General features: G+C 64.1%; 55 protein-coding genes and 1 tRNA gene (2 of these 56 running past the window's edge). 34 read left to right on the top strand and 22 right to left on the bottom strand.

Annotation, left to right across the window (positions count from 1 at the left end):
* The 13 genes from ACUJ47_RS11105 to ACUJ47_RS11165 all read left to right on the top strand — a co-directional run.
* Positions 1-759, top strand: partial view of a ribonucleotide-diphosphate reductase subunit beta gene (locus ACUJ47_RS11105; RefSeq protein ID WP_354143716.1) — the 3' portion only. Its footprint begins 306 nt before the window's first position; 759 of the gene's 1,065 nt are visible here — the last part of the coding sequence; the start codon falls outside the window, past its left edge; the stop codon is at positions 757-759.
* A 123-nt stretch (positions 760-882) separates the two neighbouring features.
* Positions 883-1,368: a Panacea domain-containing protein gene (locus ACUJ47_RS11110; RefSeq protein WP_445538459.1), complete on the top strand. Its 486-nt coding sequence runs from the start codon at positions 883-885 to the stop codon at positions 1,366-1,368.
* A 2-nt stretch (positions 1,369-1,370) separates the two neighbouring features.
* Positions 1,371-2,138: a hypothetical protein gene (locus tag ACUJ47_RS11115; RefSeq protein ID WP_445538460.1), complete on the top strand. Its 768-nt coding sequence runs from the start codon at positions 1,371-1,373 to the stop codon at positions 2,136-2,138.
* A 219-nt stretch (positions 2,139-2,357) separates the two neighbouring features.
* Positions 2,358-2,540, top strand: a complete 183-nt coding sequence (locus ACUJ47_RS11120; protein WP_445538461.1) for a hypothetical protein — start codon at positions 2,358-2,360, stop codon at positions 2,538-2,540.
* Between the two features lie 104 nt (positions 2,541-2,644).
* Complete coding sequence (locus ACUJ47_RS11125; protein ID WP_445538462.1) at positions 2,645-2,899, top strand: YdcH family protein; 255 nt, start codon at positions 2,645-2,647, stop codon at positions 2,897-2,899.
* Between the two features lie 98 nt (positions 2,900-2,997).
* On the top strand, positions 2,998-3,252 hold the full coding sequence (locus tag ACUJ47_RS11130; RefSeq protein ID WP_445538463.1) for a YdcH family protein: 255 nt from the start codon (positions 2,998-3,000) through the stop codon (positions 3,250-3,252).
* An 84-nt stretch (positions 3,253-3,336) separates the two neighbouring features.
* Positions 3,337-3,861 (top strand): DsrE family protein, encoded by a 525-nt coding sequence (locus tag ACUJ47_RS11135; RefSeq protein WP_445538464.1) that lies wholly within the window; start codon positions 3,337-3,339, stop codon positions 3,859-3,861.
* A 73-nt stretch (positions 3,862-3,934) separates the two neighbouring features.
* A complete protein-coding gene (locus ACUJ47_RS11140) occupies positions 3,935-4,837 on the top strand; it encodes a sulfotransferase domain-containing protein (protein ID WP_445538465.1) in 903 nt (300 codons plus the stop codon).
* A gap of 105 nt (positions 4,838-4,942) precedes the next feature.
* On the top strand, positions 4,943-5,839 hold the full coding sequence (gene argB, locus ACUJ47_RS11145) for an acetylglutamate kinase (protein WP_445538466.1): 897 nt from the start codon (positions 4,943-4,945) through the stop codon (positions 5,837-5,839).
* Between the two features lie 106 nt (positions 5,840-5,945).
* Positions 5,946-6,239, top strand: a complete 294-nt coding sequence (locus ACUJ47_RS11150; RefSeq protein ID WP_445538467.1) for a YggT family protein — start codon at positions 5,946-5,948, stop codon at positions 6,237-6,239.
* Entirely contained in the window at positions 6,239-7,132 is an 894-nt protein-coding gene (folD, locus tag ACUJ47_RS11155; RefSeq protein ID WP_445538468.1) for a bifunctional methylenetetrahydrofolate dehydrogenase/methenyltetrahydrofolate cyclohydrolase FolD, read from the top strand. The genes ACUJ47_RS11150 and folD overlap by 1 nt, the downstream gene beginning before the upstream one ends.
* Positions 7,129-7,839, top strand: a complete 711-nt coding sequence (locus ACUJ47_RS11160; protein ID WP_445538469.1) for a hypothetical protein — start codon at positions 7,129-7,131, stop codon at positions 7,837-7,839. Before folD ends, ACUJ47_RS11160 begins: the two co-directional genes overlap by 4 nt.
* Entirely contained in the window at positions 7,836-8,459 is a 624-nt protein-coding gene (locus ACUJ47_RS11165; protein WP_445538470.1) for a MarC family protein, read from the top strand. The genes ACUJ47_RS11160 and ACUJ47_RS11165 overlap by 4 nt, the downstream gene beginning before the upstream one ends.
* 3 nt (positions 8,460-8,462) lie before the next feature.
* Here the strand turns inward: ACUJ47_RS11165 and ACUJ47_RS11170 are convergent, their stop codons facing one another.
* Together ACUJ47_RS11170 and ACUJ47_RS11175 are read right to left on the bottom strand one after the other, a co-directional pair.
* Positions 8,463-9,074, bottom strand: coding sequence for an LON peptidase substrate-binding domain-containing protein (locus tag ACUJ47_RS11170; protein WP_445538471.1), 612 nt, complete (start codon positions 9,072-9,074; stop codon positions 8,463-8,465).
* 4 nt (positions 9,075-9,078) lie between these two features.
* Positions 9,079-9,987 carry a tetratricopeptide repeat protein gene (locus ACUJ47_RS11175; RefSeq protein WP_445538891.1) on the bottom strand — a complete coding sequence of 303 codons (909 nt, stop codon included), beginning with the start codon at positions 9,985-9,987 and terminating at the stop codon, positions 9,079-9,081.
* A gap of 228 nt (positions 9,988-10,215) precedes the next feature.
* Between ACUJ47_RS11175 and ACUJ47_RS11180 the strand changes: the two genes are divergently transcribed.
* Positions 10,216-10,290 (top strand) — tRNA-Gly (locus ACUJ47_RS11180).
* 169 nt (positions 10,291-10,459) lie between these two features.
* A complete protein-coding gene (locus tag ACUJ47_RS11185) occupies positions 10,460-12,658 on the top strand; it encodes a TonB-dependent receptor (RefSeq protein WP_445538472.1) in 2,199 nt (732 codons plus the stop codon).
* 51 nt (positions 12,659-12,709) lie between these two features.
* Here ACUJ47_RS11185 and ACUJ47_RS11190 read toward each other — a convergent pair whose 3' ends face one another.
* The 5 genes from ACUJ47_RS11190 to putA all read right to left on the bottom strand — a co-directional run bounded on the left by ACUJ47_RS11190 (position 12,710) and on the right by putA (position 19,708).
* Complete coding sequence (locus tag ACUJ47_RS11190; protein ID WP_445538473.1) at positions 12,710-13,891, bottom strand: saccharopine dehydrogenase family protein; 1,182 nt, start codon at positions 13,889-13,891, stop codon at positions 12,710-12,712.
* A 73-nt stretch (positions 13,892-13,964) separates the two neighbouring features.
* Positions 13,965-15,149, bottom strand: coding sequence for an acyl-CoA dehydrogenase family protein (locus ACUJ47_RS11195; protein WP_445538474.1), 1,185 nt, complete (start codon positions 15,147-15,149; stop codon positions 13,965-13,967).
* Positions 15,146-15,946 (bottom strand): hypothetical protein, encoded by an 801-nt coding sequence (locus ACUJ47_RS11200; protein ID WP_445538475.1) that lies wholly within the window; start codon positions 15,944-15,946, stop codon positions 15,146-15,148. The genes ACUJ47_RS11195 and ACUJ47_RS11200 overlap by 4 nt, the downstream gene beginning before the upstream one ends.
* Before the next feature lie 10 nt (positions 15,947-15,956).
* Positions 15,957-16,511 carry a dCTP deaminase gene (dcd, locus tag ACUJ47_RS11205; RefSeq protein WP_445538476.1) on the bottom strand — a complete coding sequence of 185 codons (555 nt, stop codon included), beginning with the start codon at positions 16,509-16,511 and terminating at the stop codon, positions 15,957-15,959.
* Positions 16,512-16,591: 80 nt separating this feature from the next.
* Positions 16,592-19,708, bottom strand: coding sequence for a bifunctional proline dehydrogenase/L-glutamate gamma-semialdehyde dehydrogenase PutA (gene putA / locus ACUJ47_RS11210; RefSeq protein WP_445538477.1), 3,117 nt, complete (start codon positions 19,706-19,708; stop codon positions 16,592-16,594).
* Positions 19,709-19,936: 228 nt separating this feature from the next.
* Here putA and ACUJ47_RS11215 point away from each other — a divergent pair, with 228 nt between their 5' ends.
* Positions 19,937-21,022, top strand: coding sequence for a YeiH family protein (locus ACUJ47_RS11215; protein ID WP_445538478.1), 1,086 nt, complete (start codon positions 19,937-19,939; stop codon positions 21,020-21,022).
* Between the two features lie 6 nt (positions 21,023-21,028).
* On the opposite strand, the gene ACUJ47_RS11220 is transcribed toward ACUJ47_RS11215, so the two are convergent.
* Positions 21,029-21,505: an Lrp/AsnC family transcriptional regulator gene (locus tag ACUJ47_RS11220; RefSeq protein WP_445538479.1), complete on the bottom strand. Its 477-nt coding sequence runs from the start codon at positions 21,503-21,505 to the stop codon at positions 21,029-21,031.
* 115 nt (positions 21,506-21,620) lie between these two features.
* Here ACUJ47_RS11220 and ACUJ47_RS11225 point away from each other — a divergent pair, with 115 nt between their 5' ends.
* The 5 genes from ACUJ47_RS11225 to ACUJ47_RS11245 all read left to right on the top strand — a co-directional run bounded on the left by ACUJ47_RS11225 (position 21,621) and on the right by ACUJ47_RS11245 (position 24,649).
* Positions 21,621-21,869: a DUF6356 family protein gene (locus ACUJ47_RS11225; RefSeq protein WP_445538480.1), complete on the top strand. Its 249-nt coding sequence runs from the start codon at positions 21,621-21,623 to the stop codon at positions 21,867-21,869.
* Between the two features lie 132 nt (positions 21,870-22,001).
* The gene (locus tag ACUJ47_RS11230) at positions 22,002-23,114 is read left to right on the top strand and encodes a CaiB/BaiF CoA transferase family protein (protein WP_445538481.1); all 1,113 of its coding nucleotides are present in this window, start codon (positions 22,002-22,004) and stop codon (positions 23,112-23,114) included.
* Positions 23,111-23,866 carry an enoyl-CoA hydratase/isomerase family protein gene (locus ACUJ47_RS11235; RefSeq protein WP_445538482.1) on the top strand — a complete coding sequence of 252 codons (756 nt, stop codon included), beginning with the start codon at positions 23,111-23,113 and terminating at the stop codon, positions 23,864-23,866. Before ACUJ47_RS11230 ends, ACUJ47_RS11235 begins: the two co-directional genes overlap by 4 nt.
* The gene (locus tag ACUJ47_RS11240; protein WP_445538483.1) at positions 23,863-24,180 is read left to right on the top strand and encodes a YciI family protein; all 318 of its coding nucleotides are present in this window, start codon (positions 23,863-23,865) and stop codon (positions 24,178-24,180) included. The genes ACUJ47_RS11235 and ACUJ47_RS11240 overlap by 4 nt, the downstream gene beginning before the upstream one ends.
* A complete protein-coding gene (locus ACUJ47_RS11245; protein ID WP_445538484.1) occupies positions 24,173-24,649 on the top strand; it encodes a hypothetical protein in 477 nt (158 codons plus the stop codon). Before ACUJ47_RS11240 ends, ACUJ47_RS11245 begins: the two co-directional genes overlap by 8 nt.
* Positions 24,650-24,673: 24 nt before the next feature.
* Here ACUJ47_RS11245 and ACUJ47_RS11250 read toward each other — a convergent pair whose 3' ends face one another.
* Genes ACUJ47_RS11250 through ACUJ47_RS11265 form a run of 4 tightly spaced genes read right to left on the bottom strand, consistent with a single transcriptional unit; the run spans position 24,674 to position 30,570 of the window.
* Positions 24,674-25,651, bottom strand: coding sequence for a quinone oxidoreductase family protein (locus tag ACUJ47_RS11250; protein ID WP_445538485.1), 978 nt, complete (start codon positions 25,649-25,651; stop codon positions 24,674-24,676).
* A gap of 14 nt (positions 25,652-25,665) precedes the next feature.
* Positions 25,666-27,546 (bottom strand): hydantoinase B/oxoprolinase family protein, encoded by a 1,881-nt coding sequence (locus tag ACUJ47_RS11255; protein ID WP_445538486.1) that lies wholly within the window; start codon positions 27,544-27,546, stop codon positions 25,666-25,668.
* 3 nt (positions 27,547-27,549) lie between these two features.
* Complete coding sequence (locus tag ACUJ47_RS11260; RefSeq protein WP_445538487.1) at positions 27,550-29,622, bottom strand: hydantoinase/oxoprolinase family protein; 2,073 nt, start codon at positions 29,620-29,622, stop codon at positions 27,550-27,552.
* Positions 29,623-29,646: 24 nt separating this feature from the next.
* Positions 29,647-30,570 carry a hydroxymethylglutaryl-CoA lyase gene (locus tag ACUJ47_RS11265; protein WP_445538488.1) on the bottom strand — a complete coding sequence of 308 codons (924 nt, stop codon included), beginning with the start codon at positions 30,568-30,570 and terminating at the stop codon, positions 29,647-29,649.
* 266 nt (positions 30,571-30,836) lie between these two features.
* Here ACUJ47_RS11265 and ACUJ47_RS11270 point away from each other — a divergent pair, with 266 nt between their 5' ends.
* On the top strand, positions 30,837-32,018 hold the full coding sequence (locus ACUJ47_RS11270) for a CaiB/BaiF CoA transferase family protein (protein WP_445538489.1): 1,182 nt from the start codon (positions 30,837-30,839) through the stop codon (positions 32,016-32,018).
* A gap of 106 nt (positions 32,019-32,124) precedes the next feature.
* Here ACUJ47_RS11270 and ACUJ47_RS11275 read toward each other — a convergent pair whose 3' ends face one another.
* The 8 genes from ACUJ47_RS11275 to ACUJ47_RS11310 all read right to left on the bottom strand — a co-directional run bounded on the left by ACUJ47_RS11275 (position 32,125) and on the right by ACUJ47_RS11310 (position 36,744).
* The gene (locus ACUJ47_RS11275; RefSeq protein WP_445538490.1) at positions 32,125-32,301 is read right to left on the bottom strand and encodes a hypothetical protein; all 177 of its coding nucleotides are present in this window, start codon (positions 32,299-32,301) and stop codon (positions 32,125-32,127) included.
* Positions 32,302-32,430: 129 nt separating this feature from the next.
* Positions 32,431-32,913, bottom strand: coding sequence for a hypothetical protein (locus ACUJ47_RS11280; RefSeq protein ID WP_445538491.1), 483 nt, complete (start codon positions 32,911-32,913; stop codon positions 32,431-32,433).
* Between the two features lie 121 nt (positions 32,914-33,034).
* Complete coding sequence (locus tag ACUJ47_RS11285) at positions 33,035-33,355, bottom strand: putative quinol monooxygenase (protein ID WP_445538492.1); 321 nt, start codon at positions 33,353-33,355, stop codon at positions 33,035-33,037.
* Between the two features lie 54 nt (positions 33,356-33,409).
* The gene (locus ACUJ47_RS11290) at positions 33,410-33,835 is read right to left on the bottom strand and encodes a PRC-barrel domain-containing protein (RefSeq protein ID WP_445538493.1); all 426 of its coding nucleotides are present in this window, start codon (positions 33,833-33,835) and stop codon (positions 33,410-33,412) included.
* Positions 33,836-33,844: 9 nt separating this feature from the next.
* Positions 33,845-34,261 (bottom strand): CBS domain-containing protein, encoded by a 417-nt coding sequence (locus tag ACUJ47_RS11295; RefSeq protein ID WP_445538494.1) that lies wholly within the window; start codon positions 34,259-34,261, stop codon positions 33,845-33,847.
* A gap of 284 nt (positions 34,262-34,545) precedes the next feature.
* Positions 34,546-34,788, bottom strand: coding sequence for a hypothetical protein (locus tag ACUJ47_RS11300; protein WP_445538495.1), 243 nt, complete (start codon positions 34,786-34,788; stop codon positions 34,546-34,548).
* A 194-nt stretch (positions 34,789-34,982) separates the two neighbouring features.
* On the bottom strand, positions 34,983-35,945 hold the full coding sequence (locus ACUJ47_RS11305) for a sulfotransferase domain-containing protein (RefSeq protein WP_445538496.1): 963 nt from the start codon (positions 35,943-35,945) through the stop codon (positions 34,983-34,985).
* Positions 35,946-36,096: 151 nt separating this feature from the next.
* Positions 36,097-36,744: a GntR family transcriptional regulator gene (locus tag ACUJ47_RS11310; RefSeq protein ID WP_445538497.1), complete on the bottom strand. Its 648-nt coding sequence runs from the start codon at positions 36,742-36,744 to the stop codon at positions 36,097-36,099.
* A gap of 226 nt (positions 36,745-36,970) precedes the next feature.
* On the opposite strand from ACUJ47_RS11310, the gene ACUJ47_RS11315 reads away from it, so the two are divergent.
* The 3 genes from ACUJ47_RS11315 to ACUJ47_RS11325 are packed head-to-tail and all read left to right on the top strand — an operon-like array spanning position 36,971 to position 40,398.
* A complete protein-coding gene (locus ACUJ47_RS11315) occupies positions 36,971-37,144 on the top strand; it encodes a hypothetical protein (RefSeq protein WP_445538498.1) in 174 nt (57 codons plus the stop codon).
* 43 nt (positions 37,145-37,187) lie between these two features.
* Entirely contained in the window at positions 37,188-39,734 is a 2,547-nt protein-coding gene (locus ACUJ47_RS11320) for a TonB-dependent receptor (protein WP_445538499.1), read from the top strand.
* Between the two features lie 28 nt (positions 39,735-39,762).
* Positions 39,763-40,398: an isochorismatase family protein gene (locus tag ACUJ47_RS11325; RefSeq protein ID WP_445538500.1), complete on the top strand. Its 636-nt coding sequence runs from the start codon at positions 39,763-39,765 to the stop codon at positions 40,396-40,398.
* Here the strand turns inward: ACUJ47_RS11325 and mtnP are convergent.
* Positions 40,395-41,267 carry an S-methyl-5'-thioadenosine phosphorylase gene (gene mtnP / locus ACUJ47_RS11330; protein WP_445538501.1) on the bottom strand — a complete coding sequence of 291 codons (873 nt, stop codon included), beginning with the start codon at positions 41,265-41,267 and terminating at the stop codon, positions 40,395-40,397. The two genes, ACUJ47_RS11325 and mtnP, sit on opposite strands and share 4 nt — an antisense overlap.
* 254 nt (positions 41,268-41,521) lie before the next feature.
* Here mtnP and ACUJ47_RS11335 point away from each other — a divergent pair, with 254 nt between their 5' ends.
* The 4 genes from ACUJ47_RS11335 to ACUJ47_RS11350 all read left to right on the top strand — a co-directional run bounded on the left by ACUJ47_RS11335 (position 41,522) and on the right by ACUJ47_RS11350 (position 48,980).
* Positions 41,522-42,949 (top strand): aldehyde dehydrogenase family protein, encoded by a 1,428-nt coding sequence (locus tag ACUJ47_RS11335; RefSeq protein ID WP_445538502.1) that lies wholly within the window; start codon positions 41,522-41,524, stop codon positions 42,947-42,949.
* Positions 42,950-42,962: 13 nt separating this feature from the next.
* A complete protein-coding gene (locus ACUJ47_RS11340; protein ID WP_445538503.1) occupies positions 42,963-44,321 on the top strand; it encodes a phosphotransferase in 1,359 nt (452 codons plus the stop codon).
* Entirely contained in the window at positions 44,321-45,607 is a 1,287-nt protein-coding gene (locus ACUJ47_RS11345; protein WP_445538504.1) for an acyl-CoA dehydrogenase family protein, read from the top strand. The genes ACUJ47_RS11340 and ACUJ47_RS11345 overlap by 1 nt, the downstream gene beginning before the upstream one ends.
* 115 nt (positions 45,608-45,722) lie before the next feature.
* Positions 45,723-48,980: an amidohydrolase family protein gene (locus ACUJ47_RS11350; protein ID WP_445538505.1), complete on the top strand. Its 3,258-nt coding sequence runs from the start codon at positions 45,723-45,725 to the stop codon at positions 48,978-48,980.
* Positions 48,981-49,007: 27 nt separating this feature from the next.
* Here ACUJ47_RS11350 and ACUJ47_RS11355 read toward each other — a convergent pair whose 3' ends face one another.
* Positions 49,008-49,487 (bottom strand): Lrp/AsnC family transcriptional regulator, encoded by a 480-nt coding sequence (locus ACUJ47_RS11355; protein WP_445538506.1) that lies wholly within the window; start codon positions 49,485-49,487, stop codon positions 49,008-49,010.
* A 135-nt stretch (positions 49,488-49,622) separates the two neighbouring features.
* Between ACUJ47_RS11355 and ald the strand changes: the two genes are divergently transcribed.
* From ald to metH, 5 genes are all read left to right on the top strand, one after another.
* Positions 49,623-50,708 (top strand): alanine dehydrogenase, encoded by a 1,086-nt coding sequence (ald, locus tag ACUJ47_RS11360; protein ID WP_445538507.1) that lies wholly within the window; start codon positions 49,623-49,625, stop codon positions 50,706-50,708.
* Between the two features lie 117 nt (positions 50,709-50,825).
* Positions 50,826-51,809: an ArsR/SmtB family transcription factor gene (locus ACUJ47_RS11365; RefSeq protein ID WP_445538508.1), complete on the top strand. Its 984-nt coding sequence runs from the start codon at positions 50,826-50,828 to the stop codon at positions 51,807-51,809.
* Complete coding sequence (gene metF / locus ACUJ47_RS11370; protein ID WP_445538509.1) at positions 51,806-52,735, top strand: methylenetetrahydrofolate reductase [NAD(P)H]; 930 nt, start codon at positions 51,806-51,808, stop codon at positions 52,733-52,735. Before ACUJ47_RS11365 ends, metF begins: the two co-directional genes overlap by 4 nt.
* Entirely contained in the window at positions 52,732-53,778 is a 1,047-nt protein-coding gene (locus tag ACUJ47_RS11375) for a homocysteine S-methyltransferase family protein (protein WP_445538510.1), read from the top strand. Before metF ends, ACUJ47_RS11375 begins: the two co-directional genes overlap by 4 nt.
* Positions 53,778-56,089, top strand: the 5' portion of a protein-coding gene (gene metH / locus ACUJ47_RS11380) for a methionine synthase (protein ID WP_445538511.1). 316 nt of this gene lie beyond the right edge of the window; only the first 2,312 of its 2,628 coding nucleotides appear in the window; the start codon lies at positions 53,778-53,780; its stop codon lies beyond the right edge, outside the window. The genes ACUJ47_RS11375 and metH overlap by 1 nt, the downstream gene beginning before the upstream one ends.

The raw sequence follows: 56,089 nt of genomic DNA on the forward strand, positions 1-56,089 counted from the left end.
GCCGCCTATTCGCATTTGCTCGACACGATCGGCATGCCCGAAAGCGAATATTCGGCCTTCCTCGAATATGAGGAAATGAAGGACAAGCACGACTTCCTGCAACAGTTCGGCGTGGACACGGACGAGGATATCGCCCGCACGCTGGCGGCCTTCGGCGGCTTCACCGAAGGGATGCAGCTGTTCGCCAGCTTCGCCATGCTGATGAACTTCCCGCGCTTCAACAAGATGAAGGGCATGGGCCAGATCGTCAGCTGGTCGGTGCGCGACGAAAGCCTCCACTGCGAAGGCATCGTGCGGCTGTTCCACGAATTCGTGCGCGAGCGTGACTGCTACACCAAGGCGGTGAAGGAAGACATCATCGACATCTGCCAGAAGACGGTGCGGCTGGAAGACAATTTCATCGATCTCGCCTTCGAGATGGGCCCCGTCAGCGGGATGAGCGCGAAGGAAATCAAGAAATACATCCGCTACATCGCGGACTGGCGGCTGGGCCAGCTGGGCCTGCAGCCGATCTACATGGTGGACGACCACCCGCTGCCGTGGCTCGCGCCGCTGCTTAACGGGGTGGAGCACGCCAACTTCTTCGAAACCCGCGCGACCGAATATTCGAAGGCCGCGACCAAGGGCAATTGGAACGACGTGTGGGCCAGCTTCGACAAGCGCCAGAAGGCCAAGGCCGCGAACGAAGGCGCCGCTGCCGAGGATGACGGGCCGGGCCTGTTCGGCGATGCAGGCGAAGGGACGCAAGCGGCGGAGTAGTTGGGGAAAGTTGATTTAGTGCGGCTGTCGAAAGCGCGCTAAATCAGCTACGGAACATATGTGGAACTTATTCGATTCTCTTTCGTTGCTGGCCACGCCCCACCTCGCGGACTCGAGGCAGAGATGATCGACGTGCGCGTCATTGCCAATAAGGTTTTGGCTAGGGCCGAACTACGAGAGATCGACATCACCAACATGGCGATCAATAAGATCGTATACTTCGTGCATTGTGATTACATGCTCGAGGAAGGAGAGCCACTTGTCAGTGCCAAGATTGAGGCATGGCAACACGGCCCAGTTTTTCGAGAGCTTTATCAAGAATTCAAGAGGTGGGGAGACGGCCCGATCAAAGGTAGGGCGACGCGAGTCAGCCCCCTGTCAGGAGAGGTGGAGGAGGCTACTGCTCAATTTGGGACCGAGGAACAGGATCGCCTCAATGAACTGATTGACCGTTATATCGGATTTTCAGCAGCTCATTTGCGGGCACTTTCTCACGTAGTTGGAGGACCGTGGGATCAAGTTTGGCAGCATTCCGGAAGGGCGAATCCCGGAATGCGGATTTCAGACGAACTGATCAGGCAATCTTACCAGCGAGAAACAAGGCAATGAGCATGAGCCCAAAGAGCATTTTTAGAAAGTTGGACAGCATTCCCGCTGCTCCAAATTTTGTACGATACAACTTTGATGATCTTCGGAAGACGTTGAAGGCATATGTGGCGTTCGCGAAGGGCATGCCGACTGTCTCCTACAGCGAAGGAATAAAGATCATCCGCGATTTGGTGCTTGGATGGTCGAATGCCGACAATGCGAAGAGGGCGGCGCGCAGACTCAAGAACTCTCCTTCAAGAAAGGCGGTAATTGAGTTCGTCGATGCCTTCTGCATTTATGCGGAGCATCGACGGTACGAAGGTGTGCCGGCCTTTTCTGATTTCACGACCAACTTTGCGATTGGCAGAGAACTGTTTGTGCCGGTGAGGCCAACCTTGGTTTCGCGAGAGGATGGTGAGTTTCGCCCTACATTTGTTTTTGGTTGGAAGTCGGTGCCGCTTGACGACTTTCAGCGAAGGCTCCTCATGACCATTCTCGAAGATGCAATCTTCTCATTGACCGACTTCCAGTCGAGCGATGCTGAGATCGTCTTCCTTCCTGAAGTTGATGGAGTTCGCGTTCCGGAAGTTTGGCACCGCGGAGACTATGATCTCTTGTCTGAAGTCCAACTTAGAAACCAGATGGAATTGTTTCTGTCTGCCCGAGAGCAGGCCTATCCAATCATCGACAATTGGCTCCGTTCGAAAGCCAGCGAATTTCGAGATGAACCAGTGGCTGAGCGCGATCACCGACAGCCAAGCTTGGACTTGCGCCTTCCTCCAGTAGACTAGTTAAGCGAGCGCTACACCGCCGCCCCGCTTTCCTACAGCCGCGCGCGCGTGATAGCGCTTGGGCGTGCGCACCGCTCGTCACCTCCCGAACCCGCTCGGCGTCCCACACAGCCAATCGCTGCGCCCGGGCCGGGATTTTTTCTCTTATGACTGTGTCGCATGTGTCGCATCGTGCCCCGCGAACCCGGGCTTAACCAGTGTGCGGCTATATGATGCGCCATGTTCGCGAAGCACCAGGCCATCTTCCGCAGCCGCTGGCGCGCCCTCTTGTGGGCGGCGGGCGTGCTGCTCACGGCCTATTGCTCGGTCCCTTCGCCCGACGAGGCGCAGCAGGCCAGGCCCGCCGCAAAGCCGCAGCACGTGCATCACAACCCCTGGGCGATCGATCCCGCCAAAAGATAGCGCGCCTTTGCGCCGCCGCCGGGCAAATTTGATCTGCCTCAACGTCACATCGCGGGTATCTGCTAGCGTGGCGCCATCACCACTGCACAAAGAGAGGCATCCATATGTCGCAGCATACGCCGAACGAACTGACCCAGATCTTCGCCCGCGATCGCGAGCTGGTCAGCCGGCTCAAGCAGGCCGATGCGCATTATGCGCGGCTCGCGGACGAGTATCACGAGATCAACCGCGAAGTGCACCGCATCGAAAGCGAAGCCGAGGCGGCGAGCGACGAGCGCACCGAAGCGCTCAAGAAGAAGCGGCTCGCGCTGCTCGACGAGATTACCGCGATCGTGACGAAGGCGCGCGCTGCAGCCTGATTTGGGGCCTGAGCGGTGGCCTGTACGGGGGACGGGTCGCCGCTTGGGGGCGGGGTGTGCTATGATGCGCCATCGGACGAGATGAGAGAGGCAGTTCCATGTCGCAGCACACCCCGCACGAACTTCACGAGGCTTTTCCGGACGATGTGGCGCTGCTCACGCGGCTCAAGGTCGATGACCCGCATTTCGCCAACATCGCCGAGCGCTATCACGAGCTCAACCGCACGATCCACCGGGTCGAGGCCGAGATCGAGCCGACCAGCGACGAACATGCCGAGGAGCTCAAGAAGCAAAGGCTGGCGATGCTCGACGAGATTTCGGCGCTGCTTGAGAAGGCGCGCGGAGTTTCCTGAATTCGGCGCGCCGGTCCAGCTTTGTCACTTGCGGCGGGCCGCGCTAAGGCACGTCGACAGGCATCGAACAGGGACTTTGCATCAATGAAAATCATCGCATCTGCCGCACTCGCTTTCGCCATGCTCGCCGCGCCCGCGCTGGCCGACCACCATGCCGCTGGCGAAGTGACCGTCACCAACCAGATGGAATTCCCCGCCGACGCGGAATGGAAGCACAGCTTCGATGCCGGCCCGTCCGAAGCGGGCAAGCCCAACGGCTCTTTCGCCCGCGCGCTTGCCTACATCCGCGCGATGGAGGCCGAGGGGGTCGATCCGGCGCGGGTCAAGGTCGCGATCGTGGTGCACGGCCCGGCGGTGTTCGATGTGGTGAACGACGCACGCTATGGCGAGAAATACAAGGACGCCGACGGCGCGCCGATGCGCAACCAGAACTACAACAATGTCGCTGACCTGGTCGCGCGCGGAGCGGAGATCTGGGTGTGCGGGGTCGCCGCGAAATATCACGGCGTGGGCAATGCGCATTTGCTCGAAGGCGTGAAGATGGCGCCCAGTGCCACCGCCGCGCATGCCGATCTGCAGCGCCGCGGCTTCGGCATCAACCCGTTCTGATCGCGCTCTGCCTTGCCGCGCCGGGCCGAAAGTGCATAAGCTTCGCCCGGGGCGCAGGGGAGAGGGAATTGCAATGACAGCAGGAGTTGGGCGCCGCGCCCGCACGATCGAGGAAATCGGCCAGAACCTTATGGCGCTTCAGGCGGTGGAGCCTGTCAACTACCGGCCCTATCAGCCGCAGGCGGGCGATGTCTTCATCACCAGCTGGGCCAAGAGCGGCACCACCATGATGCAGCAGATGTTCCATCAGCTGCGCATGGGCGCCGCGACTGGTCAGGGCGACATGGATTTCGACGACATCAGCCGGATGACGCCATGGGACGATGTCGCGCTGCAGAACGATTTCGACATGACGGTGGAACAGCGCGCCGCGCCGCGCGGGTTCAAGTCGCACCGCGAATACGAGCGCCTGCCTGCGGGCATGCGCTATGTCGTGACGCTGCGCGATCCGCACGAGACCTATGCATCGTTCCACCGCTTCTTCGAAGGTTACCTGTTCGAACCCGGCTCGATCTCGCTCGACGAATTCATGCCTTTATGGCTGATGGGCGGCCCGGGCGGCTGCGATTACTACACCCATTTGCTCAGCTGGTGGGCCCGCCGCGACGAGCCCGACACGCTGCTGGTGAGCTATCGCTGGGTGGTGAAGAACCGCCCGGCGATGATCGGCATGCTGGCCGATTTCATGGCCATCGAGCTGACCGACGAGCTCGCCGCGCTGGTCGAGGACATGACCAGCCGCGAGTTCATGTATGCGCACAAGGACAAGTTCAACGACCAGATGATCTGCGATTCGATGACCGCGCGGCTTGGCATTACCGACTTCGAATCGACCAAGGTACATGACGTCGGCAGCGATGCGAAAGTGGTTCCGCCCGCGATCGTAGAGCAGATCGACGCGATGTGGGCCGAACGGGTCACTCCCGTCACCGGTCACCGGAACTTCGCCGAGCTGGCGACCGAACTCGGCCGCTAGCTTGCAGTGGTGCGGTGCGAACGGCGCGCTTCGCGCTATGCAGCGCGGCCTTGAGCCGCTAAGCGCGCTGCCGTGCGCCACCAGGGGCGAAGTGGAGTGAAGCGGATGAGCGCGAGCAGCGATCCCAACATGCTGGCGAAGGCCGAAGTACTGATCGAGGCGCTGCCCTATTTCCAGCGCTATGCCGGGCGCACCTTCGTGGTGAAATATGGCGGCCATGCGATGGGCGATCCCGAGGCCGCGCGCGACTTCGCCGAAGACATCGTGCTGCTCAAGGCCGTGGGCATCAACCCGGTGGTGGTCCACGGCGGCGGTCCGCAGATCGGCGCCATGCTCAAGAAGCTGGGCGTCGAAAGCACTTTCGTCGACGGCTTGCGCGTTACCGACAAAGCGACCGCCGAAATCGCCGAAATGGTCCTCTCGGGCGCGATCAACAAGGAACTGGTCGGCTGGATAGCAGGCGCGGGCGGCCGGGCGATCGGCATTTCGGGCAAGGACGGCGGGCTGGTGACGGCGCGCAAGGTCGAGCGCAGCACGCGCGACCCCGACAGCAATATCGAACGCGCGATCGATCTGGGCTTCGTGGGCGAACCGAGCCATGTCGACACCAAGATCATCGACACGGCGGTGGCTGCGGGCATGATCCCGATCATCGCGCCGATCGGCGCAGGCGAAGACGGCCACACCTACAACATCAACGCCGACACCATGGCGGGTGCGATCGCGGCGGCGCTGGGCGCAGCGCGGCTGTTCCTGCTGACCGATGTGGCGGGCGTGCTCGACAAGCAGGGGCAGCTGATGACCGATTTGACGCCGGGCGACATCGCGCGGCTCAAGGACGACGGCACGATCTCCGGCGGCATGATTCCAAAGCTGGAAACCTGCGTGAACGCGGTCGAATCGGGCTGCGAAGCCGCGGTGGTGCTCGACGGGCGCGTGCCGCATGCCATGTTGCTGGAATTCTTCACAGCGCGCGGGGCCGGAACGCTGGTGCGCGCCTGATCGATGCGCTAGCGCAATCGGGACGGGCGGCTCGGCGGGGGCTGGCCCTTGGCGTGTTACTCGGGTAACACGCAACTTCGGGACGCAGAAAACGGAAGCAGGTTAGATGCAGGCTCTCTACACGCTCTACGATATCATCGCGATGCTCAGCAACGTGCTGGTGATGCTGATCATCATCCAGTTCGTGATCGGGCTGCTGTTCGCCTTCAATGTGGTGAACGCCTCGAACGACTTCCTGATGTCGTTCTACAATTCGATCAACCGGCTGCTCGACCCGCTGCTGCGGCCGATCCGCAATCTCATGCCCAGCACCGGCGCGATCGACTTCAGCCCACTGGTGTTGATCATAGTGCTCAACATCGTGCTGATCGTGCTCGAAGGCATAATCCGGAGCGTTTGATGACCGCGAGGCTGATCGACGGCAAGGCGTTTGCGGCCGGCCTGCGCGAGCAGGTGGGCGAACTTGCCGGCGCATTCGAAGCCAGGGCGGGGCGCAAGGCCGGGCTGGCGGTGGTGCTGGTGGGCGAAGACCCGGCGAGCCAGGTCTATGTCGCTTCCAAGGCGAAGCAGACGGTCGCGTGCGGCATGGCCAGCTTCGAACATCGCTTGCCGCAGGACACTTCGCAGGATGCGCTGATCGCGCTGGTAGACCGGCTCAATGCCGATCCCGCGGTTGACGGCATCCTCGTGCAGCTTCCGCTGCCGGGGCATCTCGATGAACAGGCGGTGGTGGCGCGGATCAGCCCGGACAAGGACGTCGACGGATTGACGCCGACCAGCACCGGCCGGCTGGCGCTGGGCCTGCCCGGACTGGTGCCGTGCACGCCGCTCGGCTCGCTGATGCTGCTCAAGGACCAGCTTGGCAGCCTTTCGGGCCTCGACGCGGTGGTGATCGGACGTTCGATCCTCGTGGGCAAGCCGATGGCGCAACTGCTGCTGGCGGAGAATTGCACTGTCACCATCGCGCATAGCCGCACGAAAGACCTGCCCGACGTGGTGCACCGCGCCGATATCGTGGTGGCCGCCGTGGGCCGCCCCGAAATGGTCAAGGCGAGCTGGCTCAAGCCGGGCGCTACCGTGATCGACGTGGGCATCAACCGCCTCCCGCCCGAACCGGGTGCGGAGAAGGGCAAGCTGGTGGGCGACGTCGATTTTGCCGAAGCGCGCGAAGTCGCGGGCGCGATCACTCCGGTGCCAGGCGGGGTCGGGCCGATGACGATCGCAGTGCTGCTGCGCAATTCGCTGGTCGCGGCTTACCGCAATGAAGGGCTGGAGGTGCCGGAGGGGCTATGAAGAAACTGCTGCTCCTCGCCGCGCTGTCCGTGCTGGCCGCCTGTTCCTCGAGCCCGCGCCAGAGCTTCCCCGATCGCATCATCAACCGCGCGCTGGCCGGGGCGCCGGGGCAGGCGCAGCCGAGCGATGTGGTCGCGACCGAAATAGCCTTTGCGCGGCTTGCGCGCGAGAAGGGGCAATGGAGCGCCTTTGCCGAATATGCCGCGGATGACGGGGTGATGTTCGTGCCCGAGCCGGTTGCCGCAAAGTCGTGGCTCAGGGGTCGCGCGAACCCCGCGCAAAGCGTTGCGTGGCAGCCGCACCAGGTGTGGATGAGCTGCGACGGCTCGCTCGCGGTGACGAAGGGCGCATGGCAGCGGCCCGACGGATCGAATGGCTATTTCACTACCGTGTGGCAGCGGCAGAAGGATCGCACATATCGCTGGGTGATGGACCAGGGCGACGTGCTGGCGCAGCCGCTGGTCGAGCCTGAATTCATCGGCACGGAAGTGGCCGACTGCCGCGCAGGCAGGGAAATCGTCATCGCCACCGGCCTCGATCTCGAAATCCCCGGACGGGGCGCGGGCAGGTCGATGGACGGCAGCCTCGCCTATGAATGGGATGTATCGCTCGATCGTTCGCGCCGCTTCCGCGTGACCATGCTGCTGGATGACGAAATGGTCGAAGTGCTGCGGCTCGAAGTCGGGCCTCCGGCGGGCGGCCAGTGACCGAGCTGTTCATCTCCGCCTTTATCACCCTGTTCGTGGTGATCGACCCGCCGGGCTGTGCGCCGATCTATGCGGGGCTGACCAAGGGCGCACCGCCGCTGCAGGCACGCAATATGGCGCTGCGGGCGAGCTTCATCGCGACCGTGATCCTGCTGATCTTCGCGCTGTTCGGCGAAGACCTGCTGTCGGCACTGCATATCGAACTCAACAGCTTCCGCATCGCAGGCGGGCTGATGCTGTTCTTCATCGCCTTCGACATGGTGTTCGAAAAGCGTACCCAGCGGCGCGAGGAGCGTGCTGAGAAGGTCGCGGCCAGTCCCGAGATCGAGGACGTCTCTGTATTCCCCATGGCGATGCCGATGCTCGCAGGGCCGGGCGCGATCGCGGCGGTGATGCTGCTGATGAACGAGGCGAACGGGCTGGAGGAATCGCTGGTGGTCTTGGCGGCGCTCGGCGCAGTGCTGGTGATCACGGCGGCGGCGCTGGTTTCGGCAGGCCCGCTAATCCGCTTGCTCGGCGACCGGGTCGAAGCGGTGATCACGCGGCTGCTCGGTGTGCTGCTGGCGGCGCTGGCCGCGCAATATGTGATCGACGGGCTGAAGGGCAGCTTCGGGATCTAGGCCCTACTGCAGCGTGACCCGATCGTCGTCGCCATCGCGGCGGCCATAGAAATACATCAGCTGGATCAGCAATTCGCAGCGGGCGGGCAGGTCGGGCGCTTCGAGCAGCGCCTGCTTGCTCGCCGGATCGAACGGCGCGATCTGCGCCACGCCGTTGATCAGCGTTTCATCGTCGAGCCGCTCGACCGAGGCCCAGTCGACGCTGTAGCCCTGGTTGTCGGCAAAGCGCCGCGCTTCGCGCTCGAAACCGGCGCGTTCGACCGCCGAGAGGACCGCGTCCTCGTCTTCCTCGATCAGTTCGGCTTCGACCTGGCGGAACGCAGTCGTGACGTCGAGTTCGCGGATGATGCGGAAGCGCGCCTGGCCTTCGAGCACGAGGTTGTAGCGCCCGTCATCCATCGCTTCGATCTCGCCGATCCGCCCCACGCAGCCGATCGAATAGAGCGGCGCGCCTTCGACCGGGCGTTGCGGCTGGATCATCGCGATGCGGCGGTCGCGCACCAGCGCGTCACCCACCAGCGCGCGATAGCGCGGCTCGAAGATGTGCAGCGGCAGCTGCAGCCCGGGGAACAGGATCACGCCGGGAAGGGGGAAGATCGAGAGGCGCGTCGACACAGCCTCAGCCGAACAGGATCTGCGAAAGCCGCCTGCGCGCGGCCTTCACCCATTCGTCCTCCAGCCCGACCGCTTCGAAGATCTTGAGCAGTTTGGCGCGCGCGGCGCCTTCGTTCCACTCTATGTCGCGGGCGATCATGGCCAGCAGCGTGTCGGCCGCGTCATCGCGTGCACCGGCGGCAAAGGCGGCCTCGGCAAAGGCGAACTGCTTGTCCATGTCATCGGGGGCGGCTGCCGCGGCTTCGCGCAGCGCGGCCAGCTCGCTGTCATCGACCTGGCTGGCGGCGAGTTCGAGCGCGCTCTTCGCCGCCGCCATCGCCGGATCCTGCTGGATCGCCGGATCGAGCGCGTCGAACACCTGCTGCGCATTCGGTGCTTCGCCTGCCGCCACCAGCGCGCGGATCAGCCCGGCATGCGCGGGCACATTGTCGGGCGCCATTTCGACCACTTGTGCAAAGATCGTTGCGGCGCGCGCGCCGTCGCCTTCGGCCAGCACCTGTTCGCCCATGGCGACGAACTGGCTGACGTCCTGTTGCTGTGCTTCGCCGCCCGCGCCGGCCTGCACCGGCAGTTGCGCCAGGATCTGGTCGAGCATCTGTTTCAGTTGCGATTCGGTGCGCGCCTGCGTTAGATCGGCCACCGGCTGGCCCTGGAACATGGCATAGACCGTGGGGATCGATCGCACCTGGAACTGCGCGGCGATGAACTGTTCCTCATCGACATTGACCTTGACCAGCACCACGCCCTTGTCGGCATATTCGGCCGCGACTTTTTCCAGCAGCGGCGCCAGCGCCTTGCACGGCCCGCACCATTCGGCCCAGAAATCGAGCACGACGAGCTTGCTCATCGAAGGTTCGACCACGTTCTTGCGGAACCGGTCGACCGCTTTCTGCTCGTCGAGATTGAGACCCATGCTTGCCACGCTGCGTGCTCCTGATTCGTGCGGGACGGCACGATTGTGCCGGGATTGCGCTGCCCCCATGTGGGGCGGATCGCGCGGATGTGAAGGGCGAATGTGGCCTTGCGCATGCGACTCCGCAAGCGCGACATTTTCCGCTTGCGGCTCTGCCCGCCCGCTGCTAATCGCGCCGCCTCCCCAGCGATGGAGTGCCATTCGGGCCACATTGCGGAGCGCCAGTGAGCGGGCGTAGCTCAGGGGTAGAGCACAACCTTGCCAAGGTTGGGGTCGAGAGTTCGAATCTCTTCGCCCGCTCCATTTTCTTCGACAGCGTCAAAGCGGAATCGCGTGCAGCAATGCACGCCGATGCCGTTTGCCGTTTAGGCTGCCCCCTTCGTCGATTGGGCAAAAAGGGAACTTGCGCTCTGCCGGGGAATTGCTATCGGCAATGTTACATCATCACATTCTCTCCATCGCACTTCCTACAATGAGGCTTTTCGTGATTCTTTCGCGCAACCACCAGGTTTCCCGCTTCGCCATGGCCAGCGCGCTGGCGCTTTGCTTCACTTCCCAACCGGCATTCGCCGAAGGGGAGGAGCTGGCGCAGGATGGAGCGCAGGCGGAACAGCCGCAGGATATCGAGGACGACCTTCACGATCGCCGGGTCGACTACCAGGGCAATATCGTGGTCAGCGCCACCGGCCTGCACCAGCTCGATGTGCTGGCGGGCACTTCGGTGCTCGAAGGCGGCGAACTCCAGCGCAACCTTGCGGGCCAGATCGGCGAAGTGCTGGTCAAGCTGCCCGGCGTTTCCGCCACCGGCTTCACCCCCGGCGCCTCGCGCCCGGTGCTGCGCGGCTTCTCGGGCGAGCGCGTGCGCGTGCTGGTTGACGGGCTTTCGACCAGCGACGTCTCCAACACTTCGGTCGACCATGCCACCACGATCGATCCGCTGACTTCGGAACGGATCGAAGTGCTGCGCGGCCCCGCCGTGCTGCTCTATGGCAGCCAGGCGATCGGCGGCGCGGTGAATGTGGTCGACAAGCGTATCCCGCGCCGGGTGCCCGACGAGCCGGTCCATGTCGACGGAATGGCGAGCTGGGATTCGGCCTTCGACCTCGCCGAATTCGGCGCATCGGTCGACGTGCCGCTGGGCCAGCGCTTCGTGGTGCATGCCAGCGGCAGCTGGCGCGACACCAACGACATGGAGATCCCGGGATATGCAGTCGCTCCGGAATTGCGCGCGGACCTGCTCGCCGATGCGGACGAAGAGGAAGAGGAGGGTCATCTGGAGCTGGCGGACGAGCTGCGCGAAGGCGCCAACCAGCGCGGCGTGCTGCCCAACACCGCCACCCGCACCTGGAGCGCCAATGCGGGCTTCGCCTTTATCGATGGCGACAATTCGCTCGGCTTCTCGCTGGGCTGGTACGACACGAATTACGGCGTCCCGATCCGCCCGGGCGCGGGCCATCACGAAGGTGAAGGCGAAGCGGAGGGAGAAGAGGGCCATGGCGAAGGCCTCGTCTCGATCGGTCTCGAACAGCTCCGCGCCGATATGCGCGCCGAATTGGGGCTGGGTGACGGCGCCTTCTCCAAGCTGATCGCGCGCCTTGGCTATAGCGATTACACCCACACCGAATTCGAAGGGGACGAGGTCGGCACCACGTTCGATTCCGAAAGCCTCGAAGCGCGGGTTGAGCTGGCGCAGAAGGACACGGGCAGCTGGCGCGGTTCGATCGGCAGCCAGTACTTCCACCGCGACTTCTATGCCGAAGGCGCCGAAGCCTATGTCGCGCCCAACACCACCGACCAGTTCGCGCTGTTCACGCTGCAGGAATTCGGCAGCGGGCCGGTGCAGCTCGAAGCGGCGGGCCGCTTTGAAACGACCAAGGTCGAATCGCAGCCGCTCGGCATTGCGCGCAGCTTCGATGCGATCTCGGGCGCATTGGGCGTGGTGTTCGAACCGCAATACGGCCTGCGCACCGGGATCAATCTGTCGCATGCCGAACGCGCGCCGAGCGCCGAAGAACTGTTTTCGGACGGGCCGCACATCGCCACCCAGGCCTATGAAATGGGCGATCCGGGGCTCGGCACCGAAAGCGCGATCGGGCTCGAGGGCTTCGTTCGCGGCGAAATCGGCGCGGCGACGGTGAGCTTCGCGGTCTTCAAGAACTGGTTCAGCGACTACATCTACCTGTCCGAAACCGGCCTCAAGGAAGACGACCTGCCGGTGTTCGAATATTTGCAGAGCGATGCCGACTATTTCGGGGTCGAAGGCTCGGTCAGCTTCCCGCTGGTGGATGCCGACAGCTATCGCCTGCTGGCCGATCTGCGCGGCGAATATGTGCGCGCCAAGCTCGATGACGGGTCGGCGATCCCGCGCATCCCGCCGCTGAGCCTGCTCGGCGCGCTCGAAGCGCAGACCGATGCTTTTGACGCGCGCGCCGAAGTCGAATGGTTCGCCAGGCAGGACAAGGTCGCGGAGTTCGAAACCCCGACCGATTCCTTCGCGCTGGTCAATCTGTCGCTCTCGTGGCGCCCGCTACAGGGGCAGGAAAATGTCACGCTCGTCCTCGCAGCCGACAATGTCTTCGACGTGACCGGGCGTCGCCACGCCAGCTTCACCAAGGATTTCGTCCCGCTGGTAGGGCGCAACCTGAAGGCCAGCCTTCGCTTCAGCTTCTGATCAACGAGTGGCGGGGCCGGTTAATCCGGCCCCGTTTCGTTTCGTCCGGCCTCAATCCTCTGCTGCGAAACTGATCTCCGCATTCTGCTGCAGCCGGTCGACCAGCGACTCGCCGAGGAAATAGCCGGGCGTGCCCACGCCGCCGGGCTTGTCGCATGAAAGCAGCGCGATCCCGGTTTCGGCGAGCATGCGGCTGGTCGAGCCATAGCCGGGATCGTATTTGCCCTTCACGCCATAGATCAGCGACTGGCCATCGGGCATTTCGGCGAGGAAGGCGATGTCGTAATAGCCGTTCTCGCGCTCATCCTTGGTCGGCCCTTCGCCCGGCTTGGGCGGCTTTGCGCCGAACGGGTTCTTCATCAGCTCGACCGCGCCTTCGGCCATCTTCTTGCCCGCTTCGCCCGGGCTGGTCAGCACCATTTCGTCATATTTGAAGTCCTCGCCCCACGGGTGGCCGAGCAGGAAATTGGTGCGGTGGACGTTCTTGGTGTTGATCGGCGCCATCACGAAAGGCGCGGCCCATTTGCCAAAGGCCTCCTCATAGCCGGGGATCATGCCTGATGGCTGGTCCGGCCCTTCGAAGCCGGGCGTGAGGCCGAACGAGCTGCGCAGGATTCCGAATAGCGAGGGATGCTTGGCCACTGTCTTCATCGTTTCGGTGAGGCTGGCGACCGTGCCGCCCGAAGCGCCCCCGGCCATGCCGCGCACGCGCCCCTTTACGCGCGGTGCGGGCTTGCCGAAGCGCTTCACCGCTTCCTTTTGCGCCATCAACACGCCGAGATCGAAGGGGATTGAATCGAAACCCGACGAAAAGCAGATATGCGCGCCCGAAGCCTTGGCGGCTTCCATATGCTCGTCGATCTTCTGCCGCATCCACACCGGCTCGCCGCACAGATCGGCATAGTCGGTGCCGGTCTTGACGCAGGCCGCGACGAGCGCGTCGCCATAAAGCTGGTACGGGCCGACGGTGGTGAGGACCACGCGGGTCCGGTTGCACATCGCCTCGAGGCTGGCCGGATCGTCGGCATCGGCCACCACCAGCGGCGTAGTTTCCGGCGCGCCGATCGCGTCGCGCACCGCCTCGAGCTTGTCGAGGCTGCGCCCGGCCATCGCCCATTTGGGGCCGTCCGCTCGATCGCCATAGTGCTTGTCGAGATATTCGGCGACCAGCCGACCGGTGTAGCCGGTTGCACCATAGATGATGATGTCGAATTCGCGGTTCTGCTTGGACATGGGGCTCTCCTTCCGGCCCTGCATGCGCCGGGCGATCCGGAGAGTCAAAGCCGCTACGGCAGCAAGGCTGCGCTCACATGCCGAACTGGCGGCTGGCGAGGTCGTACATGATTTCTTCCGAGCCGCCGCCGATCGCCATCACGCGCACTTCGCGATAGATCCGTTCGACCCGGCCGCCGCGCACGAAGCTCGCCCCGCCCAGGATCTGGCACGCCTCGCGCGCGCAATATTCCATGGTCTGCGTGGCCTGCACCTTGAGCAGCGCGAAATCGCCGGGGAAGGGCTTGCCAGCACGCACGGTCCACGCGGCATGGTCGATCATCGCCTGCGTCGCTTGGATCATCTGCAGCATCCGCGCCAGCTTGTGGCGGATCGACTGGCGGGTCGCGAGCGGCCGCCCGAAGGTTTCGCGGCTGCGCGCCCAGTCGAGCGCGTCCTCGAAGCACAGCCGCGAGAAAGCCGCCGCCTGCTGCGCCATGCCCAGCCGCTCGCCGTTGAAATTGCGCATGATCGCACCGAAGCCGGCATTCTCGGGGCCGATCAGGTTTTCGGCGGGCACTTCGACATCGTCGAAATGGATCGTTGCGGTGTCCGACGCGTGCCAGCCCATTTTCTGCAGGGCCGTGCGGCTGACGCCGGGGCGGTCGGTTTCGACCAGCAGCAGCGAGACCCCGCCCATGCCTTCGCCCCCGGTGCGCACCGCCAGCGTGATGTAGTCGGCGCGCATGCCCGAAGTGATCAGCGTCTTGGCGCCGTTGACGACATAATGGCTGCCGCGATTCTCCGCCCGCGTCCTGAGATTGGCGACGTCGGACCCGCCGCCCGGCTCGGTGATGCCCAGGCAGATGATCCTTTCGCCCGACAGCACTTGCGGCGCGATCCGGCGCTTCATCTCCTCGCTTCCCGCCGCGAGGATGGGCGGCAGGCCGATGCCGTGCGTCATCAGCGAGGCAGGAATGCCGCCCGCACCGGGGCGGCACAGCTCTTCCGACTGGACCAGCGAATGAAAGATGTCGAAGCCGCGCTGCTCCAGCGTGCCGCTGCCGCCATATTCCTCGGGATAGCCCAGCCCCAGCACGCCCGCTTCGGCGGCTTTGCGGTGCAGCTCGCGCGGCAACTGGCCCGCCGCTTCCCACTCGTCGACATGCGGCACGATCTCGCGAGTGACGAAAGTGCGCACGCTGTCGCACACGGCTTCGTGGGTCTCGTCGTAATTCGGCGAACGGCTGCGCCATTGATCGAACAAAGGTGTGGTCATCCCAAATCTCCCCGCGGGATGCGCGGCAGCACCCCGGTCTGGCTCGAAATCGCCAGCAATCGCCCGTCTTCGGCAAAATGCCGTGCCGAGCCATGGACGGTGCCGCGTTCGAAAGCGGCGAATTCGGTCACGGACAGCACCCAGCCCGGATCGGCGCCCTGCACGAAGCGGAACATGGCATCGAGGCTCGACCCGCCGCGCGAAGCCGGATGCGCGCCAAGGAACAGGTCGGAAATGATCGCCAGCCAGCCCGCGTCGATGGCGAAATCCGCGCGCGAGCGGGTCCAGACGGCATGGGTTCCGCGCCGCTCGTCATGCAGCGCAACGCGATATTCGAACTGGTCGGGCAGGCCGCCGGGCGAGGAATGGCTGATCTCGACCGGCGTCGCGTCATCGGGGCCGACCACTTCGGGCATTCGCGCGAACAGCGCCTGCTCATAGGGCTCGCGATAGCCCAGCGCCCCGCTGGCCCGGTGGGTGGGGCGGGCATTGACGTGAGCGCTTGCCGCATATTGCGCCACGGCCTGCCCGCCGCCGCATTGCTCGACTTGCAGCACCAGCTCTTCCGCGTGTTGCGTCGGCCCGAGGAACTGCACATGCGCCCACAGCAGCGGCAGCTCGCTGTCGAGCTGCATCGCGTCGACGATCGCCGCCAGTGCAACCCCGCCCATGATATGCGGTGCGCCATCCGGTCCGGCGGTGGCCGGGGGCATGACAGGAAGGATGAATTCGCCGCTCCGCTGGCTGCTCCCGTGTTTGGGCACCACGCGCCAGAATGGGAAGCGGGCTATGCTCATCCCCTGGCGCTCATAGCCGGGGGAGCGTTACGCCGCGCTGGCCCATATATTTGCCGGCGCGGTCCTTGTAGCTCGTCTCGCAGCGCTCGTTGCCCTGCAGGAACAGGAACTGGCAGGCGCCTTCATTGGCATAGATCTTCGCGGGCAGCGGCGTGGTGTTGGAAAACTCCAGCGTCACATGGCCTTCCCAGCCCGGTTCGAGCGGCGTGACGTTCACGATGATGCCGCAGCGGGCATAGGTGCTCTTGCCCAGGCAGATCACCAGCACGTCTTCAGGCACGCGGAAATATTCCACCGTGCGCGCCAGCGCGAAGCTGTTGGGCGGGATCACGCAGACGTCGGTCTGGCGGTCGACGAAGCTGTTGGCGGCGAAATCCTTGGGATCGACTACCGCGCTGTCGACATTGGTGAAGATCTTGAACTCGTCCGCCACGCGCGCGTCGTAGCCATAGGAGCTCAAGCCATATGAAATGCAGCCTTCGCGGCGCTGCGCTTCGACGAAAGGCTCGATCATGCCTTCGTTGAGCGCCTTGTCGCGGATCCACTTGTCGGAAAGAATCGCCATGCGCAGAGTGATTCCGCATGGGCGCGGCGGGGGCAAGCGCAAGCGCGCGGTATCCCCCGTTCTTTGCCCTTCAGCGAGTGTCAGCCGGCGAGAAGGCTCGCATTGCCGCCCGCAGCGGTCGTGTCGACGCAAGTCACCCGTTCGGTGGCAAACCGCGCGAGATAGTGCGGGCCGCCCGCCTTGGGGCCGGTGCCGGAAAGGCCCTGTCCGCCAAAGGGCTGGCTTTCCACCACGGCGCCGATCTGGTTGCGGTTGACGTAGAAATTGCCCACCCGCGCCCGCGCCTCGACCATGCGCCGGGTCGCCGCGATGCGGCTGTGCAGCCCCAGCGTCAGGCCGAAGCCGGTGGCGTTGATGTCATCGACCACGCGTTCGATCTCGCCCGCGGCAAAGCGCGCGACATGCAGGATCGGCCCGAAGTTTTCCTTGCTGAGCTGCGCAATGCCGTCGATCTGGACGATGGCAGGCGCAACGAAGGTGCCTTTGGAGCATGCCGCAGACAGTTTGTGCTGCCACACGGGATGGCCCGCCCCGCGCATCGCCGAAACATGCGCATCGAGCGAGGCCTTGGCTTCGGCATCGATCACCGGGCCGACATCAGTTTCTAGCTGCGTGGGATCGCCCACATGCAGCGCTTCGAACCCGCCGCGGATCATCTCGAGCATGCTGTCGGCGACGTCTTCCTGCAGGTAAAGTACGCGCAGCGCGGAGCAGCGCTGCCCCGCGCTCTGGAAGGCGCTTCCCAGCACGTCGCGCACGACCTGCTCGGGCAGGGCGGAGCTGTCGACGATCATGGCGTTCTGCCCGCCGGTCTCGGCGATCAGCGTAGCGATCGGGCCGTCGCGCCCGGCCAGGCTGCGATTGATCGCCTGCGCGGTCGCAGTCGAACCGGTGAAGGCCACCCCGCACACGCCCGGATGCGCGGTGAGCGCGGCGCCCACGGCCCCGTCTCCGGGGACCAGTTGCAGCACGTCTTCGGGGATGCCCGCCTGATGGCACAGCTTCACCGCCAGCGCCGCGATCAGCGGAGTCTGCTCGGCGGGCTTGGCGAGCACGCAATTGCCCGCCGCCAGCCCTGCAGCTGCCATGCCGATGAAGATTGCGAGCGGGAAGTTCCACGGCGCGATGGTGGCGAACACGCCGCGGCCGTGCAGCCGAAGCAGGTTCTCTTCGCCGGTCGGCCCCGGCAGCACCAGCGGGGCTGCGAACTGGCGGCGCGCCTCGGCGGCATAATAGCGCAGGAAATCGACCGCTTCGCGCAGTTCGAGCACGGCATCGACCAGCGTCTTGCCCGCTTCGCGCTGGCACAGCGACAGGAACTCCGCCACATGCGCTTCGAACAGGTCTGCCGCCGCTTCGAGCAGCAGCGCGCGCTTTTCGCCGCCCAGCGCATCCCAGCCCGGCTGGATTGCTTGCGCAGCCTCGACCCCTTCGGCGATCCCCTTGGCGGTGGCATAGGTGACGCTGCCGATGCGCTGCCCGAAGTCATAGGGGGCATTCACGCCGATCTGCGCGCCGCCTGCACCGAAGGCAGGTTCCGCAGTCCATTGCTTCGATGCCAGCACGGCGAGCTGTTCGAGCAGCGGCTCGCGCACCAGCGGGTCGGCCAAATCGACCCCGGCGCTGTTGCGGCGCGCACCGAAAATGTCGGCGGGCAGCGGGATCGCGGGATTGCGCTTGGGTTCGAGCGCGGCGAGTTCTGCCACCGGATCGCCGGTCATTTCCTCGATCGGCACTTCGCTGTCGGCCATGCGGTTGACGAAGCTGGTGTTGGCACCGTTTTCGAGCAGTCGCCGGACGAGATAGGCGAGCAGTTCCTTGTGCCCGCCGACCGGGGCGTAGATCCGCACGCGCGTGCGATCGTTTCCTTCGGACTTCGCCAGCGCGTCATAGACTTCCTCGCCCATGCCGTGGAGCCGCTGGAACTCGAACGGCTTGCCGCCGCTCAATGCTTTCACCGCGCCGATGGTATAGGCGTTGTGCGTGGCGAAGGCGGGCAGGATCACGTCGCTGTGTTCGAACAGCCGCGCGGCGCAAGCGAGATAGGACACGTCGGTCGCCACCTTGCGGGTGAACACCGGGTAATCGGTGTGGCCGCCCACCTGGCCTGCCTTGACCTCGCTGTCCCAATAGGCGCCCTTGACCAGCCGCACGAAGAAGCGGCGCCCGTGGCGGCGGGCCAGCTTCGCCACCCAGTCGCACAGCGGCACGCCGCGCTTCTGGTAGGCCTGGATCGCGAGGCCGAAGCCTTCCCAGGCCGAACCGTCGGGCCGGGTGAACAGCGCGTCATCCGCGGCGAGATCCTCGATGATGTCGAGCGACAGCTCGAGCCGCTCGGCCTCTTCGGCATCGACGGTAAAGTGGATGTCGGCGTCGCGCGCCTTGATCGCCAGTTCGCGCAGCATCGGCACCAGCGCCGCGCGCGCCTCTTCCGCGTGGAGGAAGCCGTATTTGGGGTGCAGCGCCGAAAGCTTCACCGAAATGCCGGGCGAAGCGGCGACCCCGCCCTTCGCCACTCGCGCGACCGCATCAAGCGCGGTGTCGTAAGCCTGGCGATAGCGCTCGGCATCGGCAAAGGTCATCGCCGCTTCGCCGAGCATGTCGAAACTGTGGGACAGCCCGCGCTTGCTTTCGGGCGCGGCGCGACCAAGCGCTTCGTCGATCGTGCGGCCGAACACGAATTGCCCGCCGAGGATCTTCATCGCCTGCAGCGTGGCGGTGCGCACTACCGGCTCGCCCAGCCGGTTCATTGTGCGCTTGAGCGTGGCGCCCATTCCGCGCTGGTGCGCTTCGGGCGGGTCGAGCACTTCGCCGGTCAGCATCAGCGAGAAGGTGGCGGCATTGACGAAAGTGGAAGAGCTTTCGCCAAGGTGCTCGCTCCAGTCGATCTCGCCGATCTTGTCGCGGATCAGCGCATCGGCGGTCCCCGCATCGGGCACGCGTAGCAGCGCCTCGGCGAGGCACATCAGCGCGATCCCTTCCTCGGTGTTGAGCCCGTATTGATGGAGGAAAGCGTCGATCCCGCTCGCCTTGGTCTTGCGGGCCCCGGCGATCAGCTTGGCGGCGAGCGCAGCTGCCTCGCCATGGCGCTGCGCGACCGGCGCGGCTTCGGCGATACGCTGTTCGACGATGGATGCTTCTTCGGCGCGATAGGCCCTGCGCAGTGGCGAACGGTCGAGCGGTTGATGCTGGGACAAGGTAAGGCGACTCCGCAAGGGCTGGCTTTGGAGCGCGATCTGGACCCGGTTTCAATTGTAATCAAGTGGGCAGAACGTCGCGTGATCGAGCAGCCTCCTTGAGGCGGCCTGCACCAGCCGCTAACAGGCGGATTGTGCGGAGATTGTTCCGCCGGGCTGCGTGGCCAGCAGGTGTGGAGAGATCATGCTCGATTGCAAGCCGACCTGCGCCAGGCCAGGATCTTTCGCATGAAAAGGCGCGATTCCGAACCCGCGCTCTACGCCGGCGACCTGTTCGGTGAGATCTACCAGGCTCAGCAGGTCGAACCTCCGGCTCCGGTGACGCCGCGTACGCTGGCGCCGGGGCTGGTCACATGCCTGATCGCTGCGCTCGCCGCCATGTGGCTGGCCGAGCATTACGGCTTTCCCGCGATCCTGCTCGGCCTGCTGATCGGGCTGGCGCTCAACTTCCTGTCCGAACATCCGGCGCTGGGGCAAGGGCTGGACTTTGCCGCGCGCCACTTCCTGAGGTTCGGCATCGTGCTGCTGGGCATGCAGGTGACACTGGCCCAGATCGGCGCGATCGGCTGGCTGCCCTTTGCCGGGCTGCTGGCGATCATGGCTTCGGCCTTCGGTGCTGCGCTGCTCGGTGCGCGGATCGTGGGGCAGGGGCGCTATGCCGGGGTGCTGGCGGGCGGCGCGACCGCGATTTGCGGGGCTTCGGCGGCATTGGCGCTCTATGGAGTGATCGGGCGCGACCGGCTCGACCAGTCGCGCTTTACCATCACGCTGGTGGGCATCGCGCTGGCGAGCGCGCTGGCGTTGTCGCTCTATCCGCTCATCGCCGAGACGCTGGGCATGAACGATGCGCAGGCGGGCTATCTTGTCGGCGCTTCGATTCATGACGTGGCGCAAGCGATCGGCGGCGGCTACGCCATTTCCGACGAAGCGGGCGCGCAGGCGACGATCATCAAGCTGGCGCGCGTGGCGCTGCTCGCGCCCGTCGTGGCGCTGGTGGCGCTCTGGCTGGGTGAAGCCGGGCGCGGGGAGGCCGGGCCGCGGCCAGCATGGCGGCGGATCTCGCTGCCGTGGTTCATCGTCGCTTTCCTGCTGCTGGTGGTAGTCAACAGCTTCGCGCCGATGCCCGATGGCTTTGCCGAGGGCGGGCTGGCCGGATCGAAATTCCTGCTGCTGCTGGCGGTGACGGCCACCGCGATGCGCTCGCAGCTCTCGCTGCTGATCGAAGCCGGGTGGCGGCCGCTGGTGCCGGTGATGGCGGCGACGCTGGCCTCATTCGCCACCGCGCTGCTCGTATCGGCGACGCTGATCGGCTGAACCTGCTTAGGCCGGGCGCGGCAGCGCGGTAGTGTATTTCATCTCTTCCATCGAGAAGCTTGCGGTGACGTCTGACAGGCCGGGTACGCGCCGGATCAGCCGCTGGTAGATGCGGTCGTAATCGGCAATGTCGCGCACCCTCAGCTTGAGCATGTAATCGATGTCTCCCGCCATGCGGTGGCATTCGATGATTTCCTCGATCCCGGTGATCGCTTCGTGGAAGGCGGCGAGCCATTCGCCGTCATGCCGGCTGGTACGGATCGCCACGAAGACAGTGGTGGCAAAGCCGACCCGCGCCGGATCGACCAACGCCACGCGCCGCGCGATCACGCCTGTTTCCTCCATCCGCTTGATCCGCCGCCAGCAGGGATTGGTCGACAGGCCGACACGGTCGGCAATGGCCTGCACCGGGAGCGAGGCGTCAGCTTGCAGCAATGCAAGAATTGCCCAATCCTTGGTATCAAGTTCGCCATGAATAGTCATAGGCAGTGTGTTTATCCCAATATCGTAAGATTTTCCATCAATCTTTGGGATTTCATTGCGCGCGCCGCATGCTATCCAGCTGCGCAGGATCGAACAGGGGGCATGAAGGCAGGCAATGGATCGCAGCACGATCGCGAAAGCATTCACCGAACATCCCGCTTCGGTGGGCGAAACCTATGGCGAGCATCTGGTCCATGCCACCGGCTTCGGCGTGCGCATGGTGCTGGGCGGGCTCGCCTGCATGCTGCACGGCCTCTTGCCGTTCCTGTTCGTCAAGACCGGCAGCAAGCAGATCGAAACGCTGCACGGCAAGATGATCGTCAATCGCAGCAAACTGCCCCAGCCGCTCGACTTCGTGATCTGATCGTGATCGCGGGCCGCCGCGCCCCTCCCAACAAAGAGCATCCCGTCGCCCGAAAAATCGGCTAACGTGCTGTCCGGATTGCCGGTCTGCGCCGCAGCGGCATGCCGGTAGCGAAGGGGAAAAGCAGCCATCATGGGCAAATTGTCGGGCATTACGGTAGTCGATCTGACGCAATTCCTGCCCGGTCCGATGATGACGGTGATGATGGCCGACCAGGGCGCCGAAGTGATCAAGGTTGAACCCGCTGCGGGCGATCCGGCGCGCGAACAGGCCCCGTTCGACAGCTATGGCGGCATCGAACATTCGGTGTGGTTCGCCAATCTCAACCGCGGCAAGCAGAGCATGACGCTCGACCTCAAGAGCGAGCAGGGCAAGGCGCAATTGCGCGAGCTGTGCCGCCGCGCGGACGTGTTCGTAGAGGGCTTCCGCCCCGGCGTGATGGCGCGGCTCGGCTTCGACTATGAAGCAGTCAAGGCGCTCAAGCCGGACATCGTCTATTGCTCAATCTCCGCCTTCGGGCAGGAAGGCGCGCTCGCGCATCACCCCGCGCATGACATGGCGGTGCAGGCCATGGCGGGCTTCCTCAGCGTCAATGACGGGCCCGACGGCGCCCCGGTGGTGCCCGGCGTCGCCAGCAGCGACATGGCCGCCGGCCTCACCGCGTTGTCGGCAGTGCTGATGGCGTTGGTGGGCCGCGATCGCACAGGCGAAGGCGCCTATATCGATTGCGCCATGTTCGACAGCCTGCTGCCGTGGTGCGTCCATACCGCAGGCAGCGCGATCGCCGGTGGGCCAAGCCCCAAATCGGCGGAGCAGCGTTCGCTCGGCGGGGCGGGCTTCTACCAGGTTTATGAAACGAAAGATGGCAAGCATGTCGTGCTGGGCGGGCGCGAGATCAAATTCGCACGCAACCTGCTCCAGACGCTTGGCCGCGAAGACCTGCTCCCCTTCGCCGAAGCTCCAGCGGGGCAGCAGGGTGAGCTGATCGACTTCCTGCGCGCGACCTTCGCCACCCGCACGCGCGACGAGTGGGTCAGCTGGTTCGCCGACAAGGATGTCGCCTTCTCGCCCGTGCTCGATTTCCGCGAAGCGCTCGACGAACCGCATATTGCCGAACGGGGGCTATGGGTCGAAAGTGAAGGCGGCGGGCATCACATTGCACCGTCGATCCGCTTTGCAGGGGACAACTGGGTGCCGGGCCGGATCCCCGGGCTGGGTGAAGCCAATAAGGAGTGCTTGTCATGAACCTACGCCTCGAAAAGCAAGGCGCGGTGGCGCGGCTGGTGATCGACCGGCCCGACGCGCGCAATGCGATCAACATGGCGATGTGGGAAGCCTTTCCCGGCCTGATCGCCGAAGCGGAGGACGATCCGGCGATCCGCCTGCTCGAACTGCGCGCCGCCGATGGCGCGGGCGCCTTTTCGGCGGGCGCCGACATCAAGGAAATGCTCGCCAACAAGGACAACATGGGCTGGCGCGAAGCCAACCAGGCCGAGATCAACCGGGTCCAGTACGAGCTGGCGCGGGTCGACCTGCCGACTGTCGCCTTCATCGATGGCGATTGCATCGGCGGCGGCTGCGGGCTGGCGCTGGCTTGCGACATTCGCGTCGCGACCAGGCGTTCGCGCTTCGGCATCACGCCGGGCAAGTTGGGGCTGGTCTATCCGCTGCACGATGTGAAATTGCTGACTGACCTCGTCGGACCGGGGCAGGCCAAGCGAATCCTGTTCACTGGCGAACTGCTCGATGCGGAAGAGGCGCTGCGGATCGGGCTGGTCGAAATCCTTGCCGACAGCGCCGATGCGCTGATCGAACAGATCCTCGCCGCTTCGACCTTCTCCGCGCGTGAGAACAAGTCCTTTGTGCGCCGCGTGCTCGACGGGCAGGTGGCAGACGATTCGATGACGCTGGGCATGTTCGACGCCGCCTTCGGGCGCGAGGATTTCGCCGAAGGCTCGCAGGCCTTCCTCGAAAAGCGCAAGCCGAACTTCAAATGAAGAAGCTGTTCGCCTTCTATTGCCGCGATGGCGAGCACAGCGCGATCTTCCGCGAGCACAGCCATGACGCGCTGATCGAGCACTTCGCCGAACACGGCAAGGATTTCGCCGTGGCGGGGCCGATGGTGAAGGGCGACAAGATCGTCGGCTCGCTGCTGGTCATCAAGGCGGTGGACGAAAGCGACGCGCGCGCCAAGCTGGAGGCGATCCCCTATTTCTCGGTCGGCGTGTGGCAATCGATCCGCGTCGACGAGTTCCAGCCCTTGTTCGGCGACTGGGCCGCCAGTCTGGCGGAGGAGGCGAAGCATGGCTGAGGATCTGGCCGAAGAGCTCGAAGCCTATGCCGCAGCATGGAGCCGCGTGGCGACCGACGGCATCGCCGATTTCTGGCGGCGCGACCATTTCCGCTTCTACAAGGCGGAGGACATGCGCGAGCTGTTCACCGAATTCCCCGGGGTGCTGGCTTACTGGCGCAGCAATGAGAAGCTGCACGACAGCGTCTCGCTCGAATTCCACGGCGTGCTCGATTTGGGGATTCCCGGCCCGGCGCGGCTCGTCAGCGCGCGGATGGAATGGCGCATCTCCTATCGCGAGGATGCGCTCGATGCAGGCGGCATGCCGCACCGCCATGCCGGCAAGTCCACCTCCGGCTGGAACCATGTGCTCAGCCTGTGGGAAGAGGTCGACGGGCGCTGGTATCTCACCGGCTGGTGCGAAGCGCCCGATGGCGCGCCGACCTATCTCACCGATCTGATCTACCGCGTGGCGGGCGATAACGACTGACGCATAGCCCGCCGGGATGGCCGGTCAGGGTATCAGGACGGTCGAGCCGGTGGTCTTGCGCGCTTCGAGGTCGCGATGCGCCTGTGCTGCCTCGGCCAGCGGATAGGTCTGCCCGATCGTCACTTCGACCTTGCCGCTGCCCAGCATGCTCCAGACCCGGGCGATGCCGAGCGCGCGGTCTTCCGGCGTGGCGTAATAGTGGAACAGCGTGGGGCGCGTGACGAAGAGCGAGCCCTTCTGCGCCAATGTGCCCAAATTCACGCCTTCGACCGGCCCCGAGGCATTGCCGAAGCTCACCAGCAGCCCGCGCGGGCTGAGGCTGTCGAGCGAAGCGAGGAAAGTGTCCTTGCCCACCCCGTCGAACACCACCGGCACGCCTGCACCATCGGTCAATTCGCGCACGCCGGGGGCAATCTCGTCGCGGTCATAGCGGATCACATGGTCGCAGCCCGCCGCAAAGGCGATGTCGGCCTTGGCTTGCGAGGAGACGGTGCCGATAACCTGCGCCCCGATCGCCTTCAGCCATTGCACCATCAACAGCCCCACGCCGCCCGCCGCGGCATGGACCAGCACAATGTCGCCCGGTTTCACATGGGCGCAGCGTTCGACCAGCGCTTCGACCGTCGCGGCCTTGAGGATCGCGGCAGCTGCGATGTCGTCAGGGATGTCGTCGGGTAGTTTGTAGAGCGCGTCGGCGGGCATCACCCGATGCGTGGCATAGGCGCCGAGCCCCGGCCCCATCGAGGTGACGCGGTCGCCCACAGCGAAGCCGGTCACCCCCTCACCCAGCGCAATGACGTGCCCTGCCGCCTCCAGCCCCAACCCGCTCGGCAGTGCGATCGTGTAGAGCCCGGAGCGGTGATAGGTGTCGATGAAGTTGAGGCCCACAGCAGTCTGTTCGACCAGCACCTGCCCGGGTCCGGGCGCAGGCAGGTCATCCTCGACCCAGCCGATCACCTCCGGCCCGCCGTGCCGTTCGATCACCGCGCGTGTGCACTTCATCTTTTGCTGTCCCTTCAGGCTGCGCTGCCCGCCCATTCGGGTTGTTTGGGTGCAGGCAGGCCGGTTTCCTCTTCGCACGCTTCGCGCAAGGCGTCGATACCGGGACCAAAGTCGAACAGCGGCAATGCGCCGCGCGCGGCCATCATTCCGGCACGCAGGCTGGCGGTCGCGGCATCGTCGACCGTGCCTTCACCATCGGCCACCACGCCATAGGCCTTCGCGCCTTCTGCAGTGACGAGCCCCTGCCGGATTTCGAGCCCGACCAGCGTCGGATCGCGTTCGAGCGGATCGCCCCAGCCGCCACCGCCCCAAGTGATGAAGTGCAGCAGATCGCCAGCCTTCACCGGCACGTCTTCCACTTTGTTGCCGACGATTTCGGTGCTGCCGTCAGCGCGTTCGAGCACTTTCTTCGCGCGCAGCCCCGGATGGCCGCCGTTGACGCCCCAGGGCGGCACGAACCAGCGGTCGTCATGGATCGCGATGTGCCCGTCGGCGAGGAAGCGGTAGGTCATGTGGATGCCGTTGCCGCCGCGATGCAGGCCCGCGCCGCCGCTGTCGGGCTCGGTCGAATAGCGTTCGATCCGCAGCGGGAAATAGCGCTCTAGGAACTCGTTGGGCACGTTGGTGAAGCCCGGCCACAGCGAATGCCCGTCAGGCCCGTCGCCCAGCGGCCGCCCGGGAATCCCGCCAAAGCCGATCTGGAACAGCTGGAACCATTCGCGTTCCTTGCCGTCGCGCCGGTCCCAGCCCGAATAGAACAGATGCGGCGATGAGCTGAAGCCCGCCGCATTGAGGAATTCGGGCGTCTTCTGGCCCAGCAATCCGCCCAGGATGTCGAAGATGCGGCCCAGCGCATGGGTGCGGCCCGACAGCGCGGCGGGGAATTTCGGCTTGAGCAGCGATCCCTCCGGGATGCGCACCTCGATCAAATCGTAGAACCCGTCATTGAACAGGATCTGCGGGTCGAACACCATGATCATGTAGATGCCGAAGAACATCTTGAACATGTTCTCGTTGAGATAGAAATTGATCGAAGCGGCGCTCTGCGGATCGGTGCCGTCGAAATCGAGCACGACCTTGTCGCTCTCGCGCCACATGGTGCATTTGATCTTGTAGGGGCCGAAGCCCTTGCCGTCGTCGCAGACGTAATCTTCAAAGCTCACCGGCTCTTCGGCCACCGCCATGCCGATCAGCGCCTTCATCGCGCGATAGTTGCGGTCGAGCAGCTCCTGCGTTGCCGAAACATAGACGTCGTCGCCAAAGCGCTCGGCCATTTCGACCACGCGGCGCGCGGCGACGCGGCACGATGCGATCAGCGCGTTGAGATCGGCCTGGCACCAGTCGGGCTTGCGCGTCTGGTGCATGACGAGCTTCATCAGGTCGTCATTATATTCGCCCTTCTTCCAGATCTTCACCGGCGGGATGCGCACCCCTTCCTCGAAGATCGAGCTGGCGCCGATCGGCATCGATCCGGGGACAGCGCCGCCGATGTCGCTCTGGTGGCCGAACATGGCGGTATAGGCGATCAGCCGCCCGTCCTTGAACACCGGCAGCAGCACCAGCCAGTCGTTCGAGTGCGAAATCGCGCCTTCGCAGGAATAGGGGTCCGACAGGAAGATCATGTCGCCGTCTTCCAGCGTGCCGTCGAAGCCGCGAAGGAAGCCGTCGATGAAGCTGCCGAACTGGCCCACGATCATCTTGCCCTTGGGGTCGGCGATCAACGGAAAGGCGTCGCCCTGTTCGCGGATGCCGGGGCTCATCGCGGTGCGCACCAGCGTCGCATCCATTTCGATGCGCGCATTGCGCAGTGCATTCTCGATGATGTCGAGCGTGACGGGGTCGATCGCGAGTTTCTGGAAGGGCTTGGGATTGGTTTCGACGATTTGTGCCGGCATCGCTCAGCCCTCCGCGTTTTCGTTATTCTTGGGGGGATTGATCAGGATATTGCCGACCCTGTCGACCGTGGCCACGCAGCCGCTTTCGACCAGCGTGGTCGAATCCATCTCGGTGATGATCGCGGGGCCGGGGATGACGTCGCCTTGCCGCAAGCGGTCGCGCTCGTAGATGACGGCGGCCTGCTCGCGCCCGTCCATCCACAGCACATGGTCGCGGATCTTCGCGCCCGAGGGATCGCCATCGCCTTTGGGCAATTCGGCGGCGGGCAGGTCGGGCGCCTGGCCCAGCGCCACCGCGCGCAGGTTCACGATCTCGTGCGGCGTATCCATGTTGAAGGTGAACAGCCGCAAATGTTCGTCGTCGAAACGTGCGAGGATGCCCTCGATCCCGTCCGCCTCGAGCACTTTCTTGTCGATTGTCAGCGGCACTTCGAAGGCTTGCCCGGCATAGCGGATATCGACTTCGAATTGCGTCGTGATCTGGTCTGCGGGCACGCCATCGGCAAGCAGCTCGCCGCGCGTCTGCGCCGCCATCTCGTCGAGCACGGCTTCAAGGTCGGCGATCGAAGTGTCTTTCGCCAGTTTCGAGAAGCTGCGCGCGGTTTCGGTCCGCATCCGCGTGGTGGCATCGCCCAGGGCGCAGAGCACGCCCGGCGATACCGGGCTGATCGCGGGCCAGCTGCCCATCAGCCGGGCGACCGCATTGACATGCAGCGGCCCTGCGCCGCCAAAGCCCATCAGCGCGAAGTCGCGCGGGTCGTAGCCCTGCTGGACCGAAATCATGCGCAGCGCGCCGAACATGTTCTCGTTGACGATATCGATGATGCCGCGCGCGGCCTCCATCAGCGTGACGCCCAGTGCATCGGCCACGGTCTGCACCGCGCGTTTGGCGCCTTCGCGGTCGAGGTGGAAACTGCCGCCGAGCAGGTCTTCGGGCAGGTAACCCAGCACCACATTGGCGTCGGTCACGGTCGGCAGCGTGCCGCCCTTGCCATAGGCGACCGGGCCGGGCACCGCGCCCGCGCTTTCGGGGCCGACGCGCAGCGCCTTGGTCAGTTCGGGCACATGCGCGATCGAGCCGCCGCCCGCGCCCACGGTCTTCACGTCGAGCGCCGATGCGCGGACCGACAAGTGGCCGACATCGGTGGTGCGCACGCGGCGCGCCTCCAGCCCTTCGATCAGCGCCACGTCGGTCGACGTGCCGCCCACATCGAGCGTGAGGATATTGGTGAAACCGGCATTCTTTGCCACCCACAGCGCGCCGGTGACGCCGCCTGCCGGGCCCGACATCAGTATGTTGACCGGGTGTTCCTCGGCCTTCTGGCTGCTCATCAGCCCGCCGTCCGAGCGCAGCAGCGAGAGCCGCCCTTCCAGCCCCTGCTCCTCCAGCTTGGTGCGCAGGTTCGAGACATATTTGCTCACCACCGGGCGCACCGCCGCATTGGCGACGGTCGAAAGTGTGCGCTCATATTCCTGCATTTCGGGCAGCACTTCGTGGCTCAGCGACACGGGGATGCCGGGCAGTTCCTCCGCTGCGATTTCGCCGATGCGCTTCTCATGCGCGCCGTTGACGTAAGCGTTGATCAGGCTGACCGTCAGCGCCTCGACGCCATTGGCCTTGAGTTTCCTCAAGGCTGCGCGCACCGCGTCTTCATCGAGCGGGCGCACTTCCTTGCCATCGGCGCCCATCCGGCCGGGCACTTCGACCGTGTCTTCCAGATGCGCCAGCGGCGTGGGCTTCGGCCACACGATCCACGCCGCGAGCCCGCCGGGCACGAAGCTGCGCGCGATTTGCATGATGTCGCGATAGCCCTCAGTGGTGACGAGCCCCACCTTGGCGCCCTTGCCTTCGAGCACGGCATTGGTCGCAACCGTGGTGCCGTGGAGGAAATAGGCGATGTCGCTGGCGGAAACACCGGCAGCTTTGGTGATCGCCTTCACCCCGTTGAGGATACCTTCGGAACTGTCATGCGGGGTCGACGGCGTCTTGTGGCGCCAGAACTTCCCGCTTTCCTCGTCGAACAGCAGCAGATCGGTGAAGGTCCCGCCAACGTCGACGCCCAGCCTGTAAGTCATAGTCTCTCCGTGGCTTCGGTTTCGTCAGGCCGCGCGCGCGACCAGAGATGGCAATTCGCGGCCCAGCTTTTCGGCGAACCAGCGGTTGGTGGCAATGGCACCGGCAAGGTCGATGCCGCTGGCGATGCCCGATTGATCCATGAGGTAGATCAGGTCTTCAGTGGCGATATTGCCCGTTGCGCGCGGAGCGAAGGGGCAGCCGCCCAGTCCGCCGAGCGAAGCGTCGAACACGCGCACGCCCGCGCCATAGGCGGCCCAGGCATTGGCGATGCCGGTGCCGCGGGTGTTGTGGAAATGGCAGCGCATCGGGATGCGCCCGCCCAGCAGCTCGCCCAGCCTGCCGAACAGTTCGCTCACCTGCGCAGGCGTGCCGACGCCGATCGTGTCGGCCAGCGCGATTTCCTCCGGCCCCTCTGCGGCCAGTTCTTCGGCGATGGCCAGCACTGTTTCCGGTTTCACTTCTCCTTCGAAGGGGCAGCCGAAGGCGGCGCTGATGGTCACTTGCGCGCGCAGCCCTTCCGCCTTGGCGAAGCGGATCATGTCGCGGTTCTCGGCGATGCCTTCCGCGATGGTCTGGCCCTGGTTCTTCTGGCCGAAGGTGTCGCTCGCCACCACGACGCATCCGACCTGGTCGATCCCGCGCCCTTTTCCGTCCTTGGGGCCGCCTTCCTTCGTGGCGAGCGCGCGCATCACGCCGCGCTTGTTGAGCACCAGCCCAATATAGGTCGTGTCGGGCCGGTCGGGCAGGCCGGCGATCACCGCCTCGGCATCGGCCATTTGCGGGACGCGCGCGGGATGGACGAAGCTCGCGACTTCGAGCCGCCGCGCTCCGTAATCGAGCATCCGTCCGATCAGCTCCAGCTTCGTGTCGCTGGCGATGATGTCCGGCTCGTTCTGCAGCCCGTCGCGCGGGCCGACCTCTACCAGTTCGATGCTTTCCTGCGTCATCGGAATCGCTCTGCCTGAACTCAAGGGGACCTGCGCCTGATACGCAAATTGTATACAAATGCAAATTCTCGTTTTATAGCGCCGGTCCGGTTTCGGGGCAGCGGGCCGGTTGCGCCAGGGCTTTTTTGCAGGCCGCTTGCGCACCCCCTGCCGAAGCGCCTCTGGCGGCATGTTGCGGGCCTGCATTGCGCCTGCAGCGGGTTTGCAAATGGTTTGTACCGGGCATGTGTTTTCGCGCCTGTCGCGTGAGTGATGAAGGGATTGAGATGGCCGAAGGAGCGCTCGCAGGATTGCGGCTCATCGAGATGGGCCAGCTGATCGCGGGGCCGTTTTGCGGCCAGCTGATGGCCGATCACGGGGCCGAAGTGATCAAGGTCGAGCCGCCCAAGGTGGGCGATGCCATGCGCAATTGGGGCCAAGGCGTTCCGCTGTGGTTCTCCGTCGTCGCGCGCAACAAGAAGTCGATCACGCTCAATTTGCGCGAGAAGGAAGGGCAGGACATCGTCCGCAAGCTCGCCGCCAAGGCCGATTTCCTGCTCGAGAATTTCCGCCCCGGCACGCTTGAGCGCTGGAACCTCGGGTGGGAGGATCTCCACGCGATCAACCGGGCGCTGATCATGATCCGCGTTTCGGGCTATGGCCAGACCGGCCCCTATTCGCCGCGTGCGGGCTATGGCGGGATCGGCGAAGCGATGGGCGGCATGCGCTATGTCGCGGGCGAGCCTGATCGGCCGCCCAGCCGTGCGGGCCTGTCGATCGGGGATTCGCTCGCGGCGACCTACGCCTGCCTTGGCGCGCTGATGGCGCTCGAGCATCGCCACAAGACCGGGCAGGGCCAGATGGTCGATTCAGCCATCTACGAAGCGGTGCTGGCGATGATGGAATCGACCATTCCCGAGTATACGGTGACCGGGCATATCCGCGAGCGGACCGGATCGATCCTGCCCAAGATCGCGCCGTCCAACGTCTATCCCACCAGCGACGGCAGCGTGCTCGTCGCAGGCAACCAGGACAGCGTGTGGAAGCGCATGGCGGAGATGATGGGCGTTCCTGAGCTGGGCGACGATCCGCGCTACAACAGCCATGTGGCGCGCGGCGAGCGCCAACAGGAACTGGACGACATGATCGGAGAATGGACGAAGCAGTTCACCAGCGTGGAAGTGCTCGCCAAATGCGAGGAATTCGGCGTTCCGGCGGGCAATATGTATCGCGCGCCCGAGATGCTGGCCGATCCCCATTTCGCCGCGCGCGAAGCGATCATCGAAGTGCCGCATCCGAAGTACGAGAACTTCAAGATGCAGAACGTCGCGCCCAAGCTTTCGGCCACGCCGGGGCATGTCGAATGGGTCGGCCCCGAGCTCGGCCAGCACAATGAAGAAATCTATGGCGAGCTGCTGGGCATGGATTCGGCGACCCGCGCGGACCTTGAGGCGCGCGGGATTATCTGACGCGCGAGCAGGGCGGCCGATATTCGCGAAAGGCCGCCAGAGGCCCAATAGCTGACCGCCTCGCACCAATACAGGTGCGGCCGAACCTGACGGGACGGCAAGCTAGCTAGAACCGGGCTGCAGGGAACAGTTTGACGACATGCGAGCCATTGGCTGCTTGAATTTCCGCGATTTCCTCAGCCAATCGATCAGCCTTTACTTCGAGACGCTTCCGGGTTCGCCTGTCGTCGGTGTTGGCTGCGTGCAGCAGTGCGCGTTGATGGAGCGAGTAGAGTTCGTTCAAGGACATAGCCAATTCAGTCTAGCACATATGTCGGCTGCAGTCTGTGGCCCCGGTCTGGCTAGCAGAACGCTTCGTCACGAGCAGGCGAAGGCCCAACCCATTCTACAGCTTCAATCCGTTGCGCATGCGTCAAGGCTCCTGATTGCCCTCATCGTCACCGGACCGGATCCTGCTCGAGAGCCATTGGTATATGCCGAGCGCCACGAGCCCGAACATGGCCACAAAGAAGATCGCTGCCGCGTAAAGTGAATTCGACACTTCGCTCCTGCTAGCGACGAAGATCATCACCAGCGCTTCGAGGCTTGAGGCAATCACGATGATAGTGACAAATTCGGTCAGGGATCGCCGAGACTCTGTTGGAGAGCGGGGCCCCCTTTTGCTGAAGATCTCCTCGTCAGCGATAAACGCGGCCGTCTCGATGATGGCAAAGCCGATAATGAGCAGGCCAACGCTGCGAAGTGCTACGGTGGAAATATGCTCTGATGATGAGAAGGCCTCTACTACGTCCAGAATTGCCGATGCCAAGATCACGAATGCAATTGTCATGAGGGCGATGGTCGCCAACACGAAGTAGACCGTTGCAATCGCTTGATAGAGGGACCTTATTTTCATTCTTCCCGCCTAAATGGTTCTGCGCATCGGGAATGCGGAACGCATACGTCACTGGCATGGGTTCGCCTCGATAGCGAAAGCCGCCAGACTAACATCCAGCCCCTTGCTCACAGCTGCCGATCTATCGATCGAGCAGGTCGTCACAGACCTCCATTAGCAGAAAGGGCTCTTCCGCCCAATCCTCAAGCGCCTCCAGGAATGCCGCGCGCACCTTTGGGTCGTCGTAAGCCATCTTGGCATCATAGGCCCGTTGCCATGTCGCTCGATCAGGCCATTCTGCGACTCCGACGAAGCGTCCTTGCCGATCATAATGCAGCCTTGAGCCGAGCGATCCATAGCGTTCGCGTATCAGCCTTGTCCCCTTTCTCCATGCTTCCCGGAACTGGGCTTCATGGCCAGGCTTGGTCTTCCACCAATATGCAGCAACGAAAGTCATAGACATTCACGCGCAGGCGCAACTGCGACGGTTTGACCCCGGATCAGCCGACAAGCCTCTTCAATAGGGTACGCCCCAGTATCCATAGAGTGCCTTTGCATATGCGCTGTCCCATTCGGGCGCTGACGCGCCTTCAATAAACGGACTGTTGCGGAAGATGTCGTCTTCCGCTGAGACCACGTAGCCGCCCAGCTCGCGGTCATAATCCAGCGCAGGCCATGGGAGCGGGCGTAGCTCTTCGCCAAGACCGAGAAATCCGCCGAAACTCATTACGGCATATTCGACCTGGCCGGAACGTTTATCGACCATGAAATGGTCAATCTTGCCGATGCGTTCGCCTCCGGGGCGAAACACCTTGGTGCCTTCCACGCGGTCAGACGCGATCAGGTCATGGTCCGGATCGCTCAACTCTCCTTTGCGCTGGTCCCGAAGATCGCGCATCGAGGGGCTCACGATGTCCTGCTGCTTGGTTTGAGCAGATACCATTGTCTCCTCCTATGCCAGCGATTGGGAGTGCAGCTCTGACGGTCTTGCGACCTCGGCAAAGCACCTTCCTGCATCGGTCGGCTGGACTTTCACCAGATCACCGATCGAAACGATGCCGACGAGTTGCTTGGCATTGTCGATCACGGGAAGCCGCCGGATCTGGAGCGAGGCCATGTTTTCCAGGACATCGTCGATGGGGTCGCTCGAATTGCAGTAGAGCAACTCCTGCGTCATCACTTCTGACGCCTTTGCTTCCGGGCCGAATCCGCAGCCGATGCCGCGAATGGCGATATCGCGATCAGTGACCATGCCCACCAGTTTGTCATCCTTCGCCACGGGAATGGAGCCAAGGTCGTTCTCGGCCATTTTTTCCGCTGCGCGCCGGAGGGGTGTGTCTGGACTGATCGTACAAACGTCAGTGCTCATGCATTGCTGAACCTGCATTATCTCCTCCTCTTGCTAGTTCACAACTAACAAACGGGCAGATCAGCTTGCTCGTTCCAACAATTGGGATGAGCGGCAGATATTCGCCACATGCTTGCGATGCTTGGGAAGGAAGCCACAGCGGAAATGCGGATCAATGCGCAAAGCTTCCCCTATGTTGTCGAAGCGTTGGCTGCATTCGTCCTTGGGCATGATCCGACCGACGCATTCAGCAAGTCGGTTGGAACCTGGCCCGCCTCATTTTCGCGCAAGATATCCGTTCCCGGTCAATATCGCCCTGGTGGATCGCTTGCTGGAAAGCTTTGGTCCAGGTCTTCGTCGACTTCCGTCCATTCACGCTGTGGCGGATCGCGCATGGCGCCAGGGCCAGCATCGCGGACATCCATGTGGCTTCGGTGTGGCTGGTCCTCTGCAAAAGCGGCGTTCCGCGGCGCTCTGTCCTTCTTCAGGATCAAAAACGCCGCGACACCTGCGCTACCGAGAAGCAGTCCCTTCAATATCAGTGACATAGCTTCCTCCTGACAGATCAACGAATGAACGCCCCGAAGGGTCCTGCGATTTGCTTGCGTTCAGTCATTGAAAGAGATGCAAAATTGTCGAAACGCCTTAGGCTTTGGCCACACCCTTATTGCCGCCTTTCAACCAGAAGCAGAACCAGTCTCAATCCTTCCGCTCCCTCAGCAGCAGCGACCGAGCGACCCGCTCAATCGGGCAATGCGCGCGGATCGCCCGCAACCAAGCGCCCGTGCTCGCACCATGCCGCCAGCGACGGGCTGAATTCGGCAGTCACCTTCGCATCGTAGCGGGCGAGGTCTTCGGGGCGGCAGACCCCTTCCCAGCGGCGGTTGGTTCCCTTGTTGATGAAAGTGTTGCCCCCGCCTTTCCAGATGTCATCGGCATGCGGCATCAGCGCCTTGGCGGCGCCCTTCATCGCCTCGAAACCGGCCGCCTCGACGACTTGGGGCCAGAGATCGTCCGAGAGTTCGATGTCGAGGAAATCGGCGATGCGCCGCATCTCGCCCGCTAGGTCGGCCTTCATGTCATTGTAATGCACCAGCAGCATGTTCGGATCGTGCCGTGCCGCCCAGAAGCTGTTTTCCATCACGAAATAGCCTGCGCCCGGATCGCCCTGGTCGTCCTCAGGGCCGTCGACCCACCCGGCGAAGTGCGCCGCCGGGTCCTGCGGCGAGAAATCGTAGCTGTCGCCATCGCCGAATTTCGGGTCGGCATTGCAGATCTCGATCCAGCGTAAGATCGACTCTGGCGTGTAGTGCGACTTGTGGTTGAAGAAGCTCATCGCTGCGTCGCGCCCGTCACGCGCGACGTGGATGTATTTGACCCCCTCGTAATGCGGCAGCGCATCGAACGGCAGGTGCGACTTGAGGAAGCGGCGGTGCGTCTGGCTCTCGGCCAGCCCGAGCATGGCGCCGGGCGGCGGCATCCGGAAGTCGGGCCAGGGCGAACTGTCCTGCACGGGGAAAGGGTCTGCGCTGCCGAATACCAACATGCCGACGATGCGCTGCGTCCAGGTGGTGCCGCACTTGGGATAGGTCGAGATCACGATGTCGTCGGGCCGCATCGGGAAATCGTCCCACAAGGTGCTGTCGAAGGCCCGGTTGCGTACGTGGCGCGTGGCCGGGCGGATCAGGCGCGGCGCGGCGTTCATTGCGAAATCCGATCGATGCGATGCGGCATTGGGCATCCTTTCCCGAAGGCAGGGGGCGACCCGGAGCAAGCGAAGCTAAATTAGCGGGCCGGGCAAGTCCATCGCGATCGGCTGGCAAGGCCCGCCTTGCATCCTTGAGCGGAGCCAGTGGCTATCCTTCCGCCTCCGTCGCATCGGCGAAGGTGTGGAAGGCGCGGCGCAAGTGGCTGCCCATCACTGCGCGGGCCCATTCGGGATCGCCCGCGCGGAAAGCCGAAATCAGCTCGTCATGGTCGCGCGCGGATTGCCGCAGGTCCTCCACCGAATAGCTGCGCGCGGTGCGCAGCACGATCGGCTGTTCGACCAGCTGCGCCAGCACTTGCGCCAGCCGCGGCGAATGCGCCGCTTCGGTGATGATCTCGTGAAAGCTGCGGTTGGCATCGAGGAAGCGGACGACGTCGGGCGGATCCTGCTTCACGGCTTCGTGCAGCTCCTGGTTGACCGTTTCGAGCCGGTCGATCTCTTCGGCCGAAAGCCTGTGCGCGGCGCGTTCCGCGGCATGGCCTTCGAGCATTTGGCGCAGAGTGAACATCTCGTCGATGTCGTCGCGGCTCCAGTCAGCCACGAAGATGCGCTTGGATTCGCTGCGCACCAGCAGCATCTCGCCTTCGAGCCGCCGCACCGCTTCGCGCACCGGAGTGCGGCTGACCCCGGTAATCTGCGCCAGCTGGTCTTCGGTCAGCTGCTCGCCGGGGCGCACCGCGCCGCTCAGCAGCACCGCGCGGATCTTGTCATAGGCCTGTTCGGAAGCGCGGCTCATCCGGAATCACTCATGTGGTGCAAACGTTGTGCAACCGGGGTGCAAGGCGGGTGCAAGGGGATTGCAGGCAGGGGCAAGAACCGGAGCAGATACGCCATTGATCCCTCGCTGCAAAGCTCGCCGCCGCCAAAATACCACAGCCATTTGCCAAGAATGGCAGCGGGCTGGAATTCGCTTGAAAGTATAAATTGTATACAATATTGGGTGCGTCAAGGGAGAACGGTGGATGGCGCATAACCGGCGCATGAATATCATCGTGCCCATCCCGTTGGATGAGGCTGGCGACGCCGACCGGGCCGAGCATTCGCCCGAGCGCTTCATGCGCGCCGGATTCCTCCCCCCTGCCGATACGGCCTTTCAAACCCATGCCTGCGTTAGCGGAGCCGATCTTGTGACGTGACGGCGGCGCACCAATCAAACAAACAGTTCAGGGAGAACTGAAAATGAGGAAATTCAAGACCACTCTCGTTACCAGCGCGGCGCTGGGCGTCATTTTCGCTGCGACCCCCGCACTGGCGCAAGACGCCGGAACCGGTGCTGAGGAAGCCGAAGGCAATGCGATCATCGTGACCGCGCGCCGCCAGAACGAAACGCTGGCTGAAGTGCCGACCGCGATCACCGTCTTCACCGCGGACACGCTGGCCAAGACCGGGATCGAGCGCGCCGACGACTTCGTGCAGCTGACCCCGGGCGTCACCATCGTGACCGGCACCGCCGAGGCGGGCGACACGCAGATCAACATCCGCGGCATCAATGGCGCGCGCGACGCGGAAAGCTCGGTCGCGCTGGTGGTCGACGGGATCCTTAAGACCAACACCGCGCAGCTCAACCAGGTGCAGGGCACCTTGCGCCAGATCGAAATCCTCAAGGGCCCGCAGGGTGCGCTCTATGGCCGCAACGCTGCAGCGGGCGCGATCGTGATCCAGACGCTCAAGCCGGGCAACGCGCTCGAGGGCGCGGTCAAGGTCAGCGCGGCGGAAGATTCCACCTACAAGGCGGCTGCGCACATCTCGGCGCCGGTAGGAGATGGCGCGGGCTTTGTCCTGTCGGGCAGCTATTCGACCACCGACGGCTTCTACCGCAACGTCTATCTCGGCTCGAAGACGATCGACGATCAGGAAGTCTGGTCGGTCGACGGGCGCTTCGTGGCCGATCTCGGCCCTTCTACCGAACTCGATGTGAAAGCGCGCTATGCCGATCTCAAGGGTGCTTCGATCAACTTCAACGCGGCCTTCCACCTCCCCGCATTCGGCGGCGCTTTCTTCGAGGATGTGAACGACCACCCGTTCAATTTCTATTCGAACATCCGCCCCACCAACACCCAGCAGACCTTCGAAGCTTCGGCCAAGATCGAGCACGAATTCGATGGCATGACGCTGACCGCCTGGGCGCTTTACAGCGATGTCGAGCAATTGCTCACCGCGGACGGTACCTCGGCCGACTTCGCGCGCTTCACCTTCCCCGGCACCACGGCGGACTCGGTGGCGGCCTCGGATGCTTGCTGGGCCAGCACCGCCGCGCTGACCGGCTACCCGGTCAATGCGCCCGGCTTCATCGGCAACAATCCGATTCCCTTCATCTTCGATCCGATCAACGGTTCGACCTTCGGGCCCTACAGCCCGACGACTTGCGATGGCACGCAGCTCCAGACCCGCAACCAGAGCGACTTCAGCGCCGAAGTGCGGCTGGCCTCGAACGGGGACGGTTATGTCGACTGGCAGGTTGGCGCTTACTACCTCCACATCGACCGCGAAGTCGGGGTCAGCCTGGGCGCGGACCTGGGCAATGGCGTGAGCACGCAGCTCTATAACGGGCCGGGCACCGCCAACCCGACGACCCAGCTCTATCACGACGACTTCTCGACCGATGTCTATGCGCTGTTTGCATCGGCCGATTTCGAAGTGAGCGACCGGCTCGAACTGGGTCTTGCCGCACGCTACGATATCGAGGATCGCAAGGTGTCGAACCTGGCACCGGCTGCGTTCGATCCCTTCACCGGCGGCCCGATCAACCCCGGGCAGACGGTAGTCGGCGGGGTCGTCCAGCCGATTGCCGACCAGTCGGAGAAGTTCAAACAGCTCCAGCCCAAGATTTCGCTGCGCTACGAACTGGCTGACGATATCAATTTCTATGCCAACTGGGGGATCGGCTTCAAATCGGGCGGGTTCAACAACCAGGGTTCCGCCGCGATCGTCGACCAGTCCTTCAACCAGTTCATCGGCACGGACGTGCTGATCGAGGACAAGTTCCGCAAGGAGAAGTCGAGCGCGTTTGAAGCCGGCCTCAAGGGCGAATTGCTCGACGGCAAGGTCACTTTCGATCTCGCCGGTTACTATACCAAGATCGACGACATGCAGTTCTTCGAATTCTTCGTCGGCCAGTTCGGCCTGCTGCGCGTGGTTTCGAACATCGACAAGGTGGATGTCTATGGCGCCGAGCTCAACCTCAATGCCGAGATCATGCCGGGCTGGAGCGTGTTCGGTTCGGCCAATGTGACCGAAAGCGAGATCAAAAAGAACGCCTCGCGTCCGCAAACGGTGGGCAACAAGTCGCCCTATACCGCCGACTATACGATCAACCTGGGCACCCAGCTTGACCTGCCGGTGAACGACACGATCGATTTCGTCGCGCGCGCCGACTATCGCATCACCGGCCCGACCTGGTTCCACACGCTACAGAACGACACCAACCCGACGCTGTTCAGCGGCCTGCTGCCGCTGCCGGCCGATCCGGTGAATTCGCCCAACAAGCTGGTGCTGCCTGCATTTGTCGGCGACGCGGATTATTCGATCACCCGGCGCGATTCCTTCGACGTGCTCGACCTGCGCGTCGGGCTCGAAACCGGCAGCTGGTCGATCACCGCTTTCGCGGACAATCTCCTCAACGAGAAATATCTCAATGAAGTGATCACCGCGGTCGAGTTCGGCGGATCGTTCATCTCGCCCGGAGGGTTGCGTCGTTTCGGGGTTGAACTAGGCTACAAGTTCTGAGCCGAACAACGCGAAAGGGGCCCTTCGGGTGAGCACGGAAGGCGCAAAGGGCAATTATGCCGGTGTCTTCGAAGGACGGATCGGGTTCGGGCGAAAGCCCGCATTGATCCTGGTCGACTTCGTCGAGGCCTATTTCGCGAAGGACAGCCCGCTTTATGCGGATGTAGAGTCGGCGCTCGCGGCGGCATTGCAATTGCGCGATGCCGCACGAGCGGCGGGCCTGCTGGTGATCTACACCAATGTCGAATTCCATCCCTCGCTGATCGACGGAGGGCGCTTCGCGCAGAAGATCGGCGCGCTTTCCAGTTTCGTACGCGGCAGCCCGCTAGGCGCATGGCCGGAGGGACTGATGCCCCGTGAGGACGAGCTGGTGATATCGAAGCAATATGCCAGCGCCTTCTTCGGCACTTCGCTAGCGTCGACGCTTACGGCCAGCGGGCATGACAGCCTGGTCATCACCGGGCTATCGACCAGCGGCTGCGTCCGCGCGACCTGCATCGATGCTTGCCAGCACGGCTTCATCCCGATCGTGGTGGAAGAGGCGGTGGGCGACCGGCACGACGATGTCCATCGCGCCAATCTGTTCGACATGAACGCCAAATATGGCGATGTGGTTGGCATGGCCGAAGTGCTGGAGCACTTCGGCCAAGTCGCGCAGGCTTAGGCCCCGCTCAGCAACCGTCCGGCCACCGCGTCGAGCTTTGCCAGCAGCGCGTGGTCGTGCTTGTCGGGTGCGGTGATCACTGCGTCTTCCAGCGCGAAATCGATCGGCGAAGGCTCGCGCGCTTCAGGCAGGGCATTGATGAAGCGCACCAGCATGTCGCGCGCCAGCTTGCCGTTCAGCTGCATCTGCGCGATCACTTGCGCCACGTCGACCGCTTCGCCTTCACGCCAGCAGTCGTAATCGGTCACCATGCCTACCAGCGCGTAGGGCAGCTCCGCCTCGCGTGCGAGCTTGGCTTCGGGCATGGCGGTCATCCCGATCACGTCTGCACCCCATTCGCGATACATGCGGCTTTCGGCACGGGTCGAGAATTGCGGGCCTTCCATCGCGAGATAGGTCGCACCGGTCGCAATCTTGCCTTTGGCTCCGGCGATCGCGGCGGCGGCCATTTCGGACAGGCGCGGGCAGACCGGGTCCGCCATGGAGACATGTGCGACCAGCCCGGTTCCGAAGAAGCTGTTTTCGCGCGAAGTGGTGCGATCGATGAACTGGTCGACCACGGCGAAGCGGCCCGGCTCGATCTCCTCGCGCAGCGAACCGACCGCCGAGATCGCCAGAATGTCGGTGCAGCCGGCGCGCTTGAGCACATCGATATTGGCGCGGGCATTGAGATCGCGCGGCGAGACCGGATGGCCGCGGCCATGGCGCGGCAGGAAGCGCACGCGCACATCGCCGATGCGCCCGCACAGCACTTCGTCGCTGGGCTTGCCCCACGGGCTTTCGATCGCGATCCATTGCGCGTCTTCGAGCCCTTCAATCGCGTAGAGCCCCGATCCGCCGATGATCCCGATGGTCCACGGGCTGGTCATGCAATTCCCCTGTCTGCGCGCATTCGCACCATGCTTTATCGCTCAATGCCGCGACATGGCAAAGAAATGGTTAGCCGATGCGCGCTAACCCTGCCCGGCGATTGGGCGATTTGGGTTGCATAGCGCAATGGATAGGCGCGGCAAGGCGACGCAATGCCTATAAAATGCGGCGAAAACATTTGCCCTGCGGGCGCGCCAGTCCCATCTTGGCGACTCGCAGATCCCCTTACGAGAGAGTGAAGAGAGAGGCTCCCATGGTCACCCAGTACAAGAACCTGATCGACGGCAAGATGGTCACGACCGGCGAATGGTGCGACGTCGTCAATCCCGCCAATGAAACAGTGATCGGCCAGGTGCCCAAATGCGGCAAGGAGGAGCTGGACCAGGCCGTGGCTGCGGCCCGCCGCGCGTTCAAGACCTGGAAGAACACTTCGTTCGAACAGCGCCAGGCGGCCTGCATGGCGATCTCGAACGCGATCAAGGACAATGCCGAAGAACTCTATCGCCTGCTGACGAGCGAGCAGGGCAAGCCGCACGAGCAGGCCAAGGGCGAAATCTTCGGCGCGGTCGGCATGTCCGCCGGGCAGGCGACGCTCAAGCTGGAAGAAGTGGTCAATGAAGACAGCGACCAACGCCTCAGCCGCACCCGCCGCGTGCCGGTGGGCGTGGTCGGCGGGATCGTGCCGTGGAACTTCCCGGTCATGATGGCGATCCAGAAGATCGTGCCCGCGCTGATGAGCGGCTGCACCATCGTGCTCAAGCCCTCGCCCTTCACTCCGCTCACCACGCTGCGCATCGCAGAGCTGATTGCGGACAAGGTGCCGGCTGGCACGGTCAACATCATCACCGGGGAAGACAGCCTTGGCCCGCTGATCACCTCGCACCCCGATATCGACAAGATCACCTTCACCGGCTCGACCGCGACCGGCAAGAAGATCATGGAAGGCGCCAGTGCCGACCTGAAGCGCATCACGCTCGAGCTGGGCGGCAATGACGCTTCGATCGTGCTGCCCGATGCCGATCCGAAGAAGGTGGCGGAACAGCTGTTCTGGTCCAGCTTCTCCAATGCCGGGCAGATCTGCGTGGCCGCCAAGCGCATTTATATCCATGAGGATATCTATGACGAGCTGAGCCAGGCGATCGTCGACTATGCCAAGACGGTGAAGGTGGGTGACGGGTCCGAACAGGGCACCGGGGTCGGCCCGATCCAGAACAAGAAGCAGTTCGATCGCGTGTGCGAGCTGATCGAGGACGCCAAGGACCATGGCTACAAGTTCCTGGTGGGCGGCGACGTCGATCCGTCGGGCACCGGCTATTACGTGCCGATCACCATCCTCGACAATCCGCCCGAAGACGCGCGGATCGTGGCCGAGGAGCAGTTCGGCCCGGTCATGCCGCTGATGAAGTTCTCGAGCGAGGACGAAGTGATCCAGCGCGCCAACAATTCGGACTATGGCCTCGCCGGTGCGGTGTGGACCGGAAATCCGGAAAAGGGCGTCGAGATTGCCGAGCAGCTCGAAACCGGCACTGTGTGGATCAACGAATATCTCCACCTGTCGCCCTTCGCGCCTTTCGGCGGCCACAAGCAGTCCGGCTTCGGCGCCGAATACGGCCTCGATGGGCTCAAGGAGTTCACCTATCCGCAGGTGATCACCGTGCGGAAAGACAACGTCCCCGCCTGATCGCGCTATTGCGGTGAGCGGGGCGGAAGCAGGCACACTCGAAACGAGCCTGGCCCGCGCGCTGGCGCGGGTCGGGCTCGGTGCCCCTGTGGGGATGACGCGCCTTACCGGCGGCGCAACCATGGAAAGCTGGCGTTTCGAGGCGAGCGGCGAGCATTTCGTGCTGCGCCGCGCGCCTTCCGCCGCGATGATGGAAGGCCGTGCGATCGGCCACGACATCGAAGCGGCGGCGATCCGCGCGGTCCATACGGTGGGCGTGCTCGCTCCCGAGATCGTGGTCGAGCTGGAACCGGATGACGGGCTGGGGACGGGTTTCGTCATGCGCGCGCTGCCCGGTACGCCCGACCCGCGCACGATCCTTGCCGATAATGCAGGCGACGCCGAAGGGCGGGAACTCGCAGGCCAGCTTGCGCGCGAGCTGGCGGGGATCCACGGGGTCGACTTCAACGCATTGCCCGAGGGCTTACCCACGCTCGATCCGGCTGAAGGCGTGGCGGGCCTGCGCACGCAGTTCGAGGAAGCAGGCGGCGACCGCCCGGTCGTGGCGCTGGCGCTGCGCTGGCTGGAAGACAATATGCCTGCGCCGACCGATCCGGCGCTGATCCATGGCGATTATCGGCTCGGCAATGTGCTGGTCGCCGGACATGAGCTCACCGGGGTGCTCGATTGGGAACTCGCCCATCTCGGCGATCCGCATGAAGACCTCGCCTATGCCTGCATGACGGTGTGGCGGTTCGCGCGGATCGATCGGCCCGCTGCGGGCCTGGCAAGCCTCGAGGACTGGTTCGCCGCCTATGAAGCGGCCGGTGGCAGGCCGGTCGACCCTGCGCGCTTTCACTGGTGGCTGGTCTATCGCACATGCTGGTGGGCGCTCGGTTGCTGGCGCATGGGGCGCACCTGGCGCGAAGGCGCCGACCGCACGGTCGAGCGCGCGATCATTTCGCGCCGGACCAGCGAGCAGGAGCTTGACCTGCTCCTCCTCCTCGAAAGCGAGGCGCCGCAAGCCGAACGCGAGCGGGTGTTGCCACCCTCATCGCTGCTGCCGCCTCCCACGGGCGAGGCCACGGCAGGCGAACTCGCCACGGCAATTTCCGAATGGCTTGCCACGGTCAAGGACCGGATGGAGGGCCATGACCGCTTCCAGCATGCGGTGGCGCGCAACGCGCTCGGCATCATCGCGCGCGACTATGCCGCGAAGGTCGACCCGGTCGATGCGCCGCTCGCCCGCGCGCTGCTCGACGGCACGCGCACGCTGGCCGAACCCGGACTGCTGGCGCAGCTGCGCCGCTCCGCGCTCGACAAGCTGGCGGTCGACATGCCCAAATACCCCGCGCTCGCGGTTGCCCGGCGCCAATGGACAGGAGAGGATTGATGGATTTCACCGTCCCGCAGGAACTCGAGGACTATTACGCCGAACTGGTAAAGTTCATCGAGACCGAGATCGTCCCGCTTGAACAGGCGGACGACAACATCCGTTTCTTCGACCATCGCCGCGAATGGGCGCGGACCGATTTCGAGAGTGGCGGACTGCCGCGTCACGAATGGGAGGACCTGCTGCGCCAGTCGCGCAAGCTCGCCGACGAAGCGGGCCACTGGCGCTTCTCCGCGCCGAAGAAATATGGCGGCAAGGACGGTTCCAATTTGTGGATGGCGGTGATCCGCGATCGCTTCGCTGCGCGCGGCCTGGGGCTGCACAATGATCTGCAGAACGAACATTCGATCGTCGGCAATTTTCCCTTCGTCGCCATGTTCGAGACATTCGGCACCGAAGAGCAGAAGCAGGAATTCATTCTCGGCGGCTTCGAGGGCACGCGGCGTGTCGCCTTTGGCCTGACCGAGGCCAACCACGGCTCGGACGCGACGCATATGGGCACGCGCGCCGTTCGCGAGACGCGCGACGGGGTCGACGGCTGGCGCATCGATGGCGAGAAGATGTGGATCACCGGCATGCATGTCGCCACGCATTGCGCAATGTTCGCCCGCACCAGCGGCAACGCTGGCGATGCGAGCGGCATCACCTGCTTCCTCGTGCCCAACCCCACGCCCGGCCTCGAGATCGAGGAATGGATGTGGACCTTCAACATGCCGACCGACCACCCGCGCCTGTCGGTCAACAATGTCTGGGTGCCCGACAGCGCGATCCTTGGCGTCGAAGGGCGCGGCCTCGCGCTGGCGCAAAGCTTCGTCCACCAGAACCGCATTCGCCAGGCAGCTTCGTCGCTCGGCGCAGCGAGCTATTGCGTCGAGGAAAGCGTGCGATACGCCCGTGAACGCAAACCCTTCGGCGAGGAACTGGCGAAGAACCAGGCGATCCAGTTCCCGCTGGTCGAACTTGCCACCCAATGCGAGATGCTGCGCCTGCTGATCTACAAGACCGCCTGGGAAATGGACAACATGCCGCACGAGATGATCGAGAAGACCATCTCGGACAAGGTGAGCATGTGCAATTACTGGGCGAACCGGCTGGTGTGCCAGGCCGCCGACCGCGCGATGCAGGTGCATGGCGGGATCGGCTATTCGCGGCACAAGCCGTTCGAACATATCTATCGCCACCACCGCCGCTATCGCATCACCGAAGGGGCGGAAGAGATCCAGATGCGCAAGGTGGGTGCCTACCTGTTCGGCTATCTCGGGCCCAAACGAGGGATGTACGGCTGAGACGGCGCTAGCCGCTCGCCATTCATCGATGCCAGTCGCGCAATGATCGTTCGCGCGCTGGCATAATTCGCGCGGCCCATTATGACTCCCCGCCTGTTCAAGGGGAGAACCATCCATGCGTCGCACTGCCACCAGCCGCTTTGTCGGCACCCGTTCCATTGCCGCCGTGCTGCTTGCCGGTGCCGCACTCGTCGCAACGCCGCTTGCCGCGCAGGACGAAGGCGGGGAGAAAAAGGACGAGAAGTGGGATGTCGAGGCGCCCAAGGGTGCGACGATCAAGCAAGTGCCGATCGAGACGAGCGAAGGCACGTGGATGGATGTCGACGTTTCGCCCGATGGCAAGACGATCGCTTTCGCCCTGCTGGGCGACATCTACACCATGCCGATCGCGGGCGGCACGCCGACCCGCATTGCCGAAGGGCTGGCATGGGAAGTGCAACCGCGCTTCTCGCCCGATGGCAGCCGCATCGCCTTCACTTCGGATCGCGCCGGTGCGGACAATATCTGGGTGATGAATGCCGATGGTTCGGACAAGCGGCAGGTCACCAAGGAAGATTTCCGCCTGCTCAACCAGCCGAGCTGGAGCCCTGACGGGCGTTTCATCGTCGCCAAGAAGCACTTCACCACCCAGCGTTCGGCGGGCACGGGCGAGATCTGGATGTACCACGTCTCAGGCGGCGGCGGTGCCCAGCTGACCGAACGGCCCAATCCGCAATTCCAGAAGGAAATCGGCGAGCCGATATTCGCGCCCGATGGCCGCGCGGTCTATTTCACCCGCAACACCACGCCGGGCAATGCCTTCATCTACGCGCAGGATTCGAACGCCGGGATTTTCGCGATCGAACGCTATGACATTGCCAGCGGCGAAGTGACCACTGCGGTTTCAGGCTTCGGCGGGGCAGTGCGCCCGACGCCCTCGCCCGATGGCAAGTCGATCGCTTTCGTCCGCCGCGACAAGGACCAGAGCGAGCTGTGGGTGAAGGACATCGCCAGCGGCGCCGAGCGCATGGTCTATGGCGATCTCGACCTCGACATGCAGGAAACCTGGGCGGTCTATGGCGTCTATCCCAACATGGACTGGACGCCCGACAGCCAGTCGATCGTGTTCTGGGCAGGCGGCAAGCTCAAGCGCATTGGCGCCGACGGCGCAGGGCTCGCTGAAATTCCCTTCACCGTCAGTGACACCCGCGGAGTCGCCGATGCGCCGCATCCGGTGATCGAGGTTTCGCCGGACAGCTTCACTACCGCCATGCCGCGTTTCGCCACGCTTTCGCCTGACGGCAGCCGCGTGGTCTTCGAAAGCATGGGCAGGCTCTACACCAAGAGCGCGCGCGGCAGCGATGCTCCCGCCCGGCTGACCCGCGACAGCTCCGACACGCTCGAGCTGTGGCCCGCTTTCAGCCGCGACGGCAGGAAGCTTGCCTACATCCGCTGGAATGACGAGCGGCTGGGCGAGATCGTCGTCGCCGACGCCAATGGCCGCAACCCGCGCGTGGTGACGAGCCAGCCGGGGCATTACGCGATGCCGCAATTCAGCCCCGATGGCGCCGCTATCGTGTTCGAGAAGCGCGAAGGCGGCTACCTGACCGCCCCCGAATATTCGGAGAACCCCGGCGTCTATATCGTCCCGGCGGTAGGCGGTGCGATGCAGCTCGTCTCGCGCGACGGATCGGACCCGCATTTCGGCGCAGACAATGATCGCATCTTCATGAGCGTGAACGCGGGCGGCAAGCTGGCGCTCGTTTCGACCCATCGCGACGGCGAGGATCGCCGCACCCATGCCCAGGGCGAACTCGCCAACGACTTCCGCGTATCGCCCGATGGGCAGACCGTTGCGTTCCGGCAGAATTACGAAGTCTTTGCCATGCCGCTGATGCCGGGCGGCAAGCCGGTCGATGTGGGTGAAAGGGGCGGCGCGCTGCCGGTGACCCGCGTCAGCAAGGGCGGCGCGGACTATATCGGCTGGTCGCGCGACGGTGCGCTGCTCAACTGGTCGATCGGCCCCGAAGTGAGGACCGCGGAAACCGCGCAATTCTTCCGCACTTCGCCCAAGGGCAAAGATGACAAGGGCGACGGTTTCACTCCGCCAGAGGCAGGCATCCCGATTGCCTTGACGATCGAAGCGGCCAAGCCCACCGGCACTCTGGTGCTGATCGGCGCGCGCGTGCTCACCATGGCGGGCGATGGCGCGGGCGCGATCGACAATGCCACCGTCGTGATCGAGGGCGACCGGATCACCGCAGTCGGGCCGACCGGCGCGCTGACAGTGCCCGAAGGCGCGACCACGATCGACGTCACCGGCAAGGTGATCATGCCCGGCCTGGTCGATGCGCATGCGCATGGCCCATACGGCACCGGCGATCTGATCCCGCAGCAGAACTGGGCGCTGATCCAGGATCTCGCCATGGGCGTCACCACGATCCACAACCCCTCCTCCGATGCGAGCATGGTGTTCGCGGCGGCCGAGCGGCAGCGCGCCGGGCTCACGCTCGGCCCGCGCATCTTCTCGACCGGCGAGATCATCTACGGCGCGAAATCTCCGAGCGTTTACGCGCGGATCGACTCCTATGAGGATGCGCTCGAGCATGTCCGCCGGATCAAGGCGCAAGGCGGCATCTCGGTGAAGAACTACAACCAGCCGCGGCGCGAACAGCGCCAGATGGTGGCGCGCGCCGCCGCCGATGAAGGCATGCTGGTGGTGGCCGAGGGCGGTTCATTGTTCGGCATGGACATGAACCTGATCGTGGACGGCAATTCCACGCTTGAGCACAACGTCCCGGGCGAAGTGATGTATGAAGATGTGCTGCAACTGTTCGGTCAGTCGCAGACCAATTACACGCCCACGCTGGCGGTCACTTACGGCGGTTTGGCGGGTGATCCCTATTGGCGCCAGGCGACCGATGTGTTCGACAACCCGTTGATGGTGCACACCAGCCCCAAGCATCTGCTCGCCGCAACGGCGCGGCGCACCAAGGCGCCCGACTGGGCGTTCGTCGATGACGATGCGGCACGCGAAGCGAAGAAGATCGCGGAGCGCGGCGTCAAGGTCAGCATCGGTGCGCATGGCCAGCAGGCCGGGATCGGCGCGCATTGGGAGCTGTGGAGCTTCGCGCGCGGCGGGATGAGCCCGACCGAGGCGTTACGCGCCGGCACGATCGAATCCGCGCGTTCGCTGGGGATGGACAAGGACATCGGCAGCATCGAACCGGGCAAGCTGGCCGATCTGGTGGTGCTCGATGCCGACCCCTCGGCCGACATCCACAATTCGGACAAGATCGACCAGGTGATGCTGGGCGGGCGGCTCTATGATGCCAAGACCATGAACGAGGTCGGCACCGGCACTGCCCAGCGGCGCAAATATTGGTGGGAATGAGGGCGGTGTCCGGCGCCGCCAAGCTCCCTAGCTTGTAGCGGCGTCGGCCCAACCCGGCGGCAGGCGCGGTTCGACCACCTGCCGCAGCACGAAGCTCGATTCCATCCGCACTACGCCCGGAAGGCGCGACAATTCGTCGCGGTGGATCTGCGCGAAGTGATCGAGCGAGCGGACCAGCAGGCTGACGAAATAGTCGTCGCTGCCGCTCATCAGCTCGCATTGGACCACCGAAGGGCTGGCGGCAATCGCCTGCTCGAAAGCGTCGAGCTGTTCGCGGCTCTGGCTCGCCAGCGTCATGCGGATATGGACGCGCGCGCCGTAGCCCAGCTTCTCGACGTCCAAATCCGCCTGGTATCCGCGGATCAGCCCGCTTTCCTCCATCGCGCGCTGGCGCCGCGCGATCGAAGTGGGGGAGCGCCCGATCGATTCGCCCATCTGCTGATGCGTGGCGCGCGCATCGGCGCTCAATTGTTGGAGCAGCTTGCGATCGACCGCATCGAGTTCCATGCTGTTAGCCTGCAATAACTTATCAAATGATGCAGGAATACTGCAGCATTGAGCCTGTATCCCTCAATCTTCGCTGAGATTCAAGTCGGGGATGCGTGTATACTGCGCCGAGAGAGTTTTATCCGGAGAGAACCCATGCTTGTCGGCGTCCCCAAGGAAATCAAGAACCACGAATATCGTGTCGGCCTCACGCCTGAAGCGGCACGCGAATATGTCGCTGCGGGCCATCGGGTCATCGTCGAAACCGGCGCCGGAATGGGCATCAGCAAGACCGACGCAGACTATGCGGCGGTCGGTGCGGAAATCGTCGACAGCGCCGCCGAAGTTTTCGCGCGCGCCGAAATGGTGGTGAAGGTGAAAGAGCCGCAGCCGTCCGAATGGGTCCAGCTGCGTGAAGGCCAGATCCTTTTCACCTATTTGCATCTCGCTCCCGATCCCGAGCAGGCGAAGGGGCTGATGGCGTCGGGCGTTTCGGCGGTGGCCTATGAAACCGTGACCGCGCCTGACGGCTCGCTGCCGCTGCTTGCTCCGATGAGCGAAGTGGCTGGGCGCCTGTCGATCGAAGCGAGCGCGCATGCCAGCCATGCCAACAATGGCGGGCGCGGCATTTTGATGGGCGGCGTGCCCGGCGTGCTGCCGGCCAAGGTCGTGGTCATCGGCGGCGGCGTGGTCGGCACGCAGGCAGCGCGCATGGCCGTGGGCCTCGGCGCCAATGTCGAGATTCTCGACCGTTCGCTGCCGCGCATCCGCGAGCTCGACGACATGTTCCAGGGCCGGGCAACCACCCGCTATTCCAACGCGGGAACGATCGAGGACGCGATCACTCAGGCCGATGTTGTCATCGGCGCCGTGCTGGTTCCCGGTGCCAGCGCACCGCGGCTGGTCACGCGCGACATGCTCGGGCTGATGAAGCGCCGGGCCGTGTTGGTCGACGTCGCCATCGACCAGGGTGGGTGTTTCGAAACGTCGAAGCCGACTACGCATGAAGACCCGACCTACATCGTCGACGACATCATTCACTATTGCGTCGCCAACATGCCGGGCGCGGTTCCGCATACCTCCAGCTATGCGCTCAACAATGCGACGCTGCCGTTCGGGCTGGCGCTGGCCAACAAGGGCATTGCTGCATGCGAGGATGATCCGCACCTCCGGCTGGGCCTCAACGTGCATCAGGGCCGGATCGTGAACGAAGCGGTGGCTGAAAGCCTCGGCTTTTCGTGATGCGCCATCGCGCGTTCCTCTGGCGGGCGCGCGCAGGATGATGTAAATGCGGGATCGACGCAGCGACGCCGATCCCGCATTTACACATATAAAAATATCTTTATATGTCGTTTCGAGATGACGCTCGAGACGATCCTGAAGGCATTGGCCGATCCGACGCGGCTTCGCATCATGCGCCTGCTTGCGGCGATGGAGCTTGCCGTGGGCGAACTGGCGCAAGTGTTGGGGCAAAGCCAGCCGCGGGTCTCGCGCCATGTCGGCATTTTGTGCGATGCCGGTCTTGCCGAGCGCAGGCGCGAAGGCAGCTGGGTATTCCTGCACGCACCCGGCACTGCCGAAACGCTGACTCCCCTTGCGGCTTCGGTAGCGGGGTTGCTCGCCACTGCCGAACGCGAGGACGAAGGCTTTGCGCGCCAGTGTCTTGAAGACCGGCGCAAGCTTTCGGCGATCCGCGCGGCGCGCGAAGCCTCAGCCCAGGCATGGTTCGAACGCAATGCGGGCGAGTGGGACGAACTCCGCCGGATGCACAGCCCCGACCGGATGGTCGAGCAGGCCTTGGTCGAGGCGCTGGGCGATGCCCCGCTCGGCCAGTTGCTCGATATCGGCACCGGAACGGGCCGCATGGCGGAGCTGTTCGCCGACCGCGCCGAACGCGTGGTGGCGCTCGACAAGAGCCTCGAGATGCTCAAGCTCGCGCGCGCCAAGCTCCAGAACCTCTCGGCCGACAAGATCGAGCTGGTGCAGGGCGATTTCGCGGACCTGCCCTTTGCCGAGGCGCAATTCGACACGGTGCTGCTGCATCAGGTGCTGCATTTCGCACAGCATCCCGAAGCCGCCTTGCATGAGGCCGCGCGCGTCACCCGTGCGGGCGGACGCATCGCGATCGTCGATTTCGCGGCGCATGGGCGCGAGGAATTGCGCGAGCGCCATGCTCACGCAAGGCTCGGTTTCGACGACAGCCAGATCCGGCAGATGCTGCGCCAGGCCGGCTATTCCGCCAGCGCGCCCGTCGCGCTCGAAGGCGGCGAACTGGTGGTCAAGATCTGGCTCGGCCAGCGCCGCAGCACGCCCGCTGCCGCAAACAAGGAGGCAGCAGCATGAGCGCGCCGCTCGATCCCCGGCACGAGGAACTGACCGCGCATGACAGCCCGCTGTTCGCGTCGCTGCCGGGCGATCTGTCGATCAGCTTCGAATTCTTCCCACCCAAGACGGAGAAGATGGAAGAGAAGCTGTGGGACACGGTCGAGCAGCTCAAGCCGCTCGATCCCAGCTTCGTCTCGGTCACCTATGGCGCGGGCGGATCGACCCGCGAGCGCACCCACGCCACGGTGGTGCGGATCATTTCCGAAGCCGGGCTTCCGGCGGCTGCGCATCTGACCTGCGTCGATGCCAGCAAGGCCGAGATTCGCGAAGTGGCGGAGCAATATTGGGAAGCCGGCGTGCGGCACATCGTCGCCTTGCGCGGCGATGCGGGCGAGCCGGGTGCGCCCTTCGTTCCGCATCCGGAAGGCTATCGCAACGCGGCCGAACTGGTGGCGGGGCTCAAGCAGATCGCCGATTTCGAAATCTCGGTCGCGGCTTATCCCGAGGTCCATCCCGATGCCGCGAGCGCAGAGGCGGATATCGACAACCTCAAGCGCAAGCTCGACGCCGGAGCCACCCGCGCAATCACGCAGTTCTTCTTTTCTGCCGAGACTTTCTTCCGCTTCCGCGACGCATTGGCGCAGCGCGGGATCGAAACGCCGGTCGTGCCGGGCATCCTGCCGGTCACCAATGTCGCGCAGGCGCGGAAATTCGCCGGTGCCTGCGGGGCCGCAATCCCTGACTGGATGGACGGGCTTTTCGAGGGGCTCGACGCGCGGCCCGCCGCGCGCCAGCTCGTGGCCGCCACGGTGGCCGCCGAACTGTCTCGCCGCCTCTATGCCGGCGGCGTGCGCGACTTCCATTTCTACACGCTCAACCGGCCCGAGCTGTCCTATGCGATCTGCCATTTGCTCGGTCGCAGGCCGAAGGGAGGCGCCGCATGACCCCACGTGAACGGCTGCTCGCTGCCGCTGCCAGGCGCATCCTGACCAAGGACGGGCCTTATGGCACTGCGATCCAGAAGGCGAAGCTCGCGGCGGAAGATTATGCGGGCAACACTGGCCTGGTGCAGGACCAAAAGGGCAATAACGACCTCGTCAACTTGACCCAGCCGCAAATTATCCGCGCGATCTGCGACAGCTATATCGCTGCGGGCGCAACGGTGCTGGCAACCAATACTTTCAACGCCAACCGTATCAGCCAGGCCGATTACGGCGCGGAAGCGCTGGTGCGCGAGATCAATGTCGCGGCGGCGCGGATCATTCGCGAAGCATGCGAGGAAGCGACCGCGAAGGACGGGATTCCGCGCTTCGTCTGCGGGGCGATGGGGCCGACCAACAAGACGCTGTCGCTCTCTCCCGATGTCGACGACCCGGGCTATCGCGAAGTCACTTTCGACGAGATGAAGGACGTCTACCGCGAACAGGCCGCAGCGCTGGTCGAGGGCGGAGCGGACTTCGTCCTGATCGAAACCGTGTTCGATACGCTGAACTGCAAGGCGGCGATCATGGCAGTGAAGGAGCTTGAGGCGGAGCAGGGGCGCGAGATTCCGCTGATGATCTCGCTCACGCTTACAGACTTGTCGGGCCGCAATCTGTCGGGCCACACGGTTGAGGCCTTCTGGTACACCGTGCGCCATGCCCGTCCGGTGACGATCGGGCTCAATTGCAGCTTTGGCGCAGACCAATTGCGCCCGCATGTCCAGCTGCTGAGCAGCATCGCCGATGCGCTGCTGATGGCCTATCCCAACGCCGGCCTGCCCAACGAGCTGGGCGAATATGACGAGTTGCCCGAAACCACCGCCGCGCTGGTGCGGCAATGGGCCGAAGGCGGCAGGGTGAACATTCTGGGCGGATGCTGCGGCTCGACCCCCGAACACATTGCGGCGGTCGCCAAGGCCGTCGAAGGCATTGCGCCGCGCCCCGTGCCTGCGCTGGCTCATGAAATGCGGCTTGCCGGGCTTGAACCTTTCACGATCGCTGCCTGATGACCGAACAGACAACCGCTCGCCCAAGCACGGCAAGATTCGTCAATATCGGCGAACGCACCAATGTGACCGGCTCGGCTGCGTTCAAGAAGCTGATCATGGCGGGCGATTATGCCCGCGCAGTCGAGGTCGCGCGCCAGCAGGTCGAAAACGGTGCGCAGGTGATCGACGTCAATATGGACGAAGGCCTGCTCGATGCCGAGCTGGCGATGACCACTTTCCTCAAGCTGATCGCCGCCGAACCCGACATCGCTCGCGTGCCGGTGATGATCGACAGCTCGAAATGGAGCGTGATCGAAGCGGGACTGAAATGCGTTTCGGGCAAGCCAATCGTCAATTCGATCAGCATGAAGGAAGGCGAGGAAGCCTTCCTTGAGCAGGCGCGCAAATGCATGCTCTATGGCGCGGCGGTGGTCGTCATGGCCTTCGACGAGACCGGCCAGGCCGATACAAAGGCGCGCAAGGTCGAAATCTGCAAGCGCGCCTATGACTTGCTGGCCGGCATCGGCTTCCCGCCGGAAGACATCATTTTCGATCCCAACATCTTCGCGGTGGCCACGGGGATCGAAGAGCATGATCGCTACGGCCTCGACTTCATCGAAGCGGTGCGCGAGATCAAGGCCGCCTGCCCTTACGCCAAGACCAGCGGCGGCCTGTCCAACCTCAGCTTCAGCTTCCGCGGCAACGAGACCGTGCGCCGCGCGATGCATTCCGTGTTCCTCTATCACGCGATCCCCGCTGGGCTCGATATGGCGATCGTCAATGCCGGCCAGCTCGACATCTATGACGATATCGACCCGGCGCTGCGCGAGGCTTGCGAGGATGTGATCCTGATGCGCCATGCAGACGCGACCGAGCGGCTGATTGCGCTAGCCGAAAGCTTCAAGGGTATCGATCCAAAGGCCGAGAAGGAGGCCGAGGAATGGCGCGGCTGGCCCGTCGCCAAGCGGCTCGAACATGCGCTGGTGAAGGGCATCGACGCGCATGTGGTCGAGGACACGGAGGAGGCGCGCCAGCAATGCGCGCGCCCGATCGAAGTGATCGAAGGCCCGCTGATGGACGGCATGAACGTCGTCGGCGACCTGTTCGGCAGCGGCAAGATGTTCCTTCCGCAAGTGGTCAAGAGCGCGCGGGTGATGAAGAAGGCGGTGGCGCACCTCATCCCCTTCATCGAAGCGGAAAAGGAAGCCAGCGGCCTTGCCAGCCAGTCCAAGGGCAAAATCGTGATGGCGACCGTCAAGGGCGACGTGCACGATATCGGAAAGAACATCGTCGGCGTGGTGCTGCAGTGCAATGGCTATGACGTGATCGATCTGGGCGTGATGGTGCCATGGCAGGACATATTGAAGTCCGCCAATGACAACCGCGCCGACATGATCGGCTTGTCGGGCCTCATCACCCCATCGCTCGACGAGATGGTGACCGTGGCCGAGGAAATGCAGCGCGCCGGGATGACCATGCCCTTGCTGATCGGCGGAGCGACCACCAGCAAGGTCCACACGGCGCTCAAGATCGACCCGGCCTATACCGGCCCGGTGATCCATGTGCTCGACGCCAGCCGCGCGGTGGGCGTCGCCAGCCGGCTGCTTTCCGACACGCAAAGGGACGAATTCGTTTCGACCACTGCTGCCGAATACGAGAAGGTCCGCGAAGCGCGCGAAGGCAAGGCGCAAAGCGTGCTGCTGAGCCTCGAGGAAGCGCGCGCGAATTATTACGACGCCTATCTCAGCGACAAGCCTGCGCCCCCGCTCAAGCCGGGCCTCCATGTGTTCGACGATTGGGACCTGGCGGATTTGCGCGAATATATCGACTGGACGCCCTTCTTCCGCGCGTGGGAACTGCACGGCAACTACCCGGCAATCCTGGACGACGAAGTGGTGGGTGAGACCGCCCGCGCGCTCAAGGCCGATGCCGACGCCATGCTCGACCGGATCATCGAGGGGAAATGGCTTACTGCGCGCGGCGTGGCGGGTCTCTGGCCCTGCGCGCGCGACGGCGATGATGTGACGATCCACCTGGTCGAGGAAGAGGAGCACGTCGTGATTCCCTTCCTGCGCCAGCAAGTGAAGAAGAGCCGCGACCGCGCCAATATGTGCCTTGCGGACTTCATCGACCCGGCGGGTGACTGGATCGGCGGATTTGCCGTGGGCATCCACGGGATCGAACCGCATTCGAAAGCCTTCCTCGACGCGAAGGACGATTATTCGGACATATTGCTCAAGGCGCTGGCCGATCGCTTTGCCGAAGCCTTTGCCGAGCGGCTGCACCAACATGTGCGCACCGATCTGTGGGGCTATGCGCAGGGCGAGCA

Source organism: Altererythrobacter sp. Z27 (genome assembly GCF_052683155.1).

Excerpts from the sequence above, each read along its gene's own strand:
- ACUJ47_RS11110 (WP_445538459.1), top strand. The coding sequence starts at position 883 with ATGATCGACGTGCGCGTCATTGCCAATAAGGTTTTGGCTAGGGCCGAA.
- ACUJ47_RS11115 (WP_445538460.1), top strand. The coding sequence starts at position 1,371 with ATGAGCCCAAAGAGCATTTTTAGAAAGTTGGACAGCATTCCCGCTGCT.
- ACUJ47_RS11120 (WP_445538461.1), top strand. The coding sequence starts at position 2,358 with ATGTTCGCGAAGCACCAGGCCATCTTCCGCAGCCGCTGGCGCGCCCTC.
- ACUJ47_RS11125 (WP_445538462.1), top strand. The coding sequence starts at position 2,645 with ATGTCGCAGCATACGCCGAACGAACTGACCCAGATCTTCGCCCGCGAT.
- ACUJ47_RS11130 (WP_445538463.1), top strand. The coding sequence starts at position 2,998 with ATGTCGCAGCACACCCCGCACGAACTTCACGAGGCTTTTCCGGACGAT.
- ACUJ47_RS11135 (WP_445538464.1), top strand. The coding sequence starts at position 3,337 with ATGAAAATCATCGCATCTGCCGCACTCGCTTTCGCCATGCTCGCCGCG.
- ACUJ47_RS11140 (WP_445538465.1), top strand. The coding sequence starts at position 3,935 with ATGACAGCAGGAGTTGGGCGCCGCGCCCGCACGATCGAGGAAATCGGC.
- argB (WP_445538466.1), top strand. The coding sequence starts at position 4,943 with ATGAGCGCGAGCAGCGATCCCAACATGCTGGCGAAGGCCGAAGTACTG.
- ACUJ47_RS11150 (WP_445538467.1), top strand. The coding sequence starts at position 5,946 with ATGCAGGCTCTCTACACGCTCTACGATATCATCGCGATGCTCAGCAAC.
- folD (WP_445538468.1), top strand. The coding sequence starts at position 6,239 with ATGACCGCGAGGCTGATCGACGGCAAGGCGTTTGCGGCCGGCCTGCGC.
- ACUJ47_RS11160 (WP_445538469.1), top strand. The coding sequence starts at position 7,129 with ATGAAGAAACTGCTGCTCCTCGCCGCGCTGTCCGTGCTGGCCGCCTGT.
- ACUJ47_RS11175 (WP_445538891.1), bottom strand. The coding sequence starts at position 9,987 with ATGGGTCTCAATCTCGACGAGCAGAAAGCGGTCGACCGGTTCCGCAAG.
- ACUJ47_RS11185 (WP_445538472.1), top strand. The coding sequence starts at position 10,460 with ATGAGGCTTTTCGTGATTCTTTCGCGCAACCACCAGGTTTCCCGCTTC.
- ACUJ47_RS11190 (WP_445538473.1), bottom strand. The coding sequence starts at position 13,891 with ATGTCCAAGCAGAACCGCGAATTCGACATCATCATCTATGGTGCAACC.
- ACUJ47_RS11195 (WP_445538474.1), bottom strand. The coding sequence starts at position 15,149 with ATGACCACACCTTTGTTCGATCAATGGCGCAGCCGTTCGCCGAATTAC.
- ACUJ47_RS11200 (WP_445538475.1), bottom strand. The coding sequence starts at position 15,946 with ATGAGCATAGCCCGCTTCCCATTCTGGCGCGTGGTGCCCAAACACGGG.
- dcd (WP_445538476.1), bottom strand. The coding sequence starts at position 16,511 with ATGGCGATTCTTTCCGACAAGTGGATCCGCGACAAGGCGCTCAACGAA.
- ACUJ47_RS11215 (WP_445538478.1), top strand. The coding sequence starts at position 19,937 with ATGAAAAGGCGCGATTCCGAACCCGCGCTCTACGCCGGCGACCTGTTC.
- ACUJ47_RS11220 (WP_445538479.1), bottom strand. The coding sequence starts at position 21,505 with ATGACTATTCATGGCGAACTTGATACCAAGGATTGGGCAATTCTTGCA.
- ACUJ47_RS11225 (WP_445538480.1), top strand. The coding sequence starts at position 21,621 with ATGGATCGCAGCACGATCGCGAAAGCATTCACCGAACATCCCGCTTCG.
- ACUJ47_RS11230 (WP_445538481.1), top strand. The coding sequence starts at position 22,002 with ATGGGCAAATTGTCGGGCATTACGGTAGTCGATCTGACGCAATTCCTG.
- ACUJ47_RS11235 (WP_445538482.1), top strand. The coding sequence starts at position 23,111 with ATGAACCTACGCCTCGAAAAGCAAGGCGCGGTGGCGCGGCTGGTGATC.
- ACUJ47_RS11240 (WP_445538483.1), top strand. The coding sequence starts at position 23,863 with ATGAAGAAGCTGTTCGCCTTCTATTGCCGCGATGGCGAGCACAGCGCG.
- ACUJ47_RS11245 (WP_445538484.1), top strand. The coding sequence starts at position 24,173 with ATGGCTGAGGATCTGGCCGAAGAGCTCGAAGCCTATGCCGCAGCATGG.
- ACUJ47_RS11250 (WP_445538485.1), bottom strand. The coding sequence starts at position 25,651 with ATGAAGTGCACACGCGCGGTGATCGAACGGCACGGCGGGCCGGAGGTG.
- ACUJ47_RS11255 (WP_445538486.1), bottom strand. The coding sequence starts at position 27,546 with ATGCCGGCACAAATCGTCGAAACCAATCCCAAGCCCTTCCAGAAACTC.
- ACUJ47_RS11260 (WP_445538487.1), bottom strand. The coding sequence starts at position 29,622 with ATGACTTACAGGCTGGGCGTCGACGTTGGCGGGACCTTCACCGATCTG.
- ACUJ47_RS11265 (WP_445538488.1), bottom strand. The coding sequence starts at position 30,570 with ATGACGCAGGAAAGCATCGAACTGGTAGAGGTCGGCCCGCGCGACGGG.
- ACUJ47_RS11270 (WP_445538489.1), top strand. The coding sequence starts at position 30,837 with ATGGCCGAAGGAGCGCTCGCAGGATTGCGGCTCATCGAGATGGGCCAG.
- ACUJ47_RS11280 (WP_445538491.1), bottom strand. The coding sequence starts at position 32,913 with ATGAAAATAAGGTCCCTCTATCAAGCGATTGCAACGGTCTACTTCGTG.
- ACUJ47_RS11285 (WP_445538492.1), bottom strand. The coding sequence starts at position 33,355 with ATGTCTATGACTTTCGTTGCTGCATATTGGTGGAAGACCAAGCCTGGC.
- ACUJ47_RS11290 (WP_445538493.1), bottom strand. The coding sequence starts at position 33,835 with ATGGTATCTGCTCAAACCAAGCAGCAGGACATCGTGAGCCCCTCGATG.
- ACUJ47_RS11295 (WP_445538494.1), bottom strand. The coding sequence starts at position 34,261 with ATGAGCACTGACGTTTGTACGATCAGTCCAGACACACCCCTCCGGCGC.
- ACUJ47_RS11300 (WP_445538495.1), bottom strand. The coding sequence starts at position 34,788 with ATGTCACTGATATTGAAGGGACTGCTTCTCGGTAGCGCAGGTGTCGCG.
- ACUJ47_RS11305 (WP_445538496.1), bottom strand. The coding sequence starts at position 35,945 with ATGAACGCCGCGCCGCGCCTGATCCGCCCGGCCACGCGCCACGTACGC.
- ACUJ47_RS11310 (WP_445538497.1), bottom strand. The coding sequence starts at position 36,744 with ATGAGCCGCGCTTCCGAACAGGCCTATGACAAGATCCGCGCGGTGCTG.
- ACUJ47_RS11315 (WP_445538498.1), top strand. The coding sequence starts at position 36,971 with ATGGCGCATAACCGGCGCATGAATATCATCGTGCCCATCCCGTTGGAT.
- ACUJ47_RS11320 (WP_445538499.1), top strand. The coding sequence starts at position 37,188 with ATGAGGAAATTCAAGACCACTCTCGTTACCAGCGCGGCGCTGGGCGTC.
- mtnP (WP_445538501.1), bottom strand. The coding sequence starts at position 41,267 with ATGACCAGCCCGTGGACCATCGGGATCATCGGCGGATCGGGGCTCTAC.
- ACUJ47_RS11335 (WP_445538502.1), top strand. The coding sequence starts at position 41,522 with ATGGTCACCCAGTACAAGAACCTGATCGACGGCAAGATGGTCACGACC.
- ACUJ47_RS11345 (WP_445538504.1), top strand. The coding sequence starts at position 44,321 with ATGGATTTCACCGTCCCGCAGGAACTCGAGGACTATTACGCCGAACTG.
- ACUJ47_RS11350 (WP_445538505.1), top strand. The coding sequence starts at position 45,723 with ATGCGTCGCACTGCCACCAGCCGCTTTGTCGGCACCCGTTCCATTGCC.
- ACUJ47_RS11355 (WP_445538506.1), bottom strand. The coding sequence starts at position 49,487 with ATGGAACTCGATGCGGTCGATCGCAAGCTGCTCCAACAATTGAGCGCC.
- ald (WP_445538507.1), top strand. The coding sequence starts at position 49,623 with ATGCTTGTCGGCGTCCCCAAGGAAATCAAGAACCACGAATATCGTGTC.
- ACUJ47_RS11365 (WP_445538508.1), top strand. The coding sequence starts at position 50,826 with ATGACGCTCGAGACGATCCTGAAGGCATTGGCCGATCCGACGCGGCTT.
- metF (WP_445538509.1), top strand. The coding sequence starts at position 51,806 with ATGAGCGCGCCGCTCGATCCCCGGCACGAGGAACTGACCGCGCATGAC.
- ACUJ47_RS11375 (WP_445538510.1), top strand. The coding sequence starts at position 52,732 with ATGACCCCACGTGAACGGCTGCTCGCTGCCGCTGCCAGGCGCATCCTG.